The 57,671-nt window shown below is 60.5% G+C and carries 48 protein-coding genes (2 of these 48 cut by a window edge); 26 read left to right on the forward strand and 22 right to left on the reverse strand.

Translation table 11 applies throughout. The features are described from left to right. Positions 1 to 418 carry the 3' end of an acyltransferase gene (locus ACQ4OE_RS06175; RefSeq protein ID WP_430946109.1) on the forward strand. Its footprint begins 470 nt before the window's first position, so the window shows 418 of its 888 coding nt (coding positions 471-888); the start codon falls outside the window, past its left edge; it ends in the stop codon at positions 416 to 418. A gap of 1 nt (position 419) precedes the next feature. Here the strand turns inward: ACQ4OE_RS06175 and ACQ4OE_RS06180 are convergent, their stop codons facing one another. Beyond that, positions 420 to 977: a DUF2780 domain-containing protein gene (locus tag ACQ4OE_RS06180; protein WP_430946110.1), complete on the reverse strand. Its 558-nt coding sequence runs from the start codon at positions 975 to 977 to the stop codon at positions 420 to 422. Between the two features lie 148 nt (positions 978 to 1,125). Between ACQ4OE_RS06180 and ACQ4OE_RS06185 the strand changes: the two genes are divergently transcribed. Further along, complete coding sequence (locus ACQ4OE_RS06185; protein ID WP_430946111.1) at positions 1,126 to 1,761, forward strand: sigma-70 family RNA polymerase sigma factor; 636 nt, start codon at positions 1,126 to 1,128, stop codon at positions 1,759 to 1,761. Beyond that, on the forward strand, positions 1,758 to 2,432 hold the full coding sequence (locus tag ACQ4OE_RS06190; RefSeq protein ID WP_430946112.1) for an anti-sigma factor: 675 nt from the start codon (positions 1,758 to 1,760) through the stop codon (positions 2,430 to 2,432). The genes ACQ4OE_RS06185 and ACQ4OE_RS06190 overlap by 4 nt, the downstream gene beginning before the upstream one ends. Before the next feature lie 279 nt (positions 2,433 to 2,711). On the opposite strand, the gene fdhA is transcribed toward ACQ4OE_RS06190, so the two are convergent. From fdhA to ACQ4OE_RS06230, 8 genes are all read right to left on the reverse strand, one after another. Beyond that, positions 2,712 to 3,911 carry a formaldehyde dehydrogenase, glutathione-independent gene (gene fdhA / locus ACQ4OE_RS06195; protein WP_158959194.1) on the reverse strand — a complete coding sequence of 400 codons (1,200 nt, stop codon included), beginning with the start codon at positions 3,909 to 3,911 and terminating at the stop codon, positions 2,712 to 2,714. Positions 3,912 to 3,998: 87 nt separating this feature from the next. Beyond that, positions 3,999 to 4,856 carry a formyltetrahydrofolate deformylase gene (purU, locus tag ACQ4OE_RS06200; RefSeq protein WP_008086918.1) on the reverse strand — a complete coding sequence of 286 codons (858 nt, stop codon included), beginning with the start codon at positions 4,854 to 4,856 and terminating at the stop codon, positions 3,999 to 4,001. An 11-nt stretch (positions 4,857 to 4,867) separates the two neighbouring features. After that, the gene (locus ACQ4OE_RS06205) at positions 4,868 to 5,500 is read right to left on the reverse strand and encodes a sarcosine oxidase subunit gamma (RefSeq protein ID WP_430946113.1); all 633 of its coding nucleotides are present in this window, start codon (positions 5,498 to 5,500) and stop codon (positions 4,868 to 4,870) included. A gap of 142 nt (positions 5,501 to 5,642) precedes the next feature. Then, positions 5,643 to 8,660 carry a sarcosine oxidase subunit alpha gene (locus tag ACQ4OE_RS06210; RefSeq protein WP_430946114.1) on the reverse strand — a complete coding sequence of 1,006 codons (3,018 nt, stop codon included), beginning with the start codon at positions 8,658 to 8,660 and terminating at the stop codon, positions 5,643 to 5,645. Then, positions 8,657 to 8,986, reverse strand: a complete 330-nt coding sequence (locus ACQ4OE_RS06215) for a sarcosine oxidase subunit delta (protein ID WP_007913119.1) — start codon at positions 8,984 to 8,986, stop codon at positions 8,657 to 8,659. The genes ACQ4OE_RS06210 and ACQ4OE_RS06215 overlap by 4 nt, the downstream gene beginning before the upstream one ends. 14 nt (positions 8,987 to 9,000) lie before the next feature. Further along, positions 9,001 to 10,251 (reverse strand): sarcosine oxidase subunit beta, encoded by a 1,251-nt coding sequence (locus ACQ4OE_RS06220; protein WP_003206307.1) that lies wholly within the window; start codon positions 10,249 to 10,251, stop codon positions 9,001 to 9,003. A 20-nt stretch (positions 10,252 to 10,271) separates the two neighbouring features. After that, positions 10,272 to 11,525 carry a serine hydroxymethyltransferase gene (locus ACQ4OE_RS06225; protein ID WP_008086924.1) on the reverse strand — a complete coding sequence of 418 codons (1,254 nt, stop codon included), beginning with the start codon at positions 11,523 to 11,525 and terminating at the stop codon, positions 10,272 to 10,274. A 274-nt stretch (positions 11,526 to 11,799) separates the two neighbouring features. After that, positions 11,800 to 12,510: a TraX family protein gene (locus tag ACQ4OE_RS06230; RefSeq protein WP_430946115.1), complete on the reverse strand. Its 711-nt coding sequence runs from the start codon at positions 12,508 to 12,510 to the stop codon at positions 11,800 to 11,802. A gap of 126 nt (positions 12,511 to 12,636) precedes the next feature. Between ACQ4OE_RS06230 and ACQ4OE_RS06235 the strand changes: the two genes are divergently transcribed. Both ACQ4OE_RS06235 and ACQ4OE_RS06240 read left to right on the forward strand, forming a co-directional pair. Further along, positions 12,637 to 13,677, forward strand: a complete 1,041-nt coding sequence (locus tag ACQ4OE_RS06235; protein ID WP_008084160.1) for a low specificity L-threonine aldolase — start codon at positions 12,637 to 12,639, stop codon at positions 13,675 to 13,677. A 312-nt stretch (positions 13,678 to 13,989) separates the two neighbouring features. Next, a complete protein-coding gene (locus ACQ4OE_RS06240; RefSeq protein WP_430946116.1) occupies positions 13,990 to 14,523 on the forward strand; it encodes an REP-associated tyrosine transposase in 534 nt (177 codons plus the stop codon). Between the two features lie 109 nt (positions 14,524 to 14,632). On the opposite strand, the gene gbcB is transcribed toward ACQ4OE_RS06240, so the two are convergent. Next, positions 14,633 to 15,733 carry a glycine-betaine demethylase subunit GbcB gene (gbcB, locus tag ACQ4OE_RS06245; protein ID WP_122594756.1) on the reverse strand — a complete coding sequence of 367 codons (1,101 nt, stop codon included), beginning with the start codon at positions 15,731 to 15,733 and terminating at the stop codon, positions 14,633 to 14,635. Between the two features lie 296 nt (positions 15,734 to 16,029). Here gbcB and gbcA point away from each other — a divergent pair, with 296 nt between their 5' ends. Next, positions 16,030 to 17,325: a glycine-betaine demethylase subunit GbcA gene (gbcA, locus tag ACQ4OE_RS06250; protein WP_053124549.1), complete on the forward strand. Its 1,296-nt coding sequence runs from the start codon at positions 16,030 to 16,032 to the stop codon at positions 17,323 to 17,325. Positions 17,326 to 18,252: 927 nt separating this feature from the next. On the opposite strand, the gene ACQ4OE_RS06255 is transcribed toward gbcA, so the two are convergent. The 6 genes from ACQ4OE_RS06255 to ACQ4OE_RS06280 all read right to left on the reverse strand — a co-directional run bounded on the left by ACQ4OE_RS06255 (position 18,253) and on the right by ACQ4OE_RS06280 (position 26,056). Further along, entirely contained in the window at positions 18,253 to 19,023 is a 771-nt protein-coding gene (locus ACQ4OE_RS06255; RefSeq protein WP_430946117.1) for an electron transfer flavoprotein subunit beta, read from the reverse strand. Positions 19,024 to 19,032: 9 nt separating this feature from the next. Continuing rightward, positions 19,033 to 20,253, reverse strand: a complete 1,221-nt coding sequence (locus ACQ4OE_RS06260) for an electron transfer flavoprotein subunit alpha/FixB family protein (RefSeq protein WP_430946118.1) — start codon at positions 20,251 to 20,253, stop codon at positions 19,033 to 19,035. Continuing rightward, positions 20,253 to 22,202 (reverse strand): dimethylglycine demethylation protein DgcB, encoded by a 1,950-nt coding sequence (gene dgcB, locus ACQ4OE_RS06265; RefSeq protein ID WP_430946119.1) that lies wholly within the window; start codon positions 22,200 to 22,202, stop codon positions 20,253 to 20,255. Before dgcB ends, ACQ4OE_RS06260 begins: the two co-directional genes overlap by 1 nt. Positions 22,203 to 22,364: 162 nt before the next feature. After that, positions 22,365 to 24,425 carry a dimethylglycine demethylation protein DgcA gene (gene dgcA, locus ACQ4OE_RS06270; protein WP_016983627.1) on the reverse strand — a complete coding sequence of 687 codons (2,061 nt, stop codon included), beginning with the start codon at positions 24,423 to 24,425 and terminating at the stop codon, positions 22,365 to 22,367. Positions 24,426 to 24,440: 15 nt separating this feature from the next. Beyond that, positions 24,441 to 24,971, reverse strand: a complete 531-nt coding sequence (locus ACQ4OE_RS06275) for a DUF5943 domain-containing protein (protein WP_005792152.1) — start codon at positions 24,969 to 24,971, stop codon at positions 24,441 to 24,443. 107 nt (positions 24,972 to 25,078) lie between these two features. Further along, positions 25,079 to 26,056 (reverse strand): dipeptidase, encoded by a 978-nt coding sequence (locus tag ACQ4OE_RS06280; RefSeq protein ID WP_095112751.1) that lies wholly within the window; start codon positions 26,054 to 26,056, stop codon positions 25,079 to 25,081. Positions 26,057 to 26,290: 234 nt separating this feature from the next. Between ACQ4OE_RS06280 and ACQ4OE_RS06285 the strand changes: the two genes are divergently transcribed. Beyond that, complete coding sequence (locus tag ACQ4OE_RS06285) at positions 26,291 to 26,692, forward strand: lysozyme inhibitor LprI family protein (protein ID WP_122594854.1); 402 nt, start codon at positions 26,291 to 26,293, stop codon at positions 26,690 to 26,692. A 47-nt stretch (positions 26,693 to 26,739) separates the two neighbouring features. Continuing rightward, entirely contained in the window at positions 26,740 to 27,156 is a 417-nt protein-coding gene (locus ACQ4OE_RS06290) for a DUF3010 family protein (protein ID WP_430946120.1), read from the forward strand. A 137-nt stretch (positions 27,157 to 27,293) separates the two neighbouring features. Here the strand turns inward: ACQ4OE_RS06290 and ACQ4OE_RS06295 are convergent, their stop codons facing one another. Further along, positions 27,294 to 28,238 carry a GlxA family transcriptional regulator gene (locus tag ACQ4OE_RS06295; RefSeq protein ID WP_122594748.1) on the reverse strand — a complete coding sequence of 315 codons (945 nt, stop codon included), beginning with the start codon at positions 28,236 to 28,238 and terminating at the stop codon, positions 27,294 to 27,296. Between the two features lie 206 nt (positions 28,239 to 28,444). Here ACQ4OE_RS06295 and ACQ4OE_RS06300 point away from each other — a divergent pair, with 206 nt between their 5' ends. From ACQ4OE_RS06300 to ACQ4OE_RS06320, 5 genes are all read left to right on the forward strand, one after another. Further along, positions 28,445 to 29,389: a choline ABC transporter substrate-binding protein gene (locus ACQ4OE_RS06300; RefSeq protein ID WP_430946121.1), complete on the forward strand. Its 945-nt coding sequence runs from the start codon at positions 28,445 to 28,447 to the stop codon at positions 29,387 to 29,389. Positions 29,390 to 29,498: 109 nt separating this feature from the next. Further along, positions 29,499 to 30,386 carry a 3-keto-5-aminohexanoate cleavage protein gene (locus ACQ4OE_RS06305; RefSeq protein ID WP_008083182.1) on the forward strand — a complete coding sequence of 296 codons (888 nt, stop codon included), beginning with the start codon at positions 29,499 to 29,501 and terminating at the stop codon, positions 30,384 to 30,386. A 143-nt stretch (positions 30,387 to 30,529) separates the two neighbouring features. Continuing rightward, a complete protein-coding gene (locus ACQ4OE_RS06310) occupies positions 30,530 to 31,495 on the forward strand; it encodes an L-carnitine dehydrogenase (RefSeq protein ID WP_430946122.1) in 966 nt (321 codons plus the stop codon). Positions 31,496 to 31,629: 134 nt separating this feature from the next. Continuing rightward, on the forward strand, positions 31,630 to 32,106 hold the full coding sequence (locus ACQ4OE_RS06315; protein WP_430946123.1) for a thioesterase family protein: 477 nt from the start codon (positions 31,630 to 31,632) through the stop codon (positions 32,104 to 32,106). A gap of 391 nt (positions 32,107 to 32,497) precedes the next feature. Next, positions 32,498 to 32,761 carry a hypothetical protein gene (locus ACQ4OE_RS06320; protein ID WP_122594744.1) on the forward strand — a complete coding sequence of 88 codons (264 nt, stop codon included), beginning with the start codon at positions 32,498 to 32,500 and terminating at the stop codon, positions 32,759 to 32,761. Between the two features lie 47 nt (positions 32,762 to 32,808). Here the strand turns inward: ACQ4OE_RS06320 and ACQ4OE_RS06325 are convergent, their stop codons facing one another. Together ACQ4OE_RS06325 and ACQ4OE_RS06330 are read right to left on the reverse strand one after the other, a co-directional pair. After that, the gene (locus tag ACQ4OE_RS06325) at positions 32,809 to 33,912 is read right to left on the reverse strand and encodes a GlxA family transcriptional regulator (protein WP_122594743.1); all 1,104 of its coding nucleotides are present in this window, start codon (positions 33,910 to 33,912) and stop codon (positions 32,809 to 32,811) included. Positions 33,913 to 34,437: 525 nt separating this feature from the next. Further along, positions 34,438 to 35,814: an L-serine ammonia-lyase gene (locus ACQ4OE_RS06330; RefSeq protein ID WP_430946124.1), complete on the reverse strand. Its 1,377-nt coding sequence runs from the start codon at positions 35,812 to 35,814 to the stop codon at positions 34,438 to 34,440. A gap of 436 nt (positions 35,815 to 36,250) precedes the next feature. Here ACQ4OE_RS06330 and ACQ4OE_RS06335 point away from each other — a divergent pair, with 436 nt between their 5' ends. The 3 genes from ACQ4OE_RS06335 (at position 36,251) to choV (ending at position 39,285) form a co-directional block, all read left to right on the forward strand. Further along, positions 36,251 to 37,198, forward strand: a complete 948-nt coding sequence (locus tag ACQ4OE_RS06335) for a choline ABC transporter substrate-binding protein (protein ID WP_122594741.1) — start codon at positions 36,251 to 36,253, stop codon at positions 37,196 to 37,198. Between the two features lie 66 nt (positions 37,199 to 37,264). Further along, a complete protein-coding gene (gene choW, locus ACQ4OE_RS06340) occupies positions 37,265 to 38,110 on the forward strand; it encodes a choline ABC transporter permease subunit (RefSeq protein WP_008085763.1) in 846 nt (281 codons plus the stop codon). Beyond that, positions 38,107 to 39,285, forward strand: coding sequence for a choline ABC transporter ATP-binding protein (choV, locus tag ACQ4OE_RS06345; RefSeq protein ID WP_158958442.1), 1,179 nt, complete (start codon positions 38,107 to 38,109; stop codon positions 39,283 to 39,285). Before choW ends, choV begins: the two co-directional genes overlap by 4 nt. Before the next feature lie 202 nt (positions 39,286 to 39,487). On the opposite strand, the gene betT is transcribed toward choV, so the two are convergent. Further along, positions 39,488 to 41,485, reverse strand: coding sequence for a choline BCCT transporter BetT (gene betT / locus ACQ4OE_RS06350; RefSeq protein ID WP_053124585.1), 1,998 nt, complete (start codon positions 41,483 to 41,485; stop codon positions 39,488 to 39,490). A gap of 429 nt (positions 41,486 to 41,914) precedes the next feature. Here betT and betI point away from each other — a divergent pair, with 429 nt between their 5' ends. From betI to yccS, 9 genes are all read left to right on the forward strand, one after another. Beyond that, positions 41,915 to 42,508, forward strand: a complete 594-nt coding sequence (gene betI / locus ACQ4OE_RS06355; RefSeq protein WP_038363121.1) for a transcriptional regulator BetI — start codon at positions 41,915 to 41,917, stop codon at positions 42,506 to 42,508. Between the two features lie 88 nt (positions 42,509 to 42,596). Next, complete coding sequence (gene betB / locus ACQ4OE_RS06360; RefSeq protein ID WP_430946125.1) at positions 42,597 to 44,069, forward strand: betaine-aldehyde dehydrogenase; 1,473 nt, start codon at positions 42,597 to 42,599, stop codon at positions 44,067 to 44,069. Between the two features lie 178 nt (positions 44,070 to 44,247). After that, positions 44,248 to 45,951, forward strand: coding sequence for a choline dehydrogenase (betA, locus tag ACQ4OE_RS06365; RefSeq protein WP_430946126.1), 1,704 nt, complete (start codon positions 44,248 to 44,250; stop codon positions 45,949 to 45,951). 281 nt (positions 45,952 to 46,232) lie between these two features. Next, entirely contained in the window at positions 46,233 to 47,675 is a 1,443-nt protein-coding gene (locus ACQ4OE_RS06370) for a TldD/PmbA family protein (RefSeq protein WP_430946127.1), read from the forward strand. Further along, entirely contained in the window at positions 47,675 to 49,012 is a 1,338-nt protein-coding gene (locus ACQ4OE_RS06375) for a TldD/PmbA family protein (protein WP_430946128.1), read from the forward strand. Before ACQ4OE_RS06370 ends, ACQ4OE_RS06375 begins: the two co-directional genes overlap by 1 nt. 139 nt (positions 49,013 to 49,151) lie before the next feature. Beyond that, the gene (gene mdtD, locus ACQ4OE_RS06380) at positions 49,152 to 50,579 is read left to right on the forward strand and encodes a multidrug transporter subunit MdtD (RefSeq protein ID WP_122594733.1); all 1,428 of its coding nucleotides are present in this window, start codon (positions 49,152 to 49,154) and stop codon (positions 50,577 to 50,579) included. Between the two features lie 80 nt (positions 50,580 to 50,659). Then, positions 50,660 to 52,045: an ATP-dependent RNA helicase DbpA gene (gene dbpA / locus ACQ4OE_RS06385; protein WP_008085781.1), complete on the forward strand. Its 1,386-nt coding sequence runs from the start codon at positions 50,660 to 50,662 to the stop codon at positions 52,043 to 52,045. Between the two features lie 131 nt (positions 52,046 to 52,176). Continuing rightward, positions 52,177 to 53,355: an NAD(P)/FAD-dependent oxidoreductase gene (locus ACQ4OE_RS06390; protein WP_430946129.1), complete on the forward strand. Its 1,179-nt coding sequence runs from the start codon at positions 52,177 to 52,179 to the stop codon at positions 53,353 to 53,355. 229 nt (positions 53,356 to 53,584) lie between these two features. Beyond that, complete coding sequence (gene yccS / locus ACQ4OE_RS06395; protein WP_430946130.1) at positions 53,585 to 55,777, forward strand: YccS family putative transporter; 2,193 nt, start codon at positions 53,585 to 53,587, stop codon at positions 55,775 to 55,777. Between the two features lie 122 nt (positions 55,778 to 55,899). Here yccS and ACQ4OE_RS06400 read toward each other — a convergent pair whose 3' ends face one another. Continuing rightward, entirely contained in the window at positions 55,900 to 56,637 is a 738-nt protein-coding gene (locus tag ACQ4OE_RS06400) for a substrate-binding periplasmic protein (protein WP_430946131.1), read from the reverse strand. Positions 56,638 to 56,892: 255 nt separating this feature from the next. Between ACQ4OE_RS06400 and ACQ4OE_RS06405 the strand changes: the two genes are divergently transcribed. After that, positions 56,893 to 57,345, forward strand: coding sequence for a GNAT family N-acetyltransferase (locus ACQ4OE_RS06405; protein WP_430946132.1), 453 nt, complete (start codon positions 56,893 to 56,895; stop codon positions 57,343 to 57,345). A gap of 97 nt (positions 57,346 to 57,442) precedes the next feature. Here ACQ4OE_RS06405 and ACQ4OE_RS06410 read toward each other — a convergent pair whose 3' ends face one another. Further along, positions 57,443 to 57,671, reverse strand: partial view of a winged helix-turn-helix domain-containing protein gene (locus tag ACQ4OE_RS06410; protein ID WP_430946133.1) — the 3' portion only. The gene runs 68 nt beyond the window's last position; 229 of the gene's 297 nt are visible here — the last part of the coding sequence; the start codon falls outside the window, past its right edge; its stop codon occupies positions 57,443 to 57,445.

Here is a 57,671-nt window from a genome sequence, read left to right on the forward strand (position 1 = left end):
CACCAAACAGGCCTGCGAGCTGTTCAAGCGTCAGCCGGTGACGGTGGTGAATTATCTGGAAGGCACGCGTTATACGGCGGCGAAAAGCACCGAACAGCAATCACCGTTCAACCACCTGCTCAAGCCCAAGGCCGGTGGCGTGGCGTTTGTGTTGGCGGCGATGGGTGAGCAACTGGACGCGATTCTCGACGTCACCGTGGTTTATCCACAGGAGAACATTCCGGGGTTCTGGGATCTGATCAGCGGCAACGTGCCGCGCGTGATCATCGATATCAAGACCCGCGAACTCGACCCGGCGCTGTGGCAGGGCGATTACGAGAACGATCCTGTGTTTCGCCAGACGGTCCAGAGCTGGGTCAACCAGCTCTGGAACGAGAAGGATCAGCGCATCGCCGAACTGCGCGGCGAGCGCCGCTGAATCAGCTACCGGTGCCGGCGCCCCAGATGCTGCCCAGGCTTTGCAGCAGTGGGCCGCCGACGCCTTGATCGCCCAGATACTTGAGCAGCACCGGGGCAAACTGGCCGACCATGCCGCTGTCCATGCCCAGTGCGCTGAAGGCATTGTTCAGGTCGTTGGTGTCCTTGACGTTACCCAGCGCATTCTCCAGCCCGGCAGACTTGCCGGATGAGCCGAGCAACCCGCTCAACGCCGCCAGATTGCCGCTGCCGCCCGACAACTTGTCGATGCCCGGCACTTCTTTGGCCAACTGCGAATAATCAGTGCTGCTCAATTGGTTCTTCGCCAGCCCCAACATGGCGCTGGTGCCACCGACAGCTTGCTGCGGCGTAACGCCCAGACCGGTGACGGCTTGCAGCAGGCCGGCGGTTTCCGAGGTCGGCGCCGCAGCGGTGGCCGCGTTGCCGCCCTGCATGCTCGAGGCAGCCTTGGTCACGTCGTCCAGGCTGAAACCGGCGAACACCGGGCTGGCCGCAAGGGTCATCAGCGAAGCCATGGCAATACCGCGTGAAATCTTCATTCAGACATCCTCTTGCGCTGTGAAAAACGTCCATCGTTGGACGATAAAACTGCCGGTTTGACCGGGTAGGCGCAGGCATGTTCCTGCCCTGCGCATCCATTTTCATCATACCCACGTATATGAATCGTGAAACCCCGGAATTGCCGCGATGAATGGCACAACCGCTGTCGCTGAACTAGCCTGTGAACAAGCCGAGCCTCGCCCTCGTGCGCTCAGTCTTGCCTGGAGAGTCGTCATTTCCGCCGCCGACACCGATCAGTTGCGACAGCTCTTGGCCCAGTGTTCACTGGGTGATCGTCGCGCCTTCGAAACCCTTTACCGCAGCGTCGGCCCGCGTCTGCACGGCGTGGCCCTGCGTTTCATGGGCCGCGCAGATCTGGCCGAAGAAGTGCTGCAGGAAGCCTTCGTGCGTATCTGGAACAACGCCTCACGCTACGAATCGCACCTGTCGGCGCCGTTGACGTGGATGATCAACATCACCCGTAATCAGGCCATCGACCAGTTGCGCAAACACCGCGACCGGCCGCTGACTGATCTGGAACAGGATGCACTGGCGGACGAAAGCCCCTCAGCGCATGAGCAATTGAACAGCGCTCGCGAAGCCACCGCGCTGAACCGTTGCCTGGAAACCCTCGACAGCATGCAGCGCCAGTCGATCACCGTGGCTTACTTTCAGGGCTTGTCCTGCTTGGAACTCGCCGAACACCTGGCAGCGCCGCTGGGCTCGGTGAAGTCGTGGATCCGCCGGGGCATGGAACGCCTGCGCCGGTGCCTTGAATCATGAACTACCAGACCCCGGCCCTGCGCCGCGCCCTCGCAGCCGATTACGCGATTGGTCTGATGTCAGCGCCTGCGCGTCGACGGTTTGAGCAGTTGCTGCTGGATGACGCTGCGCTCAGGGCCGAACTGGCGCAGTGGCAGGGAACGCTGGTGAGCCTCACCGAATCCCTGCCGGAACACCCGGTGCCCGAGCGCGTCTGGCAAGGCATCACCGCGCGCATCGAGCCGCAAGCGCTGCACGTCCCCGCAAAACGGCCATTCTGGAACTGGCTACGACTCACCGCTGCGGCCTGCTCCATCGCCGTGTTGGTGTTCCTCGGCTCGCTGTACAACCGCGACGACGCCCGCTACCGCGCCACGCTGCTGACAGCCGATGCGCAACCGGCGCTGAAGGTCGAGGCGCATGCGGAATACCTGCAAGTCGAGCCGCTGACACTGGCGGCGGTCGAGCCTGATCACAGCCTGGAACTGTGGGCGATTCCTGCTGACGGGAAACCGATTTCCCTCGGCGTTATTCCGGCGGGAGGCAAAGGCAAGGTTGAGCTGAGCGAGGCGCAGAAAGTGTTGATCGGGAGACCGATTGCATTGGCGGTCAGTCTTGAGCCTAAAGGTGGTTCGCCGACCGGGCAGCCGACGGGGCCGGTTCTGTATCAGGGTGCTCTGGCAGCCCTTTGAAGCAAAGCCCCCTAGCCCTCCCGAAACGTCGGACCGCCCGGAGGGAGAGGGGACTGACCGTGGGATATTGACGTAATACGCCGAAGTGAAAGACTTGCGTTGAATCCATAGTCGCCTCGATCTCTCAGGTCGATGCATAACACCAGACACCTCGGTCGGTCCCCTCTCCCTACGGGCGGTCCGACGTTTCGGGAGGGCTGGGGTGAGGGTAGCTTTTGACCTGGGCTTGCAACAAAAAACGGCGACCCTGAAGTCGCCGTTTTGTATCGAGCTTAAGCCCTACGCCGCACTAAACAACTTGTGCGGATCAATCACAAACTTCTTCGGCACGCCCGCATCGAATTCGCCGTAACCTTCCGGCGCCTGATCGAGGCTGATCACCTGCACGCCCACCACTTCAGCGATGTTGATGCGATCCCACATGATCGCCTGCATCAGTTGGCGGTTGTACTTCATCACTGGGGTCTGGCCGGTGTGGAAGCTGTGCGACTTGGCCCAGCCCAGACCGAAGCGAATGCTCAGGCTGCCCATCTTCGCGGCGGCGTCCACGGCACCCGGATCTTCGGTGACGTACAAGCCCGGAATACCAATCTTGCCGGCAACACGCACCACGCCCATCAGTGAGTTCAGTACGGTGGCCGGTGCTTCCGATTTGGCACCGTCATGGCCGTGACCGCGGGCTTCGAAACCGACGCAGTCCACCGCGCAGTCAACTTCCGGTTCGCCCAACAGCGCGGCGATCTGTTCGTGCAGCGGCGCGTCTTTCGACAGGTCGACGATTTCAAAACCCTGCGCTTTGGCGTGAGCCAAACGGATGGTGTTGACGTCGCCGATGATCACCACCGCAGCACCCAGCAGACGCGCGGAAGCGGCAGCAGCCAGACCGACCGGGCCAGCGCCGGCGATGTAAACGGTGCTGCCCGGACCAACGCCGGCAGTGACCGCGCCGTGGTAACCGGTCGGGAGGATGTCGGAGAGGCAGGTCAGGTCGCGGATTTTCTCCATGGCCTTGTCGCGGTCCGGCAGTTTCAGCAGGTTGAAGTCAGCGTACGGTACCAGCACGTATTCGGCTTGGCCGCCGGTCCAATCGCCCATGTCGACATAACCGTAAGCACCGCCGGCACGGGCCGGGTTGACGGTCAGGCAGACGCCGGTGTGTTGCTCTTTGCAGGAACGGCAGCGCCCGCAAGCCACGTTGAACGGCACGGACACCAGATCACCGATCTTCAGGTTTTCGACGTCGGAGCCTTTTTCGATCACCTCGCCGGTGATTTCGTGGCCCAGCACCAGACCGGTCTGCGCCGTCGTACGGCCGCGCACCATGTGCTGGTCGGAGCCGCAGATATTGGTGGAGACCACACGCAGGATCACACCGTGCTCGATCTTCCTGCCACGCGGATCCTGCATTTTCGGATAGTCGATTTTCTGTACTTCGACCTTGCCAGCGCCGAGATACACCACACCACGATTGCCAGACATGCTTTCACCTCGCTGTTGTTTTTATGGAACCGCGTTGCCCAGGCAGGCAGCGCGTTGAATGCTCGGGTTACTGCTCGTGATAGCTATCTAAAGAACGACCGTACGATTGGCGTTGAGGAAAACTCTCCGCTCAATGTGATATCCAACCGCCCGCGCCAAGGTCAGGCCTTCAATGTCGCGCCCCTTGGCAATCAGATCCTCTGGGTAATGACTGTGATCCACCGCCTCGACACCCTGGGCAATGATCGGCCCTTCATCGAGATCGTTATTGATGTAATGCGCCGTCGCGCCGACCAGTTTCACCCCTTTGTTATAAGCCTGGTGATACGGCTTGGCGCCCTTGAAGCCCGGCAGCAACGAGTGATGAATGTTGATCGCCTTGCCATCGAGCTTGCGGCACAGCTCCGGCGACAACACCTGCATGTAGCGGGCGAGGATCACCAGTTCGGCGCCGGACTCTTCGATCACCTGCCACACCTGACGCTCCTGCGACGGCTTGTCGTTGGGGTCGAGGGGGAAATGGTAGTAGGGAATTTGGTGCCAGTCGGCCAGCGGCTTCAAATCCGGATGGTTGGAGACCACCGCCGCGACGTCCATGGACAACTGGCCGATGCGCTGGCGGTAGAGCAAATCGTTGAGGCAGTGATCAGCCTTGGAGACCATGATCACCACTTTTGGCCGGTAGTTCGGCGCGGTCAGCTCGAAGATCATGCCGAAGGCTTGGCCTCGCTCGGCCAAGCCTGCGCGGAAGGATTGCTCGTCGAAACCGTCGGGCTGACGGAATTCCACGCGAATGAAAAAACGCCCGGAGAGGCGGTCATCGAACGAATGGTGCTCAGTGACGTAGCAACCCTGCTCGAACAGAAAACGCGTGACCGCGTCCACCGTGCCGAGGACGCTGGGGCAGTCGGCGGTCAGAATCCATGTGTCTGGGGCGCGGCTCATCGTTGTTTCTCCTAGGCCTGAACGCTGAGGCCGTACTCGGCGGACGCATCCTGCAACCACAACCACCAGTAATCCGAGAAGCTGCGACGGATCAGCAATTCCCAAGTGTCTTCGGCGGTGTGGCGAATCATCAGCTGCGACTTGGCGAACACCGTGCCAACCGCTTTACCGACCGGGAAGTTGTTCGGGTGCACGTCGTAGCTGGTGGATTTCATCAGCACCTGACGCACGTTCGGTCCGCTCAGCTCGAGTACTTGCTGGCCACCGCTGACGTTGACGATCGCGATGTGCAGATCACCCAAGGCTTCACGCAGTTGCTGTTCGGCGGCGAATTCTTCACCGCTTGGCACGATCAGCAGCCACTCGTCCGGGCCCATCCATTGCAGGCTGGTTTCGCCTTTGACGATCACGCTCAGAGCGCCGGGCAATTCAATGCCCAGGGCTTTGTGCACACCGGCGGCGAACGCGGCATCGTGGCCATCGCCACGAATGGTCAGGTGGCCGAGGAGTTTCTTTTCCCGCACGATCACGCCGGCGTTCTTGCGGCCCTTGCCGACCAGGCTGGCGAGGTCGGCATGGTGCAGCGACGACTCGGCCTTGGCCTCGGTAGTAGGGCGTTGTTGGTACACGTTGGCTGTGGTCATAAAGCACCTTCTGAATTCTGTAGGTTCCTGCGGTGGCTGATCTGCCGCTTTCGCGAGCAGGCTCGCTCCCACAGGGGAACGCAGTCGAATGTGGGAGCGAGCCTGCTCGCGAATAGCCGCCCGCCCACAGTTCTTGAGGCCGTCAGATGTTCTGGCGATCCCCCTTCGGATCGAAGAACACCGAAGACACGATTTCCGCCTCGATCACGCTGCCATCGGCCAGCGGTGCAAACACCCGCTCACCGAGGCGCTTCAGACCGCCCTTGACCACACCCATGGCAAACGAATAACCGAGGGAGTTGTGCGCGTAACTGGAAGTCACGTGGCCGACCATGGTCATCGGAATCGCCTGCTTGGTGTTGAACACCAACTGCGCACCTTCCGGCAGCCACACGTTCGGATCGATCGGCTTCAACCCGACCAGTTGCTTACGCTGGTCCTTCACGCAGTCTTCACGGTTCATCCCACGCTGGCCGATCCACGAGAACGGTTTGGTGCGACCCACACACCAGCCCATGTTCAAGTCGTCTGGAGTCATCGAGCCGTCAGTGTCCTGGCCAACGATGATGAAACCCTTCTCGGCGCGCAGTACGTGCATGGTTTCGGTGCCGTACGGGGTCAGGTTGTACTGCTTGCCGGCCTCGACGATTTTCTCCAGCACGCCCATCGCGTAGTCGGCCTGGACGTTGACTTCGTACGACAGCTCACCGGTGAACGAGATACGGAACACCCGCGCCGGCACGTCGCCGACCAGACCTTCTTTCCAGGTCATGAACGGGAACGCTTCGTTGCTCAGATCAATGTCGGTCACGGCGCTGAGCAGCTTGCGGCTGTTCGGCCCGGACAGGGTCATGGTCGCCCAGTGGTCGGTGACGGAAGTGAAGTAGACCTTCATGTCCGGCCATTCGGTCTGGTGGTACAGCTCCAGCCATTGCAGCACGCGAGCCGCGCCGCCGGTGGTGGTGGTCATGACGAAATGGTTGTCGGCCAGGCACGCCGTGACACCGTCGTCGAAGACCATGCCGTCTTCTTTGCACATCAAACCGTAGCGCGCCTTGCCCACGTCGAGCTTGGTCCAGGCGTTGGTGTACACGCGGTTGAGGAACTCGCGGGCATCCGGGCCCTGGATGTCGATCTTGCCGAGGGTCGAGGCGTCGAGCAGGCCGACGCTGTCGCGCACGGCTTTGCATTCACGCTTCACGGCGGCATGCAGGTCTTCACCGTTTTTCGGGAAATACCAAGGACGCTTCCACTGACCGACGTCTTCAAACTCGGCGCCGTTCTTCACGTGCCAGGCATGCAGGGCGGTGTGACGCACCGGTTCGAAGATGTGCCCACAGTGACGACCGGCCACGGCGCCGAAAGTCACCGGCGTGTAGTTCGGGCGGAACATCGTGGTGCCCATCTGCGGGATGGTCACGTTCAGCGAGCGGGCGGCGATGGCCAGACCGTTGACGTTGCCGAGCTTGCCCTGATCGGTGCCGAAGCCCAGCGCTGTGTAGCGTTTGACGTGCTCGACCGACTCGAAACCTTCGCGCGTTGCCAGCTCGATACCACCGGCAGTGACGTCGTTCTGGAAGTCGACGAACTGCTTTGGCGCCCGTGCCGAGTTCTTTTCATGCGGCACCTGGAACAGCGCCAAGGTCGGTTCTTCGAGACGGCTCAGGGCTTTCGGCAAGGTGCCTTCAACCGCAGCGAAACCGGCCTCGCTGGCAGCGCGCACGCCACCTTCAAAACCATCAGCCAGCGAATCACCGAGACCGTAAACGCCGTTGATGCCACCGACGCACACGCGTTTCTGCGGAGCCTCGCCCGGTACGAAACCGAGGATGTCTTCGCGCCAGGTCGGCTTGCCACCCAAGTGCGAAGCCAAGTGGACGACAGGACTGTAGCCGCCGGAACTGGCGACCACATCGCAGTCGAGCCACTCGCCAGGACTGGTCACGGCATGGGCTTTCACATCAATCGCAGCAACGCGGGCAGCGGTCACACGCTTGCTGCCACGGGCTTCAATCACAGCGCTGCCAGTGAGAATCCGAATACCTTTGGCGCGCGCCTCTTCCACCAGCGCACCACGCGGATTGCTGCGGGCATCAGCGATAGCCACCACTTGCAGACTGGCATCGAGCCAATCCAGCGCCACCCGATAGGCGTGATCGTTGTTGGTCGAAAGCACCAGTTTCTTGCCCGGAGCTACGCCGTAGCGACGCACATAAGTCGAGACAGCACCGGCGAGCATGTTGCCCGGCACGTCGTTGTTGCCGTAGACCAGCGGACGCTCATGCGCACCGGTCGCCAGTACCACACGCTTGGCGCGAACACGGTGGATGCGCTGACGCACTTGACCGATTGGCGCGCGGTCACCGAGGTGATCGGTAAGGCGTTCGTGAATGGTCAGGAAGTTGTGGTCGTGGTAACCGTTGACCGTGGCGCGCGGCAACAGCAGCACGTCCGGGGTGTTCTTCAGTTCAGTGATGACACTGGCAACCCAGTCCATCGCCGGTTTGCCATCAAGGCTTTCGCGGGAATCGAGCAGGCTGCCGCCGAACTCTTCCTGCTCGTCGGCCAGAATCACTCGGGCACCGCTGCGCGCCGCGGCCAGTGCAGCGGCGAGACCAGCCGGGCCGGCGCCGACGATCAGCACGTCGCAGTGCTGGTTCATGTAGTCGTAAGTGTCCGGATCGACTTCGGTCGGCGAGCGGCCCAGACCGGCAGCCTTGCGGATGTACTTCTCGTAGGTCATCCAGAACGATTGCGGGTACATGAAGGTTTTGTAGTAGAAACCCGGCGGCATCAGCTTGCCGCCGACCTTGCCGAGAATGCCCATCATGTCGTTGTTGACGCTCGGCCAGCCGTTGGTGCTGGTCGCGACCAGACCTTGATACAGCGCCTGTTGCGTGGCACGCACGTTGGGGATTTGCGTGGCTTCGGTCGCGCCAATCTGCAGCACCGCGTTCGGCTCTTCGGCACCGGCGGCGAAGATCCCGCGAGGACGCGAATACTTGAAGCTGCGGCCAATGATGTCGACGCCGTTGGCGATCAGCGCGGCGGCCAGCGAGTCACCCTCGAAGCCTTTGTAGCTCTGACCGTTGAAGGTGAAGCTCAGCACTTTGTTGCGGTCGATCCGTCCACCGTTGGACAGGCGATTGGTCTGGCTCATACCTTCTCTCCCAGCGCCGTCGTGGCTGTTTTCGCCGAATCAGCCTTGTCGGTGAATTGCGGCTTGGTGCCGATCTTGTAGGTTTCGAGAATCTCGTAGGTCACGGTGTCGCGAGTGACGTTGAAGTACTGACGGCAACCGGCGACGTGATCCCACAGTTCATGGTGCAGACCGCGCGGGTTGTCGCGGAAGAACATGTAGTCGCCCCACTCCTCGTCGGTGCAGGCGCCTGGATCGAGCGGGCGCGGAATGTGCGCCTGACCGGATGCGTGGAATTCCTCTTCGGAGCGCAGTTCGCCGCAGTGAGGACAGAAGATATGCAACATGGGGATTTCTCCTGTTAGTGGGCAACCGCAGCAGCGCCGTGTTCATCGATCAACGCACCGTTGTGGAAACGGTCGATGGAGAAAGGTGCGGCCAACGGGTGCATTTCACCCTTGGCCAGACTTGCGGCAAACACGTTGCCCGAGCCAGGTGTAGCTTTGAAACCACCGGTGCCCCAACCGCAGTTGAAGAACATGTTCGGCACCGGGGTTTTCGAGATGATCGGGCAAGCGTCCGGGGTGGTGTCGACGATGCCGCCCCACTGGCGGTTCATGCGTACGCGGGACAACACCGGGAACATCTCGACGATGGCCTGAATGGTGTGTTCGATCACCGGGTACGAACCACGCTGGCCGTAGCCGTTGTAGCCGTCGATACCCGCGCCGATCACCAGGTCGCCCTTGTCGGACTGACTGATGTAACCGTGCACGGCGTTGGACATGATCACGCTGTCGATAATCGGTTTGATCGGCTCGGACACCAGTGCTTGCAGCGGGTGGGATTCGATCGGCAGACGGAAACCGGCGAGCTTGGCCATGTGCCCGGAGTTACCTGCGGTGACCACACCGACGCGCTTGGCGCCGATGAAACCCTTGTTGGTTTCAACACCGATGCACACGCCGTTTTCCTTGCGGAAACCGATCACTTCGGTCTGCTGGATCAAGTCCACGCCCAAGGCGTCGGCGGCACGGGCGAAGCCCCAGGCCACGGCATCGTGACGGGCAACGCCGCCGCGACGCTGAACGGTCGCACCCATCACCGGGTAGCGGGTGTTTTTCGAGCAGTCGAGGTACGGAATCTCGTCAGCGACTTGCTTAGCGTTGAGCAGTTCGCCATCGACGCCGTTGAGGCGGTTGGCGCTGACCCGACGCTCTGAATCACGAATGTCCTGCAGGGTGTGGCACAGGTTGTAGACGCCACGCTGGGAGAACATCACGTTGTAGTTGAGATCCTGCGACAGGCCTTCCCACAATTTCATCGCGTGTTCGTAAAGGTGCGCCGACTCGTCCCACAGGTAGTTGGAACGCACGATGGTGGTATTGCGCGCGGTGTTACCGCCGCCTAGCCAGCCCTTCTCGACCACGGCGACGTTGGTGATGCCGTGTTCTTTCGCCAGGTAATAAGCAGTCGCCAGACCGTGCCCGCCGCCGCCGACGATGACCACGTCGTAGACCTTTTTCGGCGTCGGCGTGCGCCACATGCGCTGCCAGTTTTCGTGGTGGCTGAGGGAGTGTTTGAAGAGGCCGAAGCCCGAATAGCGTTGCATAGTCAGTTACTCCAGAACACTCAGCGATAAACCGGGAAGTCTGCGCACAGGGCCGACACTTGCTGGGCAACATTGGCCTCGACATCGGCATCACCGAGGTTGTCGAGGATGTCGCAGATCCAGCCAGCCAACACTTCGCACTGGGTCACTTTGAAACCGCGAGTGGTGACCGCCGGGGTGCCGATGCGCAGGCCCGAGGTCACGAATGGCGATTGCGGATCGTTCGGCACGGCGTTCTTGTTGACGGTGATGTGCGCACGGCCCAGGGCGGCGTCGGCGTCTTTACCCGTCAGGCCCTGACGGATCAGACTGACCAGGAACAAATGGTTGTCGGTGCCGCCGGACACTACATCGTAGCCACGTTTGATAAACACGCTGGCCATCGCCTGAGCGTTGTCGATCACTTGTTGCTGATAAGCCTTGAAGCCCGGCTCCAGCGCTTCCTTGAAGCATACGGCTTTACCGGCGATGACGTGCATCAGCGGGCCGCCCTGAGCGCCGGGGAACACAGCAGCGTTGAGCTTCTTCTCGATCTCTTCGTTGGACTTGGCCAGGATCAAGCCGCCACGTGGGCCGCGCAGGGTTTTGTGCGTGGTGGTGGTGACCACGTCGGCGTACGGCAGCGGGTTCGGGTACAGACCGGCAGCGACCAGACCAGCGACGTGGGCCATGTCGACGAACAGCAGCGCGCCGACCTTGTCAGCGATCTGACGGAAGCGCGGGAAGTCCAGAGTCTTCGAGTAAGCGGAGAAACCGGCGACGATCATTTTCGGCTTGGATTCGACGGCCAGACGCTCGACTTCGTCGTAATCGATCAGCCCGGTATCGGTGTTGATGCCGTACTGCACAGCGTTGTAGAGCTTGCCCGAGGACGACACTTTGGCGCCGTGGGTCAGGTGACCGCCGTGGGCCAGGCTCATGCCGAGGATGGTGTCGCCCGGCTGGATCAGCGCCAGGTACACAGCACTGTTGGCCGAAGAACCGGAGTGCGGCTGGACGTTGGCGTAATCGGCACCGAACAGTTGCTTGGCGCGTTCGATGGCCAGTGCTTCGACTTTATCGACGTGCTCGCAGCCACCGTAGTAGCGCTTGCCCGGATAGCCTTCGGCGTATTTGTTGGTCAGGCCGCTGCCTTGCGCTTCCATCACGCGTTTGCTGGTGTAGTTCTCCGACGCGATCAGCTCGATGTGATCTTCCTGACGTTGCTCCTCGGCATTCATCGCCGCCAGCAGTGCATCGTCGTAACCCTGGATCTGGTCTTGCTTGCTGAACATCGCGTCTCTCCCAGCGGCATCTGTGCGCCATTCGTCTCGGTAAGGCACCGGCAATCACGGCAGTGCCCTTTGATGCCGATGGTATGACCGGCGCAGACAGCTCAAATGCCTGCGCGCGCCACGCAAAGGTGCGTTTACGACATGGCTGGAAATGGCTTATTCGAAACGCCGTAGATCCTCTGTGGGAGCGAGCCTGCTCGCGAAAGCGGTCTGTCAGCCAACTTCTATGTTGGATGTGCCGGCCTCTTCGCGAGCAGGCTCGCTCCCACAGGGGTCAGGTGTATGCAGTGCGGATGGCGAGCAGCAGGAGGAAATGCGCGGGATAGAGTGCGTAGGCCCAGCGGCGCATTGGCGGTGGCTGGAGATGTCGCACATGTCGCAACAGGAACATTCCGAGCATTGGCGCAAACAGGCATGTCGCAATACCAAGAATGGCGACGCTACTGCCGAACCTCGCCGAGTCGTAAAGCACTTGCCACTGATTCGCTGCGAGGCATATCAAACCCGGCAGCAAGCTGAAATACCACGGCCGGCGAAACACCAGCAGCATCGCCAACGGCAACAGCACCCCGAAAAAGCCGAACATCAGTCGTTCCGGGAAAACTATCGCCAGCACCAGCGCAGCAACGCCCAGCAATCGCGACATCACCGATGGATCATGCCTCCCCCGCGCCACCAATAACCCCAGCGCCAGCGTCGGCATCACATTCAAGGTATCGGGCTCTGGAATGTACAACCGGTAAGGAATTTCGCTCAGCGCACTGAACAGCAACAACCACCCCAGATACCGCCACTCCATCCTCCGCGAGCCATCCCGCGAAAGATTCGCCGCCATCGCCAGACAAAACCACGGAAACGCCAGCCGCCCCGGCACATAAAGCCAATCGGCGGAGAAGCCAACGTATCGCAGGTGGTCGAGCAACATGCTCAGCAGCGCCAGCCACTTGAGCAGATCCAGTGCGCCGTCGCGTTTAGTCAGGTGCATAATCGGCCTGCGTCCATGTAATGTTCTGACAGCGACATCCCGTGTGCTCCCCGGAAGATCTTCGGTAAAGTGCGCACCATCATTGACCACGAGCCTTCACAAGAGTCTCGACCACGGAAGCCGGCCATGACCGACAAGAGCCAACAATTCGCCAGCGACAACTACTCCGGTATCTGCCCTGAAGCCTGGGCTGCGATGGAGCAGGCCAACCACGGCCACCAACGCGCGTATGGCGACGATGAATGGACCGCACGCGCGTCCGACCATTTCCGCCAATTGTTTGAAACCGACTGCGAAGTGTTCTTCGCCTTCAACGGCACCGCCGCCAACTCGCTGGCCCTGTCGTCGCTGTGCCAGAGTTACCACAGCGTGATCTGCTCGGAAACCGCCCACGTCGAAACCGACGAATGCGGCGCCCCGGAATTCTTCTCCAACGGCTCGAAACTGCTGATCGCCGGCACTGAAAACGGCAAGATCACCCCGCAATCGATCCGCGAAGTCGCGCTCAAGCGTCAGGACATTCACTACCCGAAACCGCGCGTGGTGACCCTGACCCAAGCCACCGAAGTCGGCAGCGTCTACACCCCGGAAGAAGTCCGCGCCATCAGCGCGACTTGCAAGGAGCTCGGCCTGCACCTGCACATGGACGGCGCGCGCTTCTCCAACGCCTGCGCGTTCCTCGGCTGCTCGCCGGCGGATCTGACCTGGAAGGCCGGGGTTGATGTGTTGTGCTTTGGCGGCACGAAAAACGGCATGGCGGTGGGTGAAGCGATTCTGTTCTTCAACCACAAACTCGCGGAAGACTTCGATTACCGCTGCAAGCAGGCCGGGCAACTGGCGTCGAAAATGCGTTTCCTCTCGGCACCGTGGGTCGGCATCCTCGAAACCGACGCCTGGCTGAAATATGCGCGCCACGCCAACCACTGCGCGCAATTGCTCGCTGAACTGGTCAGCGACATCCCAGGCGTCGAACTGATGTTCCCGGTCCAGGCCAACGGCGTGTTCCTGCAACTGTCAGAACCGGCCATCGCCGCCCTGACCGCGAAGAACTGGCGCTTCTACACCTTCATCGGCAAGGGCGGCGCACGCTTCATGTGCTCGTGGGACACCGAAGAAGAACGCGTCCGCGAACTGGCGCGCGACATCCGCGAAGTCATGTCCGCCTGACCTGACGCCACCCCCCCCCTGCTGATCGTTCCCACGCTCCGCGTGGGAATGCCTCTCCGGACGCTCCGCGTTCCATCCCCCAGACCCTAAACACCGCTATGACGCAGAGCGTCAATGGCTGCATTCCCACGCAGAGCGTGGGAACGATCTTTGCTCGGGAATGACTTTTCCCACCGTAATACCAGACTTCTCTTCTAGCGCGATCATCCCACCCGCCTCACCCTGATCGTTCCCACGCTCCGCGTGGTAACGCCTCCCGGGACGCTCCGCGTTCCATTTCCGTAAGCACCGCAAGATTCAAGGAAGAATCCCATGGGCCGCAGCCGCTACATCATTTCCGAAACCGACAAACCGTATTTCCTGACTTGCACGATCATGGAATGGTTACCGCTGTTCATACGCCCCTACATCGTCGACCACCTGCTCAACTGCTGGCGATATCAACAGACTCATCATGATTTGAGGTTGTTTGGCTACGTAATTCTGGAAAACCATCTTCACTTCGTCGCTCAAGCGCCTGATCTGAGTAAATGCCTCAGCCAGTTCAAATCATTCACCGCTCGAAAGATCATTGATGACCTGCAAAGCAAAGGCGCCGACAAAGCCCTGCGACGTCTGCGCTTCAGCAAGCGTGCGCACAAGCAGGATCGGGTGTACCAGTTATGGCAGGAAGGTTCTCACGCAGAAATGGTTTATAGCGAATCGGTGATGCGCCAGAAGCTGGAATACATCCACAACAATCCAGTGAAACGTGGATATGTGGACGTGCCGGAGCATTGGCGTTATTCGAGTGCCAGGGACTACGCGGGAATGTCGGGGCTGATAGAGATTCAGTGTTGGTACTGATAGGGGACGCAGAGCGTCCCGGGCTGCATTCCCACGCGGAGCGTGGGAACGATCACATTCGGGAGAGGGCTGGGGTGAGGGGCAAGCCGTACGCAAAAATTCGCCCCGCTCAAAAATCGATGCGCACATCCCCCTTCGGCACGCTGCAGCACGAAAGAATAAAGCCCTCCGCCTCATCGTCCTCGGTAATCCCGCCGTTGTGCTCCATCTCCACTTCGCCCCCCAGCTTCAGCACCTTGCACGTCCCGCAAATCCCCATGCCGCACGCCTTCGGAATCAGCAAACCAAGCTTGGCCGCCGCCGCATGCACGGTCTCGCCCGGTGCCACACGAATGCTCTTGCCGGACGAGGTGAATTCGACCTGATGCAGATCCGCCGCATCGATTTCCGGTGCATCGGCGGCCTGCTCGGCTTGCTCGACCGCATCGGCACGGGCTTCCGGTGGCGTGGCACCGAAGGACTCCTCGTGATAACGCGACATGTCGTAACCGGCCACTTCGAGCAGGCGCTTGACCGCGTTCATGTACGGCGTCGGGCCGCAGCAGAACACTTCGCGCTCGAGGAAGTCCGGCACCATCAATTCGAGCATCTTGTGGTTCAGGTAACCGCGATACCCGGCCCACGGCTCACCCAAGCCATGTTTCTCGCAGATCAGGTGCAGGCTGAAGTTGTCGATTCGCGACGCCATGTGTTCCAGCTCGCGGTGATAAATGATGTCTTTCGGCGAGCGCGCGCTGTGGATAAAGGTCATGTCGACGTTGGCGTTGGTGTCGTAGAACCAGCGCGCCATCGACATGCACGGCGTGATACCGACGCCGCCGCTCAGGTACAGCACTTTCGGACTTGGGAAGTCGATCGCATTGAACAGCCCGACCGGCCCGTGCACCGCCAACTCTTGCCCCTCATGAAGTGTGTCGTGCAGCCAGTTGGAAACCCTGCCGCCCGGCACGCGCTTGATCGTCACAGAAAAGCTGTACGGCACCGACGGCGAGCTGGAGATGGTGTACGAACGCATGATCGGCTGGCCTTCGATTTCCAGCTCCAGGGTCACGAACTGCCCGGGCTTGAAGAAGAACAGGATCGGCTGGTCAGCCATGAAGCAGAAGGTGCGCACGTCCCAGGTTTCCTGGATGACTTTGACGCAACGGACGATGTGTCGGCCATTGGCCCAGGTCTGGGTGGTGACCGGATTCAGGAAGCTGTTGGACATGCTGTTCTCCACGGCCGACTGTCGGCCTCATGTCGGCGATTCTGCGTATAGCGCGAACCGCCCGTTTACCTATCCGCGACATCGGCATACTTATCGCGACCAGCCCCCAACCACCGGGGGTTGCGCGTCGGGAACAGATTGCACCATGTCGCCCATGGATAAGGTTCCGCCCCGCGCCGGCCCCACACTCGCCCCAACACCAAGACAGATTCTTTACACCTTGCGTAGCACCTTCTAACAGCAGACCTGATTAGCCACTTTCGCCGGCCACGCAGATGGCCTTGAGGATCACATCGATGGACGTCACCGCAAAAATCAGCCTGGGCGATCCGCTGGAACCCGCACGCAAGGCCACTGCACAAATGCTCCAAGAGCGCGAGCGCACGTTTTCGCTGCCGCAACCGTTCTACAGTGATGAGCGGTTGTTCGATATCGACATGCAGGAGATCTTCCAGAAAGAGTGGTTGATCGCCGGCATGACCTGCGAAATTCCGGCCAAGGGCAACTACCTGACGCTGCAGATCGGCAAGAACCCGATCATCGTCATTCGAGGTGCCGAAGGCGTCGTGCACGCGTTCCACAACGTCTGCCGTCACCGTGGCTCGCGTCTGTGCACCAGCGAAAAAGGCAAAGTCGCCAAACTGGTCTGCCATTACCACCAGTGGACGTACGAGCTGGACGGTCGCCTGCTGTTCGCCGGCACCGAGATGGGCGCCGACTTCGACATGAAGCAATACGGCCTGAAACCGGTGAACGTGAAGACTGCCGGCGGCTACATCTTTATCAGCCTGGCGGAGAATCCACCGGCCATTGATGACTTCCTGTCGACGCTGAACCATTACATGGAACCGTACGACATGGAGAACACCAAGGTGGCGATCACCACCACCTTGATGGAGAAGGCCAACTGGAAACTGGTGCTGGAAAACAACCGCGAGTGCTACCACTGCAACGCGTCGCACCCGGAACTGCTGAAAACCCTGCTGGAATGGGACGACGTCACCGACCCGCGCGCCGATCAGGCGTTCAAGGATCACGTCGCCGCGTCTGCCGCTGCGTGGGAAGCCGAGAAGATTCCTTATGCCCACGCCAGTTTCGGCCTGCGCAACCGCATCGTGCGCATGCCGCTGCTCAAGGGCACCGTGTCGATGACCCTCGACGGCAAACAGGGTTGCGCGAAACTGATGGGCCGCATCAAGAACCCGGATCTGGGCTCGATGCGCATCCTGCACCTGCCGCACTCGTGGAACCACTGCATGGGCGACCACATTATCGTCTTCACCGTGTGGCCGATCAGTGCGCAGGAAACCATGGTCACCACCAAGTGGATCGTGCACAAGGATGCGGTTGAAGGCGTCGATTACGACGTCGATCGCATGCGCCAGGTGTGGGATGCGACCAACGATCAGGATCGCCGTCTGGCCGAAGAAAACCAGCGCGGGATCAACTCGACGGCTTATCAGCCTGGGCCGTATTCGAAGACCTATGAGTTTGGCGTGGTCAATTTTGTCGATTGGTACAGCGAGCGCCTGCTGAACAACCTTGGGGCTGAGCCGGCGCCGTACCTCAAAGGCGTGCCTGTCCAAGGCTAAGATCTAAAACACAAGCTTCGCGAGTAGGCTCGCTCCCACAGGTGGAATGCATTCCAAATGTGGGAGCGAGCCTGCTCGCGAAGGCGTCAGGAACGCCATTACATCTCTGAAACCAGATTGCACGATTTCTGACCAACCACCCGCACCCCATACCCACCAAGCCCCCCAGCCTTCCGCAAACAAGTTATCCACACACCCACCCACAGCAAATGGGGACAACTGTGGATGACTCGAAAAATATCCCACTGATTTGCAAAGAAAAACCGTGACTTATCCAGAAGCATGGTTTTGAAAACCCATTGATCGCTTTTTGATCAACAGCCTGCAAGCCACGTCATTCGTGGCGTTTAGCGGATGGCAAACACCTTATCCACAGAAGCACCAACAGAGATCGGGGGTAACTTTACGTCTGCTGTGGAAAAGCCTTGAAGACTGCTAAATATCAGGCTCAACGGGTAATTCATCGAGTCAAAAGCGCGAATTGATCAGTTATTGACCAACTCTCTGTAGACCCCGTTTTATATAGCTCTCAGGGGTTAGCGAACATCTTATCCACAGAAGCGCCAACAGAGATTGGGGGCAACTTGTTCAGTTATCCAAGAGAAAAAGCCCTGAAAATCCGTGACTTAGGCTGGTTATTTTTTGATCGGAGGGCTGCAGGGCTTGATTGACGTGGGGTGCAGGGAGGGGCGAACACGTTATCCACAGATCCGCCAACAGGGATTGTGGGTAAACCGCCCCAGCCCTCTCCCGGAGGGAGAGGGAGCCGACCGCATCGCCTGTTCAAACTCCACCGACCTGAACGAATATTGTGATCTCAGGCTTCGCCAAACCAAGGCCATTGCGCAATCGCAGGTCGAAGTAATTAGCCAATACCACTCGGTCGGTCCCCTCTCCCTCCGGGAGAGGGCTACAGTGAGGGGCTTTTCAGCGAACAACACCTTCTTCAATCAGCAACTTGAGGATCGCCTCAGCGCCAGCCTGTGCGGTAACACCCTTGAGCACCTGCCCCCCGCCCCCACTGGCCTTGGCGGTTGCGGCTTTCATCCGGTCAGCACCGCTTTTGGCCTTGATCACTTTCAGGCGTTTGGGCCGTGGTTTGGCCAGTTGCAAAGTAGCGACCGCCAGGAGTTCGTCGTCGACAACTTCAACGTCGTCAGCCTCCAGCACGCCACGTTGCGCCGGGCCGTAGGCACTTTGCCGAGGCTTCGGCGCAGAGTTATCCACAGTCGCCAGAAACGGCAGCTTCACCTTCAACCGTCGCCGTTGCCCGCGCGGCAACGCTTGCAGTACCAGCGCTGAGCCGTCGTTAATCGATTCAACCTGCGCCAGCCCGACCACTAGCGGCCAACCCAAACCTTCCGCCAACAAGAACGGCAGCATTCCAGAACCTTCGCCGGTTTCTGCCTGGCTGCCAGTCAACACCACTTGCGCACCGGCATCACGCAAATACGCGGTCAGCGCCGGCAGCGCATCGGCGCCAGCCGGTTGCTCCAGCACGTGCATCTGCTCCAGGCCCATGCCCAGATAGGCGCGCAGTGCCGGTTCCGCGACGTCGCCGGCGTGCAGCACTTGCAGGTTATCCCCCGCCAGTTGCAGACCGAGTTCAACGGCGCGCGCGTCCTGATCAGCGCGGCGCGGCCGACCGGAAGTCGGGTGGGCGCCGATTGAAACCAGACTGATAACTTTCGTGTTCATAGGGTTTCCTTAAGCGGCATCGCGCTTGGCTTCGTTGCGGTAAGCCGCGACCGCTTCGATCAACGCCTGAAGAATCTCTGCGCTCTCGCCGATCACCGACAAATCGGCACGCTTGATCATGTCGCAACCCGGGTCGAGGTTGATCGCCACCACCTTGTCGCAGGCGCCGATGCCTTGCAGATGCTGGATCGCGCCGGAGATACCCACAGCCACATACACCCGGGCGGTGACCCACGTGCCGGACGCGCCGACCTGGCGATCACGGGCCATGAAGCCGTCGTCCACGGCAACCCGCGACGCCCCTTCGGTAGCACCGAGCGCCGCCGCCGTTTCGTGGAACAGTTGCCAGTCCTTGACGCCATTGCCGCCGGAGAAAATAAACTCCGCCTCGGCCATTGGAATAGCCGCCGGGTCCACCGCCACCGCGCCGAGATCTTCGATCCGCGACAGGCTGCGCGCGACACTTGTGGATAACTCCACCGGCAACGCTTCATGACGGGTTTCGCTGACCGGCTCGGCGCATTCCGCTGCTGCCAGGATCAACCGTGCAACCGGACGGGCGAGGTCTTGCAGCCCGGCGCCCGCGCGGCCAATGCACTCTTGATCCTTGACCTGCCAGACCCGCGTCGCCGGGCGCTCGCCCAATGCCGCAGCAAAGCGCCGACCGAGTTCACCGCCACCGCTACGACTGTCCGGCAGCAGCCAGTGGCGCGGATTGAACTGGTTATCCACAGCGCGCAAACCTTGCACCCGTTGTTCCGGTGCATAACCGCTGAACTGTTCGCCTTCGAGCACCAGCAAGCGATCGACGCCTGCCGTGGCGAAAGCATTTTCCTTGTGCTCGCCAAACACCACTGCGAGCACCGCACCATCCTGACCGGCAAGCTGATGGGCGAGGCCGAGCAAGTCGCGGTCGTGGCTGCTCAAGCGGCCGCCGACCATGTCCGGCACCACGCTGATGTAGAACGCCGGAGCCGGTACCTGATGCAGCGGCAATTGCACTTCCACAGCTGCCGAACGTTTGACCGCCCCGCCCTGTTGCGCGCCGCTGCGGTCGATACGCTTGATACCGTTGGGGCCGATAAAACCGATGCCGTGCAGATTCTTGCGGATGACGCCACTCGGCCCCATCCAGCTGTGCTGCGCCGGTTGCATCGCCGCGTGCAGCGGGTGCAGGCGGTTACGGGCAATCCATTCGGCGCGCGGGTCGCGGCGGATTATGTCGCTCATCAGTGGGCCTCCGCTGGTTCACGTTTGGCCGGGGCGGCAGGTTTGCTTGGCGCGGCGTCTTCGAGCAGCGCGTCGGCGACCAGTTCGGCGATGTCCTTGATCAGCGGACGCGGCTCGACCACACCTTCGAGCATCGCCGTGCACTGTGGACAACCCACGGCTACCAGTTCGGCGCCCGTCTCGCGGATGTCTTCCATGCGCATGTCGGGAATCCGCTGCTTGCCCGGAATATCGGTGATCGGCGCCCCGCCGCCGCCGCCGCAGCAGCGCGAACGGAAGCCGGAACGCTGCATCTCTTTAACCTCGATGCCGAGGGCGCGCAGCACTTCACGCGGCGCTTCGTACTCGCCGTTATAGCGACCGAGGTAGCACGGATCGTGATAGGTCACGCTGTTGCCTTTGTGCTGACCCAGATTGAGCGCGCCGGCCTGAATGATTTCCGCCATGTAGGTGCTGTGATGCTGCACCAGGTAGTTACCGTCGAACGCGCCGTACTCGTTTTTCAGCACGTGAAAGCTGTGCGGATCGCAGGTGACGATGCGCTTGAAGCTATATTTGGCCAAGGTCTGGATGTTGCGTTTGGCGAGCAACTGGAAGGTCGCTTCATCGCCCAAACGACGCGCTACGTCGCCGCTGTCACGCTCTTCGAGACCGAGCACGGCAAAGTCGATTTTCGCCGCTTTCAGCACTTTGACGAACGCGCGCAGGGTGCGCTGGTTGCGCATGTCGAACGCACCGTCGCCGACCCAGAACAGCACGTCGGTGGATTTCTTCTCGCTGAGCAGGTTGAGGTTCAGATCCGCCGCCCAGTTCATCCGCCCGCCCGGGGCAAAACCGCCGGGGTTGTCGGTGGCGATGAGGTTTTCGAGGACTTCGGCGCCCTTGTTCGGCGTCGCGCCTTTTTCCAGGGTCAGGTGACGGCGCATGTCGACGATGGCATCGACGTGCTCGATCATCATCGGGCATTCCTCGACGCAGGCGCGGCAGGTGGTGCACGACCACAGGGTTTCGGCGTCAACCAGACCGTTGACGATCGGTTGATGCGGATTGCCTGAGTGTTCGCCCACTGGCTTACCCGGATAGGGACTGCCGGCGAACTTGGCATCGGTGCCGCCAGCGAGGCCGACGACCATGTCCTGAATCAGTTTTTTCGGGTTCAGTGGCTGGCCAGCGGCGAAGGCCGGGCATGCGGCTTCGCACTTGCCGCATTGCACGCAGGCGTCAAAACCGAGCAGTTGGTTCCAGGTGAAATCCTTGGGTTTCTCAACACCCAACGGCGCACTCGGATCGTTCAGATCCAGCGGTTTCAAACCCGTGGAACGGCCGCCGCCAAAACGTTCGGCCCGACGGTGCCAAGCCAGGTGCAAAGCACCGGCGAAGGCGTGTTTCATCGGCCCGCCCCAAGTCATGCCGAAGAACAATTCCGACACGCCCCACAGCACGCCGATCCCGAGGATGACCGCGAGCACCCAGCCGCCAAAGTTCTCCGGGAGAATTCCGGCCACGGGCAACGTCAGCAGGAAGAACGACGCCGAGAACGCCAGCAGGCTTTTCGGCAGGCGCATCCATGGGCCTTTCGACAGGCGCGCTGGCGGGTTGCGCCGACGCAGATAAACGAAGATCGCGCCGACGAACATCACTGCCGTCATCAGCAGCAAGGCGTAACCGAGTATGCGGTTATGCAGGCCGAAACCGTGCACCAGCAGCGCCAGCACAATCGACGCCACCGCACCGCCCGCCGTAGCGACGTGGGTGTTGGCGATGTATTTGTCCCGCGCCACGACGTGGTGCAAATCGACCATGTAGCGCTTGGGCATGGCGAACAAGCCGCCGATCAGATCGACCTTCGAGGCCCGGCCCCGGCGCCACATGGCCACCCGCCGCAACGCGCCGAGGACACCAAGGCCCAGAGCGGCGAACAGCAGGATTGGAAGAAGGGTGTTCAACATGGTGAAGCTCCCACCAGTACAACCTAGAGAAACACGGCGTTCAATGATCGTTCCCACGCTCTGCGTGGGAATGCATCCCGGGACGCTCCGCGTCCCAAAGCGGACGCGGAGCGTCCATTGCGGCATTCCCACGCGGAGCGTGGGAACGATCGTTCGCGAGGCTTAGAAGTCTTTGCACAACCGTAGGGCGTCATAGATCGCGGCGTGGGTATTGCGCTGTGCCACGCAGTCGCCGATGCGGAACAGCAAGTAGCCGTCGCCCGCCTCACTCAGCGACGGTTGTGGCTGGATCGCGAACAACGCTTCGACGTCGATCTGGCCCTTGTTGCGCGAACCTTCTTTGAGCGCGTAGTAGATTTCTTCATCCGGACGCACGCCGTTTTCCACCACCACCTGATCGACTACCCGCTCCTCTTTGGCGCCGGTGTATTCGTTCTCCAGCACCGCGACCAGTTTGTCGCCTTCGCGGTAGACCTTCTCCAGCATCATGTCGCCGGTCATGATCACTTCTTTCGGATACATGCTGCGGTAGTAGGTCGGGAACGACGTACCACCGATGGCCACGCCCGGTTTGATGTCGTCGGTGACGATCTCGACCTGACTGCCCTTGTCGGCGAGGAAGTCGGCAACCGACATCCCGGTGAACTCGCAGATGGTGTCGTAGACCAGCACGTTCTTGCCCGGCGCGACCTTGCCGTCGAGCACGTCCCAGCTGCTGACCACCAGCCCTTCGGCAGCGCCCCAGTGCTCGTTCTGTTCCAGGTACGGATGCCCACCAACCGCCAGCACCACTACATCCGGACGCAAGTCCATGATGGTGTCGGCATCAGCCGCCGTCCCCAGGCGCAGATCGACTTTCAGCCGCGCCAGCTCCAACTGAAACCAGCGAGTAATACCGGCGATCTGGTCACGCTGCGGCGCTTTCGAAGCAGTCGTGATCTGCCCGCCGATGAATTCCTTCTTCTCGAACAGGGTCACGTCGTGGCCACGTTCGGCGGCCACGCGCGCCGCTTCCATCCCGGCAGGGCCGGCACCGACGATGACGACCTTGCGTTTCGGCCCGGTGGATTTCTCGATGATGTGCGGCACGCCCATGTATTCCCGGGACGTCGCGGCGTTCTGGATGCACAACACGTCGAGGCCTTGATACTGGCGGTCGATGCAATAGTTGGCGCCGACGCACTGCTTGATCTGGTCGATCTGACCCATCTTGATCTTGGCGATCAAGTGCGGGTCGGCGATGTGCGCACGGGTCATGCCGACCATGTCGACGTAACCGCCCTCAAGGATCCGCGTGGCCTGATTCGGGTCCTTGATGTTCTGTGCGTGCAGCACCGGCACCTTGACCACTTCCTTGATCCCGGCGGCCAGATGGAGGAACGGCTCCGGCGGATAACTCATGTTCGGAATCACGTTGGCCAGGGTGTTGTGGGTGTCACAACCCGAGCCGACGACGCCGATGAAATCGAGCATGCCGGTGTCGTCGTAATACTTGGCGATTTGCTTCATGTCCTCGTGGGACAAGCCGTCCGGGTGGAATTCGTCACCGCACAGACGCATGCCCACGCAGAAGTCGTCACCGACCTCGGCGCGCACGGCTTTCAGCACTTCCAGACCGAACTTCATCCGGCCTTCGAAGGTGCCGCCCCATTCGTCAGTACGCTTGTTGACGCGCGGGCTCCAGAACTGGTCGATCATGTGCTGGTGCACCGCCGACAGTTCAACGCCGTCGAGACCACCGGCCTTGGCCCGGCGCGCGGCCTGGGCGTAGTTGCCGATCACCCGCCAGATTTCTTCCGGCTCGATGGTTTTGCAGGTCGCGCGGTGTACCGGTTCACGGATGCCCGACGGCGACATCAGGGTCGGCCAGTTGAAGCCGTCCCAACGCGAGCGGCGGCCCATGTGGGTAATCTGAATCATGATCTTGGCGCCATGCTTGTGCATGGCGTCGGCCAGATTCTGGAAATGCGGAATGATCCGGTCGGTCGACAGGTTCACCGAGCTCCACCACTCCTGCGGGCTGTCGATGGCGACCACAGAGGAACCGCCACAGATCGCCAGGCCGATGCCGCCCTTGGCTTTCTCTTCGTAATACTTGACGTAGCGGTCGGTGGTCATGCCGCCGTCAGTCGCGTAGACCTCGGCGTGCGCGGTGCTGAGCACGCGGTTGCGGATGGTCAGTTTGCCGATCTGGATCGGCTGGAACATTGCTTCGAAAGCCATGGCACGGTCCTCGGCTTACAACGGCTTGACGGTGAACAGGCCGTCATCGTGGCCCTCTTCGGAGCCTCCGTAGACTTGTTCAGCCACAGTACGAATCTTGCTTCCACGCGCCTCAAGGATCTGATCCATCGCACCGGCAAACCAACCGGTGAACATGTAGTCGACCTTGCGTCCGACCTTGCCGTACACATAGACGAACGCCGAGTGTTCGAGCTTGACGCTGGCGGTGCCTTTATCGAGGTCGATGTCCTGGATCTTGAACAGGCCCCAGCCGCGTTGCGACAAGCGTTTCATGTAGTGCTCGAACACCGCGACGCCTTCCAGGCCGTGGCATTCAGCTTCTTTCTCGCACCAGTGCCATGCAGATTTGTAGCCGGCCTTGTAGAGGATTTCGGCGTAGGCGTCAGCGCCCAAAACTTCTTCGATACCCATGTGATTGTTGACGAAGAAGTGACGCGGTACGTAGAGCATGGGCAGGGCGTCGGAGGTCCAGACACCGGTCTCGCTGTCGACTTCGATTGGCAATTGCGGGGCGATCTTGGCCATGGAAACTTAACTCCAGAAAAATTTTAGATTCAGTGTTGGCCGCGGCCCTCACCCCAGCCCTCTCCCAGAGGGAGAGGGCGCAGATCGGCGGCGGTCTTGAGTAAGCGTTACTCGCCCCAGACGTCTTTCAAGACGTTGACCCAGTTCTCGCCCATGATCTTGCGCACCACGCGCTCGGAATGGCCGCGCTTGAGCAGGGTTTCGGTCAGGTTCGGGAACTCGCCGACGGTGCGGATGCCCAGCGGGTTGATGATCTTGCCGAAGCTGGTCAGGCGGCGGGCGTAGCCCTTGTCATGGGTCAGGTATTCGAAGAAGTCCTGACCGTGGCCCTGGGTGAAGTCGGTGCCGATACCGATGGCGTCTTCGCCGACGATGTTCATGACGTATTCGATCGCTTCGGCGTAGTCGTCGATGGTCGAATCGATGCCCTTGGCGAGGAACGGCGCGAACATGGTCACACCGACAAAACCGCCGTGGTCGGCAATGAACTTCAGTTCTTCATCGGACTTGTTGCGCGGGTGCTCCTTGAGACCCGACGGCAGGCAGTGGGAATAGCAGACTGGTTTTTTCGATTCGAGGATGACTTCTTCGGAAGTCTTGGAACCGACGTGGGACAGGTCGCACATGACGCCAACGCGGTTCATCTCGGCGACGATTTCGCGACCGAAGCCCGACAGGCCGCCGTCACGCTCGTAGCAACCGGTGCCGACCAGATTCTGGGTGTTGTAGCACATCTGCACGATGCCAACGCCGAGCTGCTTGAACACCTCGACATAGCCGATCTGGTCTTCAAAGGCGTGGGCATTCTGGAAGCCGAAGAGGATGCCGGTCTTGCCCTGTTCCTTGGCGCGACGGATGTCGGCGGTGGTGCGCACCGGCATCACCAGGTCGCTGTTGTCGCGGATCAGCTTCTGGCTGGCAGCGATGTTGTTCACGGTCGCCTGAAAGCCTTCCCACACCGACACAGTGCAGTTGGCCGCCGTCAGACCACCCTTGCGCATGTCTTCGAACAGCTCGCGGTTCCATTTGGCAATGATCAGACCGTCGATAACGATGCTGTCGGCGTGTAATTCGGCTGGGCTCATCAGGCGTCCCCTTATTGGCGATTCATGCGCCGAATCGTCTGCCGGCGCTTTGGGGCCAGCATATGCCTCGGTGCCGGGGCGACCGGGTGCAAAAACGACAGGGGAATTGCCGAAAGCGTCAATCCGCGACAAAGGGTCGCCAGACGCTCCGATCAGCTACCTGTTCAAGCCCGCAAGCTTGAGCCAGAATCTGCGGCATCCTGGAAACACCACTGGCTTAGAGCGGCGACAACAATGAAATCGATCTTCCTGGCTTTGGCACTGATTGCGACCGGCGTACACGCCGCCGAAGAATCCGACAACAACCCGTGCGACGCCGTCGAAAACGACGTCCAGACCCTGGAATGCTCGACCTACAGCCGCACCACCGCCGAAGACCTGCTCAAGGACAACTACGCCAGCCTGACCGAACGCATGCAGACCGCCTACGGCAAAAATGCGACGCAACTGGCGGACATCACCGCCAAGATGAAAACGGCGCAACAGCAGTGGCTGAAGACGCGGGATGCCGATTGCGCGGTGGAAGCGTTCCCGGCGACCGCTGGCAGTAAGGCGTTCACGATTGCGCAGAATGACTGCGTGGCGCGGATGAGTGATGAACGGTCGGAGTTTTTGGAGTCGATTGGGCAGGAGTGAGTGTCTGAGCTGTAAGCTGCCCTTCTATAGCCAATCTAGGTAATCACATGAACATCTGCGGCATCGAAATCAAAGGCAGCGAAGCGATCATCGCCGTGGCCGCTCTCGACGGTTCGAACCTGAGCCACGTTCCCCTCGCCACCAAGAAAATCGCCCTCGAAGAGGATGACGAAGCGGCCAACGTGAAGTTGTTCGCGGCGCAGGTGGCGTCGTTTGTGCGCGAGAACTCGGTTGACCGGATTGCGATCAAGAAGCGCAGCAAGAAGGGTGAGTTTGCCGGTGGGCCGACGACATTCAAGATTGAAGGGATTTTGCAGTTGCTCGATGGCTGTGAGGTGACGTTGTTGTCGCCGCAGACGATCAATGCGCAGGCGAAGAAGCACAACTTCGAGCTGCCGGGAACGCTGAACAAGTATCAGCATGAGGCTTATAAAGCGGCGTGTTCGGCGTTGGTGAAGAAGTAAGCGTTTTTTCAGACAATGAAGATCCAAATGTGGGAGCGAGCCTGCTCGCGAAAGCGCTGGATCAGTCAATCCTGTATTGACTGACACGCCGCCTTCGCGAGCAGGCTCGCTCCCACATTGGTTTTGTGTGCATCCGTTCAGGCGTGGGCAGTACGTCGGTCTTCGCGCGGGCAGCGGGCGAAGCGGGCGCGGTAGCTGCGGGTGAAATACGACGGTGATTCAAACCCGCAGGCGATGCTGACTTCGAGCACGCTCATGTCGGTCTGGCGCAATAACTGTCGGGCTTTTTCCAGGCGCAGGCGCAGATAAAAATTGCTCGGCGTATCGTTCAGGTGCAACCGAAACAAGCGCTCCAGTTGCCGTCGCGTGACCTTGATCGATTCCGCCAACTGCAGCGTGGTCAGCGGCGGTTCGCTGTGCTGCTCCATTTCGCCAATCACCTGCACCAGTTTCTTGTTGTTGATGCCGTAACGCGTGGCAACTTCCATGCGTTGGTGGTCTTTGCGCGGGCGAATCCTCCCCAACACAAATTGCTCACTGACCTGGACCGCAAGTTGCGGGCCGTGGGCCTGGGCGATCAGATCGAGCATTAAATCGATCGAGGCCGTACCGCCCGCCGAGGTGATGCGCCGACGGTCGATCTCGAACAGCTCCTGAGTCACGCTGAGCTGTGGATAAGATTCCTTGAACGCATCGATGGCTTCCCAGTGCAGGGTCAGGCGATGGCCGTCGAGCAAACCGGCTTCGGCGAGGACGAAACTGCCGGTGTCGATGGCGCCGAGGGTGACCCCGTCGTTGTCGAGTCGGCGCAGCCAGTGTGCAAGCGTCGGCGTGACAAACTTCAGCGGTTCAAACCCGGCCACTACCAACAACGTCGCACCTTTCTTCAGCGGTTCCAGTGCCGCATCGGCGTTCACCGACATGCCATTGCTCGCCAGCACCGCCCCGCCGTCAGCGCTCAACACGTGCCAGCGATACAACTCGCCGCGAAAGCGGTTGGCCACGCGCAGCGGTTCGATGGCGGAGATAAAGCCGATGGCGGAGAAACCCGGCATCAGCAGAAAGTAGAAATCCTGCGACATGTGCGCACTCGATTCGCGGCTAACGAGAGGGAGGGTAGCGTGGCTCGTTGATACGCCGTTTGCCCGCGGCATTCAAGCGTGCAGGTCGCTACAGTGCAAATGCCAGTCGCTGCAGTGCGCTTTCATGGGCGTATAGCTGCGTAACTTTGCATCACCGGCGCACCAGATGCCGGGAACCACAATAACGACCTGCCGAGGAACCCGACATGAAACGACTGATCAGCAGCTGTGTTCTTGCACTCAGCGGTACCGCTTTCTTCAGCGCCGGCGTCATGGCGGCCGACCCGGCGTCGTGCCAGAACGTGCGCATGGGCGTGGTCAACTGGACCGACGTGATCGCCACCAGTGCCATGACCCAGGTCCTGCTCGACGGCCTCGGCTACAACACCAAACAAACCAGCGCCTCCCAGCAAATCATCTTCGCCGGGATTCGCGATCAGCGTCTGGACCTGTTCCTCGGTTACTGGAACCCGTTGATGACGCAAACCATTACGCCGTTCGTCGACGCCAACCAGGTCAAAGTCCTCGAAGCACCAAGCTTGAAAGACGCCCGTGCGACACTCGCCGTGCCGACGTATCTGGCCGACAAGGGCCTGAAAACCTTTGCCGACATCGCCAAATTTCAGAAGGAACTGGGCGGCAAGATCTACGGCATCGAGCCGGGTTCGGGCGCCAACACGCAGATAAAGGCAATGATCGCCAAGAACCAGTTTGGCCTCGGCAAGTTCCAGTTGGTCGAGTCCAGTGAAGCCGGCATGCTCGCTGCCGTCGATCGCGCCGTGCGCCGCAAAGAAGCCGTGGTGTTTTTCGGCTGGGCGCCGCACCCGATGAACGTCAACGTGCAGATGACTTATTTGACCGGCAGCGACGACGCTCTCGGCCCGAATGAAGGCATGGCCACGGTGTGGACGGTCACCTCGCCGAAATACGCCGAGCAGTGCCCGAACATCGGTCGCCTGCTGACCAACCTGACGTTCACCGCCGAGGACGAGAGCCGGATGATGCAGCCGCTGCTCGACCACAAGGACGCCTTTGAATCCGCCAAGCAATGGCTCAAGGATCACCCGGAAGACAAGCAGCGCTGGCTCGACGGTGTGACCACGTTCGATGGCAAACCGGCCGCTGAAAACCTCCAGCTGACCAGCAAATAACCCTCTATTGAAAAGCTCCTCTCCCAGATTGGGAGAGAGCACTGACCGACGCTTCGCAGCCCGAAAAAGGGCTGCGGACAGACCCATCACGCCTGAAGGAAACCGCACCATGAACCACGACGTCATCATCACCTGCGCACTCACCGGTGCTGGCGACACGACCGCCAAGAGCCCGCATGTGCCGGTCACCCCGAAACAGATCGCTGCGGCGGCCGTGGAAGCGGCCAAGGCCGGCGCCACCGTGGTGCATTGCCATGTGCGTGACCCGCAGACCGGCAAGTTCAGCCGTGACGTGGCGCTGTACCGCGAAGTGATGGAGCGCATCCGCGAGGCGGACGTCGACATCATCGTCAACCTCACAGCCGGCATGGGCGGCGACCTCGAAATCGGCGCCGGCGAGAACCCGATGGAGTTCGGCCCGAACACCGATCTTGTCGGCCCGCTGACCCGCCTCGCTCACGTTGAAGCGCTGCTGCCGGAAATCTGCACCCTCGATTGCGGCACGCTGAACTTTGGCGATGGCGACACCATTTACGTGTCCACTCCGGCGCAACTGCGTGCCGGCGCCAAGCGCATCACCGAGCTGGGCGTGAAGGCTGAGCTGGAAATTTTCGACACCGGTCACCTGTGGTTCGCCAAACAGATGATCAAGGAAGGTCTGCTCGATAACCCGCTGTTCCAGCTGTGCCTGGGCATTCCGTGGGGTGCTCCGGCGGATACCACCACGATGAAAGCCATGGTTGATAACTTGCCGGCGGATGCGGTGTGGGCCGGGTTTGGCATTGGCCGGATGCAGATGCCGATGGCGGCGCAAGCCGTGCTCCTGGGCGGCAACGTACGGGTTGGGTTGGAAGACAACCTGTGGCTGGACAAAGGCGTGCTGGCGACCAATGGCCAACTGGTCGAACGCGCCAGCGAAATCCTCAGCCGCCTCGGCGCCCGCGTGCTAACCCCGGCCGAGGGGCGCAAGAAAATGGGCCTGACCCAGCGCGGCTAGTCGAACTCACATCAAAACCCTGTGGGAGCGAGCCTGCTCGCGAAGAGGCCCGTACATCCGAAGCATCTTCATCAGCAGAGCCACCGCTTTCGCGAGCAGGCTCGCTCCCACAGTTGATCGCCGAACTATTCAGGAATGTCACCATGAGCTTCATCACCGAAATCAAAACCTTCGCAGCACTGGGCAGCGGTGTCATCGGCAGTGGTTGGGTCGCGCGCGCACTCGCCCATGGCCTCGACGTGGCCGCTTGGGACCCGGCCCCCGGCGCCGAGGCAGCGCTGCGCAAACGCGTGGCCAATGCCTGGGGTGCGCTGGAGAAAAACGGTCTGGCGCCGGGTGCGTCGCAGGATCGTCTGCGCTTTGTTGCGACCATCGAAGAGTGCGTGCGCGATGCCGATTTCATTCAGGAAAGCGCCCCGGAACGTCTCGAACTGAAACTCGATGTGCACAGCAAAATCAGCGCCGCCGCCAAACCCAATGCGTTGATAGGCTCGAGTACCTCAGGCCTGCTGCCGAGCGAGTTTTACGAGAGTTCCACGCACCCTGAACGCTGCGTGGTCGGCCACCCATTCAACCCGGTGTATCTGCTGCCGCTTGTAGAAGTGGTCGGCGGCAAGAACACCGCGCCGGAAGCCGTGCAGGCAGCGATGAAAGTCTACGAATCCCTCGGCATGCGCCCGCTGCATGTGCGCAAGGAAGTACCCGGATTCATCGCTGACCGCTTGCTTGAAGCGCTGTGGCGTGAGGCGCTGCACCTGGTCAACGACGGCGTGGCGACCACTGGCGAGATCGACGATGCGATCCGTTTTGGCGCCGGTCTGCGCTGGTCGTTCATGGGCACGTTCCTGACTTACACCTTGGCCGGCGGCGATGCTGGCATGCGCCACTTCATGTCGCAATTCGGCCCGGCGTTGCAGTTGCCGTGGACGTATCTGCCAGCACCGGAACTGACTGACAAGTTGATCGATGACGTGGTCGATGGCACCAGCGATCAGCTCGGCCGGCACAGCATTTCCGCGCTGGAACGCTATCGTGATGATTGCCTGCTGGCGGTGCTGGAGGCGGTGAAGACCACCAAGGAAAAGCACGGGATGGCGTTCAGCGAATAGTCCGATCTACTGATCATTCCCACGCTCCGCGTGGGAATGCAGCCCGGGACGCTCCGCGTCCCAGAAGCGTGACGCAGAGCGTCACAAGAGGCGTTCCCACGCAGAGCGTGGGAACGATCGCGTCAGGAGTAAACATGCCCACCCTCACCACCTACCAAACCACCATCATCCCCGACTGGGTCGACTACAACGGCCATCTGCGCGACGCCTTCTACCTGCTGATTTTCAGCTACGCCACCGACGCCCTGATGGATCGCCTCGGCATGGACAGCAACAACCGCGAAGCCAGTGGCCACTCGCTGTTCACCCTCGAACTGCACCTCAACTATCTGCACGAAGTGAAGCTCGACACCGAGGTCGAAGTGCGCACGCAGATCATCGGCCACGACAGCAAACGCCTGCACCTCTATCACAGCCTGCACAAGGTCGGGGAGGATCAGGAACTGGCTGGCAACGAACAAATGCTCCTTCACGTCGACCTGGCTGGCCCGCGCTCGGCACCGTTCGGCGCCGACACCCTGAGCCGCCTGCAAAGCATCGTCACCGAGCAACAAGACCTGCCCGCTCCCGTCTACATCGGCCGCGTCATCGCGCTGCCACCCGCCCGTTAGACCGCATCATCGTTCATCGCCAGCAGGCCTGGCTCGCACATTGGATTTGGCTGTGCACACATTTTGTGTTGACCGCAGATCACCTGTGGTGAGCTAGCCCTGCCAGCGATTGGCAGCGACTCGGTCTTCCTGATTCACAGCCCAAAAAAAGCCCCGATACCAGCCGTGACAGGATCGGGGCAGAGGGTACTTTGAGGAGCTGCCGTGCGAGGGTGACCAAACCTTCGTGAAGCGAGCTGAGGCCAGTGTGCCCACTCGCGTTTGTGGCGAGTTAGCCGAAAACGACCTGTTCATAGTCGTCGCAGCCACGCTGACAAAACGCCCTTGCCGTGCCCGCGCCAGCCTTACAAACTCAAGCCAAGACCTCCAATGCCACAGAAGGATTTGCGTGATGATGTACGCCGATTTGATTGACCAGGAAGATCTGTTGGGCCAGCTCAAGGCGTTGGGTATTCAAGTACCCACTGGCACGACCGCCGAGCAGGCGTGCGAGTGCGCCGTGCGCGGTCTGGATAACGTTCGCGCGTTTGAACTGCGCAAGATGGTCAAGGACATGTACACCAGCGGCGCCAGTATTCAGCCGGCGGTGCGTCAGGCGATCGACAAGCAGTTGTTGCCGGCACTCGCCGATTACCAGCAAAGCCACAGCGCCTGACGCTGACCACCGCATCGTTCCCACGCAGAGCGTGGGAACGATCCTTATCAGAGCCTTACGCTGGCAAACGTCGATTCATTGCGCGCCTGACTCAACGCCGACATCGGCCCCGACAGAGGTGACATCACAATCGCCTGCGGCAGTGGCAACATCGCCACTTGCTGCGCGGTGTTGGAGCCGACGCGTTCGTCACGCGGCGGAATGCCGAAGTATTCGCGGTAGCACTTGGAGAAGTGCGGCGTCGAGACGAAACCACACACCGACGCCACTTCGATGATCGACATCGGCGTCTGCTTGAGCAGTTGCCGCGCGCGAATCAAGCGCAGCTTCAAGTAATAACGCGACGGCGAGCAATGCAGGTATTTCTGGAACAACCGCTCCAGCTGTCTGCGCGACACGGCGACGTATACCGCCAATTCATCCAGGTCGATCGGCTCTTCCAGATTGGCTTCCATCAGCGCGACGATTTCCTGCAGCTTCGGCTGGTTGGTGCCGAGCATGTGTTTGAGCGGCACGCGCTGGTGATCCTGCTCGTTGCGGATGCGTTCGTAGACGAACATCTCCGAGATCGCGGCGGACAGTTCACGGCCGTGATCGCGACTGATCAGGTGCAGCATCATGTCCAGCGGCGCGGTGCCGCCGGAGCTGGTGAAACGGTTACGGTCGAGGGTGAACAAACGAGTGCTCATCGCCACGCGTGGGAAAGCTTCCTGCATCGCCGCCAGACATTCCCAGTGCACGCTGCAATCGAAACCGTCGAGCAACCCGGCGCACGCCAGTGCCCAACTGCCGGTGCACACGGCGCCGAGACGTTTGGACTGACGCGCCTGACTTTGCAGCCACGAGACGTGTTCACGAGTCACGGTGCGTTGGATACCGATGCCGCCGCAGACGATCACGGTGTCCAGTGGCGGGGCTTTGTGCATGGAGGCGTCGGGAGTGATTTGCAGACCGTCACTGGCCCACACCTGGCCGCCATCGACGGTAAGGGTGCTCCAGCGATACAGCTCGCGACCGGACAATTGGTTGGCCATGCGCAGGGGTTCTACTGCGGAGGCCAGAGAAATCAGCGTGAAATTGTCCAGCAGCAGAAAGCCGATGGATTGAGGCGCACGGTTCTGGGGTTGGGCCCCGGAGTTGAACGACGTCATCGCGGTATCTCCTCACACAAAGCGGGTGATGGCCTCAGGCGGAGGCTCTTGTTATTGCCAGCGTTCTCGCGTGGGAGACGGGCTTTGTTATGACAGAGCAATTGCCATGCCTAAAATTGGATGGCCGTTCAATAACTCCTGAAAACGACGTCGCGACGCGTCTATACGAGCCGTCCGACGAAAGGTATTTCCAAGTGCCATCAGCGGCGCTGAAAGCCGTGCTTCAGCATCCGTGAGCAGATCGGTAGCACTTGTGGGAACTGGCCTGCGCGCGGTTTACGAGGAGTGTCACCACAAGCACGGGTGACGGACGGTAGGAGGTATGGATTGTGTGTAACAGGTGGGAACGACGCTTATCTGATTGCGACGCGCTAAAAGGTGGCGTGATTGATTGTCAGTGTTCACTTAGCGCGCAGTTTTGACTGGTCTGGCTCCATCGCCAGCAGGGCTGGCTCCCACATTTGATCTCGGCGTTCACAAACCCTGTGGGAGTTAGCCCTGCTAGCGATTGGGGCCAACTCGGTCTCAGCACTCCACCGCGCTGACCGCCAACCCACCCCGCGAAGTCTCCTTATATTTGTCATGCATATCCGCGCCGGTATCGCGCATGGTGCGAATCACCCGGTCCAGCGAGATAAAGTGCTGACCATCCCCGCGCAATGCCATCTGCGCCGCGTTGATCGCTTTCACCGCCGCAATCGCATTGCGCTCGATGCACGGCACTTGCACCAGACCACCGACCGGATCGCAGGTCAGCCCAAGGTTGTGTTCCAGGCCAATCTCCGCCGCGTTGCACAACTGCTCCGGCGTAGCGCCCAGAATCTCCGCCAGCCCCGCCGCTGCCATCGCGCACGCCGAACCGACTTCGCCCTGGCAGCCGACTTCGGCACCGGAGATCGAAGCATTCTTCTTGCACAGAATCCCCACCGCCGCTGCACCCAGGAAATAGTCGACCACGTTGGCGTCCGTCACCGCTTCGCTGAACTTCATAAAGTAGTGCAGCACCGCCGGAATGATCCCCGCCGCGCCATTGGTCGGCGCCGTGACCATGCGCCCGCCGGCCGCATTCTCTTCATTCACCGCCAGCGCAAACAGGTTGACCCACTCCATGGCGCTGAGCGTCGAGCCGATCACATTCGGCTTGCCCAACTCCTGAAGACTGCGATGCAACTTCGCCGCACGCCGCCGTACATTCAAACCGCCGGGCAGAATGCCTTCGTGCTTGAGGCCTTGCTCGACGCAGTCCTGCATCGCCCGCCACAGCTTCATCAGCCCGGCGCGAATTTCTTCTTCACTGCGCCAGACCTTCTCGTTGGCCATCATCAACTCGGCAACGCGCAGGTTGTTCTTTTTGCACAGATCCAGCAGCTCAACCGCACTGGAAAAGTCGTAGGGCAATTCAGTGCGATCCAGATCGACCACACCACTGGAGGCCTGCGCTTCATCGACGACGAAGCCGCCGCCTACCGAATAGTAGGTATCGCGGTGCAGTTCACCGTGATCGCCGTCAGCAACAATCGTCATCGCGTTGGGGTGGAACGGCAGGTTTTCATCGATCAGACGCATGTCCCGCGCCCAGACAAACGGCACTGATAAACGACCGTCCAATAAAAGCGTATCGGTTTCACGCAGCGCCTGAATGCGCGGGCCAATCTGCGACGGGTCAATTGCGTCCGGCCACTCGCCCATCAAACCCATGATCACCGCGTTGTCGCTGCCGTGACCGATACCGGTGGCCGACAGCGAACCGAACAGCTGCACTTCGATCCGCCGCACCTGTTCCAGTTGCTGCTTGTCCCTTAACGACTCGACGAACAACGCCGCTGCGCGCATCGGTCCGACGGTGTGGGAACTGGAAGGGCCGATGCCGATTTTGAACAGGTCGAAAACGCTGATAGCCATTGCTGCAGAGCTCCTGAGGATGCCGGTCCGGGGCGCAAAAGCGCCCGCTGGCGGAGCTGCTACGCTCAAGCTGCGATCCGCCGGAATGCCAGCATCATCAGGCTTTTGTCGGGACGCACGGCGTCTGGCACCGACGCACTCATGTCCACCAGCGCCGCGCCGTTTTCGTCCCGGTTTTCGCCGTTTTTGTGCGGTTCAGATGGCCTTGCAGGGCGGAAAAAAGCTGTAAACGACGTCACTGACACTAGATACGACCATCCCTGTACTGGATACGACCCCCCCTGTAGGCGTCAGATTTTCACTGGTACATGATCGTTATGACTCGATTGCAAGGCGCCGCGGTAGAGCTGTCTCCAGAACGCCATCCAACCGCAACCTATAAGTGCGGTGGTCCACAGTCGGAACACTGCCAAAAAAAACACCAAGGAGTCCATCCATGAAAGGTTCCCCGTCGTTGTTATTGGCCGCCATGCTGAGTCTGCCGTTACTGGCGCAAGCCGCAGAACCGGCGCAGTGCAGTACCGTCAACTTCTCCGATGTTGGCTGGACCGACATCACCGCGACCACCGCGACCACTTCTGTTGTCCTTAACGCCCTCGGCTATAAGACCAAGACCACCATGATCTCCGTGCCCGTGACCTACAAGTCGCTGGCCGACGGCAAGAACATGGACGTGTTCCTCGGCAACTGGATGCCGACCATGGAAAACGACATCAAGGCCTACCGCGATGCCGGCACCGTGGAAACCGTGCGCACCAACCTCACGGGCGCCAAGTACACCCTCGCCGTGCCGCAAGCCCTGTATGACAAAGGTCTGCATGACTTCGCCGACATCGCCAAATTCAAGAAAGAACTCGACGGCAAGATCTACGGGATCGAGCCGGGCAACGACGGCAACCGCCTGATCCAGAGCATGATCGACAAGGACGCCTTCGGCCTGAAGACCGCCGGTTTCAAAGTCGTCGAATCGTCAGAAGCGGGCATGCTCTCGCAAGTTGATCGGGCCTCGCGCCGTGGCACTGAAGTGGTGTTCCTCGGCTGGGCGCCGCACCCGATGAACAAGCGTTTCAAGATTCAATACCTGACCGGCGGCGACGAGTTCTTCGGCCCTGATTTCGGCGCTGCGACCGTGGCGACCAACACCCGCAAGGGTTACGCCGAGGAATGCAGCAACGTCGGTCAGTTGCTGAAGAACCTGGAGTTCAACGTCGACATGGAAAGTGAACTGATGGGCAACATCCTCGACGACAAGATGAAGCCCGACGCGGCCGCCAAGGCGTGGCTGAAAAAGAATCCACAGGTGCTCGATACCTGGCTCGCTGGCGTGACCACCATTGACGGTAAACCTGGCCTGGAGGCCGTGAAAGCCAAGCTCGCACAGTAATCGCTTATGCCGGGTGGGCTCGCCCACCCGGGCTGTTTATTTCCTTGCATGCGGACGTTCACTACCATGCTGATTGATCAGAAAATACCTCTAGGCCAGTACATCGCGGGCTTCGTTGAATGGTTGACGCAACACGGCGCCAACACGTTCGATGCAATCGCCGTGACCCTGGAAACGATGATCCACGGCGTGACGTTTGCGCTCACCTGGTTCAACCCTTTTGTCTTGATCGGCCTCATCGCCCTGCTCGCGCATTTCATCCAGCGCAAATGGGGATTGACCGTTTTCGTCATCGCTTCCTTTCTGCTGATCCTCAATCTCGGGTACTGGCAGGAAACCATGGAAACCCTCGCCCAGGTGCTGTTCGCGACCCTGGTCTGCGTGGTCATCGGCGTGCCGTTGGGCATCGTCGCCGCGCACAAGCCGATGTTCTACACGCTGATGCGTCCGGTACTCGATCTGATGCAGACCGTACCGACCTTCGTTTACCTCATTCCTACCCTGACCCTCTTCGGGCTGGGTGTGGTACCGGGCCTGATCTCCACGGTGGTGTTCGCCATCGCTGCGCCGATCCGCCTGACCTACCTGGGCATCCGCGATGTCCCGCAAGAACTGATGGACGCCGGCAAGGCCTTCGGCTGCTCGCGTCGCCAATTGCTCTCACGGATCGAACTGCCTCACGCCATGCCGAGCATCGCGGCCGGCATTACCCAGTGCATCATGCTGTCGCTGTCGATGGTGGTGATCGCGGCACTGGTAGGCGCCGACGGACTCGGCAAACCGGTGGTCAACGCACTGAACACTGCTGATATCGCCCTGGGCTTCGAAGCAGGCCTGGCGATCGTACTGCTGGCGATCATGCTCGACCGTATCTGCAAACAACCCGACGCCAAAGTAGGGGGTGACGCATGAGCATAATTCGCTTCGAAGACGTTGACGTAATCTTCTCCAAGGACCCACGCGAGGCGCTCAAGCTGCTGGATCAGGGCATGACCCGCAACGAGATCCTGAAAAAGACCGGGCAGATTGTCGGCGTGGAAAAAGCCACGCTGGACATCAACAAAGGCGAAATCTGCGTGCTGATGGGCCTCTCCGGCTCGGGCAAATCGAGTCTGCTGCGCTGCATAAACGGCCTCAACACCGTGAGTCGCGGCAAGCTGTTTGTCGAGCATGAAGGCAAGCAGATCGACATCGCTTCCTGCACCCCGGCCGAGCTGAAAATGATGCGCACCCAACGCATCGCCATGGTCTTCCAGAAGTTCGCGCTGATGCCGTGGCTGACGGTGCGCGAGAACATCAGTTTCGGTCTGGAAATGCAGGGTCGACCGGAAAAGGAACGGCGCAAGCTGGTCGATGAAAAACTCGAGCTGGTGGGCCTGACTCAATGGCGCAACAAGAAGCCTGACGAACTCTCCGGCGGCATGCAGCAGCGCGTCGGTCTGGCGCGGGCACTGGCGATGGATGCAGACATTCTGCTGATGGACGAACCGTTCTCGGCTCTCGACCCGCTGATCCGCCAAGGCCTGCAGGATGAACTGCTGGAACTGCAACGCAAGCTGAACAAGACCATTGTCTTCGTCAGCCACGACCTCGACGAGGCGCTCAAACTGGGTAGCCGCATCGCGATCATGAAGGACGGCCGGATCATCCAGTACAGCGTGCCGGAAGAGATCGTGCTGAACCCGGCGGACGACTACGTGCGTACGTTTGTCGCGCACACCAATCCGCTCAACGTGCTCTGCGGTCGCAGCCTGATGCGCACGCTGGATAACTGCAAACGCATCAACGGTTCGGTGTGCCTCGATCCGGGCGGTGATTCGTGGCTGGACCTGGCTGAAGGCAACACCATCAAGGGTGCGCGGCAGAATGGTTCGGTGCTGAACCTGCAGAACTGGGCGCCGGGACAAGCGGTGGAAGGCCTGGAACGCAAGCCGACGCTGGTGGATTCGAACATCGGCATGCGCGATGCGTTGCAGATTCGTTATCAGACCGGCAACAAACTAGTGCTGCACGATAACAATCATGTGGTGGGGATCTTGGGCGACAGCGAGTTGTATCACGCGTTGCTGGGCAAGAACCTGGGATAAAGACAGCAGACACAAAAACGCCGCGAGAGGATCGCGGCGTTTTTGTTTGCGTGATGATCGTTCCCACGCTCTGCGTGGGAATGCCGCCCGGGACGCTCTGCGTCCCATCGGTGCCAAGCTTGAAATCGGCAGCGTGGCTGGAACGCGGAGCGTCCCTTGAGGCATTCCCACGCAGAGCGTGGGAACGATCCCGAATCACAACTCAGCTATACACCCGGCCAAGGAGCTGCCGATGGCTTTCAAACTGATCGAGCACATCCCGCGTGATCTGATCCTGAGTGAAGCCCATCAGGTCGTAATCCTGGCTGCCGTTGTGCAGATACACTTCGGCGCGGTAGTAACGCTGGCGAGCTTCATCGGACTGGGCCGATTCGGTCGGGGTCGCCAGATAGCCGTCCAGGCTCACTTCGTAAACGAAAGGGTTGCCCTCTTCCATCTCGACGCGCACGCCCATGCAACGCTTGGATTTACCCAGCAGCGTCTGCACTGTCAGACCCTGCGCACGCATCTGCGCGGTGGCATCTTCCAGCGCCGGGCTGACCTGCTTGTCCATGAAGCGCTGCACCACCGATTGGCTCGGCTGCAGATCCAGTTGCGTCAGACGCTCGCTGAAACCACGACGACCGCGCTCCGCCAGTTGCGCTTGCTCCTGTTCGATCTGCACGTCCTGGCGCATGGCCTTGTGCAGGCCGAACATGAAGAACACCAGCACCACCGAGAACGGCAGACCGGCCAGCACCACCATGGTTTGCATGGCTTCGAAGTTACCGGCAAACAGCAGACCGATGGTCACCAGGGTGATCACTGCCGACCAGAAGATTCGCAGCCAGTGCGGCGCATCTTCGTCGACGTTGCCGCCCTTGCAGGACAGGTTCGCCATCATCACCGCGCCCGAGTCGGCCGGGGTCAGGAACAGCACGAAGCCAACAAAGATCGACACACCGATGACGATTTTCGACGCCGGGTAATGCTCAAGCATTTGGTAGATCGCCATCGACGGCTGTTCCAGCGCCGTCTTGCCGAGCTCCACCGCGCCTTGGTTGATCACCAGATCCAGCGCCGAGTTACCGAAGATCGACAGCCAGGCCAGAGTGAAGCCCAGTGGAATCAGCAGCACGCCAGCAACCAGTTCACGCACGGTACGACCACGGGAAATACGCGCGATGAACATGCCAACGAATGGCGCCCAGGAAATCCACCAGGCCCAGTAGAACAGGGTCCACAGGCCCATCCAGCGTTCGGTTTTCTCGGCGCTGCCTTCGTACACATAGAGGTCGAAGGTTTTCAGCACGATGCCGTTGAGGTAGTCACCGATGTTCTGTACGAAGCCGTTGAGCAAGTGCAAAGTCGGGCCGAACAGCAGGACGAAAATCAGCAGACCGCTGAACAACACGATGTTCAGGTTGGACAGACGACGAATGCCGTTCTCCACGCCGGACACGGCAGCGATGGTCGCCACGGTGCTCATCACGATGATCACGATCAAAAGGTTAGTGTTGCTGTGTTCCATGCCGAACAGGTTTTCCAGGCCCGACGACACTTGCAGCGAACCAATCCCCAGGTTCGTCACCAGACCCAGCAGCGTTACGAACATGCCGAAGCCGTCCACCGCATGACCGGCCGCGCCTTTGACCCAACGCTCGCCGACCAGCGGATACAGCGCCGAACGCAACGCCAGCGGTTGGTTATGACGGTAAGCGAAGTAAGCAACAGCCAAGCCGACCAGTGCATAAATCGCCCAGCCGTGCAGGCCCCAATGCAGGAAGGTCAGTTGCACCGCCTGACGCGCAGCCATGTTGGTGGCCGAAGCGCCTTCCGGCGGATTGAAATAGTGATCCAGCGGCTCGGACGCGCCGAAGTACAGCAGCGAAATACCGATACCCGACGAGAACAGCATCCCCGCCCAGGCGCCGTAACTGAAATCCGGGGTGTCATCCTTGCTGCCCAGTTTGAGTTTGCCGTACGAGGAAAACGCCAGACCGACGACGAATACCAGATAAGCGGCGATCACCACCATGTAGTACCAGCCGAAGCTGCGCGACAACCAGGCCTGAGCGATACCCAACAGTCTGCCGGCCTCTTGCGGGGCGATAATCAGAATGGCGGTCAACAACAGGATCAGCGCGGTAGAGGTGTAAAACACCCAACCGTTGACCGTCACCTTCTCGGGCGGGGTCTTTATAAGCGAGGCAGAACTCATGGCACAAATGCTCCAGGCAGTGCGAGAGAAGAACACAAGGCAACACGGAACCCGACCAATCGGTTAGTTGGCAGCCGACCGGCGGGTGATATAAAGACACCCCGAAAAAAGCCCGAACCTGCCGAAATGGCGCTGCGAATCGCTTTCGTGGCCGAAGGTGTACGGACGTTCATCCGAAACCTGGCCCTGAGCGTCTTGCCCTTTCAACACGTCCATCGAATCGCGAACCGCGCCATGCCCCACGCAGGTTTCGAGCATTTTCGGATGTCGGTTTTATCGCCACTTACACGTAGGAAAAATCTGTAGGCAGCGACGATTTGTCGCAGATCTTATTCTTTGTTGATTGAACGTTCAATCAAAACAAAATAGACTGGCCCTCAATCCGATAGGCGTGATTCGCCGCTCGGAAGGCCTAAGGAGATGTGCAAGATGCCCAAGGTCGGTATGCAACCCATCCGCCGCCAACAACTGATCGAAGCCACTTTGCAGGCGGTCGATCAGGTCGGAATGGGGGACGCCAGCATTGCGCTGATCGCCCGTTTGGCCGGTGTCTCGAATGGCATCATCAGTCACTACTTTCAGGACAAGAACGGCCTGATTGCCGCCACGATGCGGTATCTGATGACTGCCCTCAGCGAGAGCGTCACCGCGCGCCGTCAGGCGCTGGCAGATGACAGCCCACGGGCGCATTTGCAGGTGATCATCGAAGGCAACTTCGACGCCAGCCAGGTCAATGGCCCGGCAATGAAAACCTGGCTGGCCTTCTGGGCCACCAGCATGCACCAGCCGTCTTTGCACAGGTTGCAGCGGATCAACGATCACCGTCTGTATTCCAACCTGTGCTGCGAGTTCCGCCGTGTGTTGCCGCTCGAAGATGCGCGCAGCGCAGCGCGGGGACTGGCAGCGTTGATTGACGGCTTGTGGTTGCGCGGCGCTTTGTCGGGAGACGCTTTCGACACGGCGCAGGCGCAACAGATCGCTTACGAATACATGGATTTCCAATTGGCCAAGAAGGTGAGCTAGAGCACACAGAAAACGCTCGGCCCCTGAACGCCACCGCAGCTTCAGCGCGGTGGTCAACGCCAACAACCAATGCACTTGCGAGGACACTATGGCCCGTTTCGAACTGCAAAAACTTTACATCGATGGCGCGTACTCTGACGCCGGCAGCGATGCCACCTTCGAAGCCATCAACCCGGCTAACGGTGAAGTCCTCGCACAGGTGCAACGTGCGACCAAGGAAGACGTCGAGCGCGCCGTGGTCAGCGCTGAAAAGGGCCAGAAAATCTGGGCCGCGATGACCGCCATGGAGCGTTCGCGCATCCTGCGTCGCGCCGTCGACATCCTGCGCGAGCGCAACGATGAGCTGGCCGCGCTGGAAACCCTGGACACCGGTAAATCCTTCTCCGAAACCAAGTACGTCGACATCGTTACCGGTGCTGACGTGCTGGAATACTACGCAGGCCTGGTGCCGGCCATCGAAGGCGAGCAGATCCCGCTGCGTGACACTTCTTTCGTCTACACCCGTCGCGAGCCGTTGGGCGTTGTCGCCGGTATCGGCGCGTGGAACTACCCGATCCAGATCGCGCTGTGGAAATCCGCGCCAGCCCTGGCGGCCGGTAACGCGATGATCTTCAAGCCAAGCGAAGTCACCTCGCTGACCACCCTGAAACTGGCCGAAATCTACACCGAAGCCGGTGTTCCAAACGGTGTGTTCAACGTACTGACCGGCAGCGGCCGTGAAGTCGGCACCTGGCTGACCGAGCACCCGCGCATCGAAAAAATCTCCTTCACCGGCGGCACCGACACCGGCAAGAAGGTCATGGCCAGCGCTTCGGCTTCGTCGCTCAAAGACGTGACCATGGAACTGGGCGGCAAATCCCCGCTGATCATCTTTGATGACGCCGACCTCGATCGCGCTGCCGACACCGCAATGATGGCCAACTTCTACAGCTCCGGTCAGGTCTGCACCAACGGCACTCGCGTGTTCGTTCCGGCGCACCTGAAAGCCGCTTTCGAAGCCAAGATCGTTGAACGCGTTGCGCGCATCCGCGTTGGCAACCCGGAAGACGAAAACACCAACTTCGGCCCGCTGGTCAGCTTCGCGCACATGGAAAGCGTGCTGGGCTACATCGCCAAGGGTAAAGAACAAGGCGCTCGCGTGCTGTGCGGCGGCGACCGTCTGACCGACGGCGAATTCGCCAAAGGTGCATTCGTGGCACCAACCGTGTTCACCGATTGCACCGACGACATGACCATCGTGCGTGAAGAAATCTTTGGCCCGGTGATGGCGATCCTCTCCTACGAGACCGAAGAAGAAGTGATCCGCCGCGCCAACGACACCGACTTCGGCCTGGCCGCCGGTATCGTCACCAAAGACCTGAACCGCGCCCACCGCGTGATTCATCAACTGGAAGCCGGTATCTGCTGGATCAACGCCTGGGGCGAGTCCGACGCCAAAATGCCGGTTGGCGGTTACAAGCAGTCGGGTGTAGGTCGTGAAAACGGCATCAGCTCGCTGAACAACTTCACCCGCATCAAATCGGTACAGGTCGAGCTGGGCGATTACGTCTCGGTGTTCTAAGACCCGAGATTTGTATTGCTCGCGAGGCCGTCTTCGCGAGCAGGCTCGCTCCCACAGGTTTGGTGTCGTGCACCAAATCTGTGGCATCCCCAATCCCCTGTGGGAGCCAGCCTGCTGGCGATTGAGTGCACAGCACTCACCCGGCCTGACCTGACCACTATCAAAGAGGGTGCATTCAATGTCCCAAGAATTCGATTACATCATCATCGGTGCCGGCTCGGCCGGTAACACCCTGGCGACCCGTCTGACTGAAGACGCCGGCGTCACCGTTCTGCTGCTTGAAGCAGGCGGCCCGGATTACCGTCTCGACTTCCGCACACAAATGCCGGCTGCTCTGGCGTTCCCGCTGCAAGGTCGCCGCTACAACTGGGCCTACGAAACCGATCCAGAGCCACACATGGACGGTCGCCGGATGGAATGCGGTCGCGGCAAAGGCCTCGGCGGTTCTTCGTTGATCAACGGCATGTGCTACATCCGTGGCAACGCGATGGACTACGACGGCTGGGCGAAACTGCCAGGCCTGGAAAACTGGTCATACCTCGACTGCCTGCCGTACTTCCGCAAAGCCGAAACCCGTGACATCGGCCCGAACGATTACCACGGTGGCGAAGGCCCGGTCAGCGTGACCACGCCGAAGGCTGGCAACAACCCGCTGTTCCACGCCATGGTTGAAGCTGGCGTACAAGCGGGTTACCCGCGCACCGAAGACTTGAACGGTTACCAGCAGGAAGGCTTCGGCCCGATGGACCGCACGGTGACGCCGAACGGCCGTCGTGCTTCCACCGCCCGTGGCTACCTCGACACCGCGAAAAAGCGTTCGACCCTGACCATCGTCACCCACGCCCTGACCGACAAGATTCTGTTTGAAGGCAAGCGCGCGGTCGGCGTGCGTTATCTGGTCGGCGACGCTGAAGAGCGCGTTGAAGCCAAGGCCCGTAAAGAAGTGCTGCTGTGTTCCGGCGCCATCGCTTCGCCGCAGATTCTGCAGCGTTCCGGTGTCGGCCCGGCGAAACTGCTGGAAAGCCTCGACATCCCAGTGGTTCACGACCTGCCGGGCGTCGGTGAAAACCTGCAGGATCACCTAGAGCTGTACCTGCAATACGCTTGCACCCAACCGGTTTCGCTGTACCCGTCGCTGCTCTGGTACAACCAGCCAGCCATCGGTGCCGAGTGGCTGTTCAACGGCACCGGCATCGGCGCCAGCAACCAGTTCGAAGCCGGCGGTTTCATCCGTTCGCGTCCGGAATTCGAATGGCCGAACATTCAGTACCACTTCTTGCCGGTGGCGATTAACTACAACGGCAGCAACGGTGTGAAAGAGCACGGTTTCCAGGCGCACATGGGTTCCATGCGCTCGCCAAGCCGTGGTCGCATCCAGGCCAAGTCGAAAGACCCGCGCCAGCACCCGAGCATCCTGTTCAACTACATGGCCACCGAGCAGGACTGGCAAGAATTCCGCGACGGCATCCGCCTGACCCGCGAAATCATGCAGCAGCCGGCACTCGATCAATACCGTGGCCGCGAAATCAGCCCGGGCATCGAAGTGCAAACCGATGAGCAGCTGGACAAGTTCATCCGCGAGCACGCCGAAACCGCGTTCCACCCGTCCTGCTCGTGCAAGATGGGCACCGACGAGATGGCTGTAGTGGATGGCGAAGGTCGCGTGCACGGCATGCAGAGCCTGCGTGTGGTCGATGCCTCGATCATGCCGATCATCACCACCGGCAACCTGAACGCGCCGACGATCATGATCGCCGAGAAAATCGCCGACAAGATCCGTGGCCGCCAGCCGCTGCCGCGTAGCACCGCCGACTACTATGTCGCGGGCGATGCGCCGGTGAAGGGCAAGCCGATGCGTGATATCACCCCGGCTGCTCAGTAAGACGTAATACCTCCACCTGATCGTTCCCACGCTCTGCGTGGGAATGCATCCCGTGACGCTCCGCGTCACACAGCGGACGCAGAGCGTCCATGGCGGCGTTCCCACGCAGACGGTTCGACGCCTCGACGTGGGAACGATCTCCTGCCTCGCACAGTAAATCCCCCTACACTCCCTCTTCACTTGATCCTACCCCCACGCAGGCCTACTCTAGACCTCGCGCAACCGTTTCACCCCCTCCCCGCCGTTGCTCTACCGCTTCCCCCTGACAAGGAGGTTCCCGAATGTTCGATTTCCACCCCCAGCTCAAGCAGCGCTTCGCTGCCTTGCGCACGGGCGCTGAATTCTTTTCCCTGCGGTATGTACGCGAGTCCGGTCAGTACCTGTCGGTGCGCAAGAACGTCGCCGAACCGCCGAGCCTGAGCCGCGACGAAGGGGTGATGCTTACCGTGCGCGTCAATGGCGTTGAGGCCTACGCGGCGACCAACGACCTGTCGCAACAAGGCCTGCAAGCCGCACTTGAGCGCGCCGAACTGCAAGCCCGCCAGCTCAAGCCGCATGCGCTGCTCGACCTGCGCGATCAGCCAGTGTCCAGCGATCGCGCTGATTACTTTTCGCCCAATCTCGAACAATCCTTTCCGTCCCTGAGCGAATGCTTCGAGCTGCTCGGCGCGGAATCCGCCTCGGTGCCAAAGGATGAGCGCCTGGTGAACTGGCAGGTGAGCATTGGCATTACCCACGTCGAACAGATTTACCTGAGCAGCGCCGGGGCTGAATTGCGCCAGGCCCAGCGCTTCGTCTATCCAGGCCTCGACGTCACCGCCTACGACGGCAACGACAGCCAGACCCGCAGCCTCGGCCGCGAAAACTTCGGCCAACAGGGCGGCGCTGATGTGATCAGCCGCTGCGGTTTGATCGGCGCCGGCCCACAGGTCGCCGATCAGGCGCTGCAACTGCTACTCGCGCCGAACACCCCGCAAGGCCCGCGCGACCTGCTGCTGATGCCGGATCAAATGATGCTGCAGATCCACGAATCCATCGGCCACCCGCTGGAGCTCGACCGCATTCTCGGCGACGAACGCAATTACGCCGGCACCAGTTTCGTCAAAACCAGCGACTTCGGCAGCCTGCAATACGGCTCGAAACTGCTCAACGTGACCTTCGATCCGGGCATTCCTGAAGAACTCGCCAGCTACGGCCACGACGACGACGGCACCGAGGCCAGCAAACAATTTCTGATCCGCGAGGGGCTGCTGCTGCGTCCGCTGGGCGGTGCGCTGTCGCAATACCGTACCGGCATGGACGGCGTTGCCAACAGCCGCGCCTGCGGCTGGAACCGTGCGCCGATCGACCGTATGGCCAACCTCAACATCGAGCCGGGCGATCAGCCGTTGAACAAACTGATCGAAGGCATCGAGCACGGTATTTTGATGAGCACCAACCGCTCATGGTCGATTGACGATGCGCGCAACAAATTCCAGTTCGGCTGCGAATGGGGTCAGTTGATCGAGAATGGTGAACTCAAAGGCGTAGTAAAAAACCCGAATTACCGGGCGATTTCCGCGCATTTCTGGAAAAGCCTGCGCGCGGTCGGCGACGCCAACACCGTCAAGGTGCTGGGCACGCCAAACTGCGGCAAGGGCGAACCGAACCAGGTGATCCGCGTCGGCCACGCTTCGCCAGCCTGCGTATTCAGCAACGTTGATGTGTTTGGGGGAGACGCCTGATGAGCATTTCGAAGAGTCAGTCCGACGCCTTCAAGGTCATGGTCAATTGGCTGCGCGACAGCGTGCGCGAGCCGGAACAGTTCACCCTCAGCTTTGCCGCCGAGTCTTCGGCGTTCGTGCGCTTCAACCACGCCAAGGTGCGCCAGGCCGGGCAAGTGCAGCAGGCCAACATCGTTCTGAAACTGATTAACGATGGTCGTCACGCCGACCTGCAAGTCACCCTGTCCGGTGATCAGGAAGGCGATCTGCAACGCCTCGCCGAAGGCCTGCAACAACTGCGCGAAACCCTACCGCTGCTGCCGCAGGATCCGTATCTGTTGCTCAACCACAACGGCTGGCAGAGCAAGAATGTGCAGGAACATCCGTTGCCGGACACGGAACAGGTGGTCGATGAAATCTGTGCTGCCGCTGAAGGTCTGGACTTGGTTGGCTTCTATGCCGCCGGCCCAATCAGCCGTGGTTTCGCCAGTTCAGCGGGGGCGTTTGGCTGGCATCAGGCGAACAGCTTCAACTTCGACTTCAGCCTGTTTCACGACAACGGTGAAGCCGTAAAAGCCAGCTATGCCGGGCACGATTGGAGCAGCGAAGGTTTCGCCAAGCGCTTCGGTCAGGCACGCGAGCAACTGGAGTTTCTCGGCCGCCCACTACGCACCTTGGCGCCGGGGCAGTACCGAGCCTATCTGGCACCGGCGGCGCTGGAAGAAATCATGGGCATGCTGAGCTGGGGTGGTTTCTCGGCGCAGTCGATCGCCAGCAAAAGCAGCCCGTTGCAGAAGCTGTATGTCGGTGATCAGGCGTTCAGTCCGCTGGTGTCGCTGGACGAGAAAGTCAGCGAATCGTTGAGCCCGGCGTTTTCCGGTGAGGGTTATCCGCGCAGTGATTTGCGTTTGATCGTCGAAGGCAAAGCGGGCGATCAACTGGTCGGTTCGCGCAGTGCGGCGGAATATGGTCTGGCCGCCAACGGCGCCGGTGGCGGTGAAATGCCCAGCGCGTTGAACATGGCGGCGGGTGATCTGTCCCAAGCAGAGATCCTCAAGCAATTGGGCACCGGGTTGTACATCAGCAACCTGTGGTACCTGAACTACTCGGATCAGCCGGCGGCGCGCATGACCGGCATGACCCGTTTCGCGACTTTCTGGGTCGAGAACGGCGAGATCCAGGCGCCGGTCAGCACCATGCGTTTTGACGACAGCGCTTACAGTTTGCTCGGTTCGCAGCTGGAAGCATTGACCGCCGAACGTGAGTTGTTGCTGTCGGCGAGTACGTACAGCCAGCGCAATACCTCGTCGGCGTTGCTGCCGGGAGCGCTGGTCAGCCGGTTGACCTTGACGCTCTGACGGCAATCGTTCCCACGCTCTGCGTGGGAATGCAGCCCGGGACGCTCCGCGTCCCTGCCGAAAGCGGACGCGGAGCGTCCGTTGAGGCATTCCCACGCAGAGCGTGGGAACGATCATCAAACAGACAACAAGAGGTTCCATGCCCAACCGCCCGCCTCTCGACGCCATCACCGCACGCTGGTTGCCGTGGGTCGTCGCCATTGCGTTCTTCATGCAATCCCTCGACGGGACCATCCTCAACACCGCCCTGCCCGCCATGGCCCGCGATCTCGCCGAAGACCCGTTGCGCATGCAAGGCGTCATCATCGCCTACATGCTCACCGTGGCTTTGCTGATTCCGGCGTCGGGCTGGATCGCCGACCGCTTCGGCACCAAGAAAATCTTCTTCGGCGCGATCTTGCTGTTCAGCTTCGGCTCCTTGCTCTGCGCGCTGTCGAGCAGCCTGAGCATGCTGATCGGCGCCCGAGTGATTCAGGGTTTGGGCGGTGCGCTGATGCTGCCGGTCGGGCGCCTGGTCGTGCTGCGCGCTTACCCGCGATCCGAACTGGTGCGGATCATGGGTTTCATCACCATTCCCGGCCTGCTCGGCCCATTGATCGGCCCGACCATGGGCGGCTGGATGGTCGAATACCTGACGTGGCACTGGATCTTCCTGATCAACCTGCCGGTCGGCGTGATCGGTTGCTACGCGGTGTGGAAATTCATTCCCGACCTGCGCGGCAGCGAGCGCACGCGGTTCGATAGCCTCGGCTTCCTGCTGTTCGGCGCGGCGATGATCCTGATCACCATCGCCATGGAAGGCCTCGGCGAATTGCACCTGCCGCACCTGCGCGTGATGTTGCTGCTGTTCGGTGGCATGGCCTGTCTGGCGGCGTATTGGTTGCGCGCCGGGCACATCGAAAACCCATTGTTCGCACCGTCGCTGTTCAAAACCCGCACCTTTGCCGTCGGTATTCTCGGCAACCTGTTCGCCCGTCTCGGCAGCGGTGCTCTGCCGTTTCTGGTGCCGTTGCTGCTGCAAGTAGCGCTGGGCTATTCGCCGTCGCAAGCGGGGATGAGCATGCTGCCGCTGGCCGCTGCAGCGATGATCGCCAAGTGGGTGGCGCGGCCGCTGATCGAACGGCTCGGCTATCGCATCGTCCTCACCGGCAACACGCTGGCGCTGGGGATCATGCTCGCGAGCATGGGCCTGGTCAGCGAGCAGACGCCATATTGGCTGTTGCTGTGTCTGCTGGCGGTGCTCGGTGCGATCAACTCGCTGCAATTTACGGCGATGAACACCGTGACCCTGATTGATCTCGACGATGCGAGCGCCAGCAGTGGCAACAGCTTGCTCTCGGTGGTAGCGCAGTTGTCGTTGAGTCTCGGGGTCGCGTGCGCCGGAGCGTTGCTCGGCGGGTTTACCGCGGAGATCGGTAATGATGGGGTCGAGACCGTGCTCGGTGCATTCCAGCTGACCTTCGTTACCGTCGGCATCATGGCGATGTTGGCGGCGACGATCTTCTCGCAGCTGTCGAAAGAAGACGGCCGCCGCGCCAAACGGCCGGAAGAACACATCGAACATTAACCACTGTTCGTCCAGAACTTTCGAAGAAAGTGGCACGGGGCTGCTACACTGCGCGACATTTTGTTTTGCAGGCCAGTCCCGTGACCACCATCGCCACCGCTTTTAATACTCTGCCGCTGTCCGCCGCCATGCTGGCTAACCTCGAATCCCTCGGTTATGCCCAGATGACGCCGATCCAGGCGCAGAGCTTGCCGGTGATCCTCAAGGGGATGGACCTGATCGCCCAGGCCAAGACCGGCAGCGGCAAGACCGCCGCGTTCGGCATCGGTTTGTTGAACCCGATCAACCCGCGCTATTTCGGTTGCCAGGCGCTGGTGATCTGCCCGACCCGAGAGCTGGCCGACCAGGTCGCCAAGGAAATCCGTCGCCTGGCCCGTGCCGAAGACAACATCAAGGTCCTGACCCTGTGCGGCGGCGTGTCCTTCGGCCCGCAGATCGCTTCGCTGGAACACGGCGCGCACATCATCGTCGGCACCCCGGGCCGCATTCAGCAGCACCTGCGCAAGGGTTCGCTGGTCCTCGATGGTCTTAACACGCTGATCCTCGACGAAGCCGACCGCATGCTCGACATGGGTTTCTACGACGCCATCGAAGACATCATCGTCAAGACTCCGGAGCGTCGTCAGACCCTGCTGTTCTCTGCCACGTACCCGGTGGGCATCAAGCAACTGGCGTCGAAGTTCATGCGTGATCCGCAAACGGTGAAAGCCGAAGCGTTCCACGATGACACGCAGATCGAGCAGCGCTTTTACGAGATTTCTCCAGAAGATCGCATGAGCGTGGTGACCAAAGTCCTGCACCACTTCCGCCCGGCGTCGTGCGTGGCGTTCTGCTTCACCAAGCAGCAGGTTCAGGAAACCGTTGATCACCTGACCGCCAAAGGCATTTCCGCCGTCGGCCTGCACGGCGATCTGGAACAGCGTGATCGCGATCAGGTGCTGGCGATGTTCGCCAACCGCAGTACTTCGGTATTGGTTGCCACCGACGTCGCCGCCCGGGGTCTGGACATCGATGCGCTGGACATGGTGATCAACGTCGAACTGGCCCGCGATTCGGAAATCCACATTCACCGCGTCGGCCGTACCGGTCGCGCTGGCGAGAAAGGAATCGCGATCAGCCTGGTTGCTCCGGGCGAAGCGCATCGTGCGCAGGCCATCGAGCAGCTGCAGAAATCACCGCTGAACTGGGATCAGGTCGATAACCTCAAGTCCCAAGGCCTCGCCCCGTTGCAACCGCCGATGACCACGCTGTGCATCGGTGCTGGCCGTAAAGACAAGGTTCGCCCGGGTGACATTCTCGGTGCATTGACTGGCGACGCCGGTATTCCCGGTGCGCAGGTGGGCAAGATTGCGATCTTCGACTTCCAGGCTTACGTGGCCGTTGACCGCACCGTGGCCATGCAGGCCTTGCAGCGTTTGAACGACGGCAAGATCAAGGGCCGTTCGCTGCGCGTCCGCATCCTCTGACCTGATCGTTCCCACGCTCTGCGTGGGAATGCATCCCGTGACGCTCCGCGTCACATAACAACGGACGCAGAGCGTCCATGGCGGCATTCCCACGCAGAGCGTGGGAACGATCATTGTGTGAGGACACCGTTTTGCGCTCTACCGAAGTCGTGATCATTGGCGCTGGCGCCGCTGGGTTGATGTGTGCACTGACCGCCGCCGGGCGTGGGCGTCAGGTATTGCTGCTCGACCACGCGAACAAGGCCGGCAAGAAAATCCTGATGTCGGGCGGTGGCCGCTGCAATTTCACCAACATGTACACCGAACCGAGCAATTTCCTCTCGCAGAATCCGCACTTCTGCAAATCCGCACTGGCGCGTTACACCCAGTGGGATTTCATTGGCATGGTCGGCAAACACGCCGTGCCGTACCACGAGAAGAAACTCGGCCAACTGTTCTGCGATAACAAATCCAGCGACATCCTCGAAATGCTCCTCACCGAGTGCGATCAGGCCGGCGTCGAACTGCACCTCGACACGTCGATCCAGACCATCGAGAAAGTCGAGAGCGGTTACTTGCTCGACACCACCCTCGGCCAGATCCAGTGCCAGTCGCTGGTGATCGCCACCGGCGGGCTGTCGATCCCGACGCTGGGCGCCACCGGTTTTGGTTATCAAGTGGCCAAGCAATTCGGCCATGAACTGCTGCCGACCCGCGCCGGCCTGGTGCCGTTCACCATCACCGATCAGCTCAAGGAACTCTGCACCGAGTTGTCCGGGACGTCGGTGGATTGTCTGGTCAGCTGCAACGATCAGAGCTTTCGCGAAAACATCCTGTTCACTCACCGTGGCCTCAGTGGCCCGGCGATTTTGCAGATTTCCTCGTTTTGGGAATCCGGCGACACCGTCGAGATCAACCTGCTGCCGGATCACGACGCGGCGAGCTGGTTGCAGCAGCAAGTGACCGAGCGTCCGAACAGTGAATTGAAAACCCTGCTGGGTGAGATCTTCACCAAGAAGATGGCCAATCTGCTGGCGGACAACTGGTTTGTCTCCAAGCCGATGAAGCAGTACACCCACGCTGAACTGGCGGAGATTGCCGAGAAGCTCGGCAGCTGGAAAGTCGTGCCGGCGGGGACTGAGGGGTATCGCACTGCCGAGGTAACCCTGGGTGGCGTCGATACTCGCGAAGTGTCGTCCAAGACCATGGAGTCGCTGAAAAGCCCGGGTCTGTATTTCATCGGTGAAGTGCTTGACGTCACCGGGCATCTGGGCGGTTTCAACTTCCAGTGGGCTTGGGCCTCAGGCTACGCTGCTGCGCAGTACGCCTGATCCAGAATCAAACACAAAACCTGTGGGAGCGAGCCTGCTCGCGAATGCGGTATATCAGTCGACATATATGTTGAATGACACTCCGCTTTCGCGAGCAGGCTCGCTCCCACAGTGGTTTTTGGTGTAAGTAAAAGGAACACTTTTTGCTGTCAGATGTGATCGGCGCCATTGCGTCGGCGTCATTACTGGCTCAATTTAGCGGCATCGCCTCGGAAGGCCTTCGCACTTCATGTCCTCGACCTCGTTTCGTCAGTCTTTGCGGCGCCTGTGGGCGCTGGATAAATTCAGCTACAGCGTGCGGGTGTTCATCGCCCTGACCGGCAGCATGGCGCTGTGTTGGTATCAGGATGAAATGGGCCTGTTGATCCCGTTGTTCCTCGGCATCATCGCCAGCGCGCTGGCCGAGACCGACGACAGTTGGCAGGGCCGGCTCAACGCCCTCGCCGTGACGCTGGTGTGTTTCAGCATCGCCGCGCTGTCGGTTGAATTGCTCTTCCCCTACCCCATCGTCTTTGCCATTGCCTTGGCGCTGGCGAGCTTTGGCTTGACCATGCTCGGCGCGCTCGGTGAGCGTTACGGGGCGATTGCTTCGGCGACATTGATTCTGTCGGTCTACACCATGATCGGCGTTGATCAGCGCGGTGGCGCGGTCACCGATTTCTGGCACGAGCCGATGCTGCTGGTCGCCGGTGCGGCGTGGTACGGCTTGCTTTCGGTGTTGTGGCAAGCGCTGTTTTCCAATCAGCCGGTGCAGCAGAGTCTGGCGCGGTTATTCCGTGAGCTGGGCTTTTACCTGAAGCTGAAAGCCTCGCTGTTCGAGCCGATCCGGCAGATGGACGTTGAAGCCCGGCGTCTGGAACTGGCGCAGCAAAACGGTCGCGTGGTGGCGGCACTGAACAGTGCCAAGGAAATCATCCTGCACCGGGTCGGCAACGGTCGCCCCGGCTCGAAAGTCAGCCGCTACCTGAAGCTGTATTTCCTCGCGCAAGACATCCACGAACGTGCCAGTTCCTCGCATTATCCATACAACGCTTTGGCTGATGCGTTCTTCCACAGCGATGTGCTGTTCCGCTGCCAGCGCCTGTTGCGCCAACAGGGCAAAGCCTGCCGTGCACTGGCCGAATCGATCCAGATGCGCCAGCCCTTCATTTACGACGCCAGTTTCGCCGAAGCCCTGAGCGACCTCGACGCCTCTCTTGAACACCTGCGTATCCAGAGCAACCCGGCGTGGCGCGGATTGCTCCGTTCGCTGCGCGCACTGGCCGCCAACCTTGGCACCCTCGACCGTTTGCTCAGTGACGCGAGCAATCCCGACGCCTTGGCCGACGCCACCGACAGCAGCCTGCTCGACCGCTCGCCGCGCAACTTCAAAGACGTCTGGATTCGTTTGCGCACGCAACTGACCCCGACCTCTCTGCTGTTCCGTCACGCCCTGCGTCTGCCACTGGCGCTGAGCATCGGCTACGGCATGGTGCACCTGATTCACCCGTCGCAGGGTTACTGGATCATTCTCACCACGCTGTTCGTCTGCCAGCCAAACTACGGCGCCACCCGACGCAAACTCGGTCAGCGGATTTTCGGTACAGCCATCGGCCTGACCGTGGCGTGGGCGCTGTTCGACCTGTTCCCGAGCCCGTTGGTGCAGTCGTGTTTCGCCATCGCTGCCGGCGTGGTGTTCTTTACCAACCGCACCACCCGCTACACCTTGGCAACGGCGGCGATCACCATCATGGTGCTGTTCTGCTTCAACCAGGTCGGCGACGGTTACGGACTGTTCCTGCCACGGTTGTTCGATACCTTGCTCGGCAGCCTGATTGCCGGTCTGACAGTATTTCTGTTCCTGCCGGACTGGCAGGGTCGGCGTCTGAACAAAGTGCTGGCCAACACCCTGACCTGCAACAGCATCTACCTGCGTCAGATCATGCAGCAATACGCCGCCGGCAAGAGCGACGACCTCGCCTATCGTCTGGCCCGGCGCAACGCGCACAACGCCGATGCGGCGCTGTCGACGACGCTGGCGAACATGCTGATGGAGCCGGGGCATTTCCGTAAGGAAGCGGATGTCGGTTTCCGTTTCCTGGTGTTGTCGCACACGTTGTTGAGCTATCTGTCAGGCCTGGGCGCGCATCGCGAGACTCAGCTACCCGCCGATGTGCGCGAGCATTTGATCGATGGCGCCGGAGTGAAACTGGCGACGAGCATTGATGAAATCGCCCAAGGACTGGCGAACAAGCAGCCGGTGGCGATTCAGAGTGACGAAGAAGAAGCGCTGGCCAATGAGCTGGAGCAGATGCCTGATGAGATTGATGAAGGCCAGCGGTTGGTGCAGACGCAACTGGCGTTGATTTGCCGGCAGTTGGGGCCGTTGCGGACGTTGGCGGCGCATCTTATCAAGGACACCAGTGAGGTTAGTGCTGGCTGACAGGACGCCATCGCGAGCAGGCTCGCTCCCACACTGGATTTATGCACGACACAAACCCCATGTGGGAGCGAGCCTGCTCGCGAAGAGGCCATCAGACACCCAGCAAATTCAGGATCAAAAACTCACATCCCATGCTGCCTCAACAACTTGTCATAACTCCCATCCGCCTTCATCGCCGCAATCGCCTTGTCAAACCCCGCGACAATCTGCTCATGCTGCGGGTTCTTCAGACTGACCAGAATATGCAGGCTGTTCTCACTCAACGGCTTGGGCAAAAACTCCACGGCATTGCGCACCTTGGCGGATTCCCGCGCCAGGTAGTACTTCGCCACGTACTCATCCTCCAGCGCCAACTTGACCCGATCCGCCGCGAGCATGCGCACGGCCATGGCGAAGTTATGCACAGGGACTTTCTGCAACGCGGTGTCGGCATCGAACGGCGCCGAATAGGCATAGCCGCGCACAACTGCAATCGGATAGGTGTGCAGTTGCTGCAGGTTGGCGTATTCGAGCGGCGTGTCTTTGCGCTTCAGAAAGCGAATGCGATTGAGCAGATACTCCTCGGAAAACTGGCCGATTTTGGTCCGCTCGTCGTTGTACCAGGCGTTGACCAGCACGTCGTAACGCCCTTCGCCCACCCCCAGCAATGCCCGCGCCCACGGCACCTGTTCATAGCCGCTGGCATACCCCGCCCGGGCCAGCGCGGTGCTGACGATGTCGGTGGCCAGGCCGCCGTTTACCAGCGTGTCGTCGGTGAAGGGCGGCCAGATATCAAACACCAGCCGCAGCTTATCCGCTGCAGCGGTCTGAGCCAGCAAGAGCAATCCGATCAAAGCAAAGGCTCGATGCAGTCGCGGCATGCTTGAAAATCCTTAGCGGGCGGGTTGCCCTGCATGTTTTCAGTCAAAACCCCAAGGCCCCTTACCGGCTAAACCCAGGCACTAACCTTAGCTCAATGACGCCAAGGTACGGTGCTCTCCTGCAGATTACACAAAGACGCCACGCGCGCGAGAAAGGAATGATGGCATTTTGATCTTTGTCACAGACTCTTACGCCATGCAGACATCGACGGCGAGGCCGCTTAGTATCGGGCGACACGTTCAAGGAATCGCAAAATGACAGTCGAGTGGGTCTGCAAACATCACAGTGATCTGGGCAAAGAACAGCTGTACGCGCTGTTGAAGCTTCGATCAGACGTGTTCGTCGTCGAACAGAAATGCGCCTATCCGGACCTCGACGGCCAGGATCTGGAAGGCGACACCTATCACCTGATGGGTTGGGAAGATGACCAATTGATGGCGTACCTGCGCCTGCTGGATCCGGAATCCCAGGGCGGCGACGTGGTGATTGGCCGCGTGATTACCGCACCGCAGGGTCGCGGCAAAGGGCTGGGCCACGAAATGATGGAGCAGGCGTTGAAACAGGCGGAGAAGCATTGGCCACAGGTGCCGATCTACCTGTCAGCGCAGGCGCATTTGCAGGGGTATTACGGCAAGTACGGGTTTGTTGTGGCGGGTGAGGAATATCTGGAGGATGACATTCCGCATATCGGGATGCGTCGCCCTTGAGTGCCTCTTCGCGAGCAAGCTCGCTCCCACAGGGAAACGCATTGCAACTGTGGGAGCGAGCCTGCTCGCGAAAGCGTCAGCTCAGGCGCCGCAGGACTCAGGGGTACTCAAGCACAGCCTTGATCTGCCGCAAATTGCGCTCGATCCACCCGCGATCAATCGCCCCCCACTCGCGAATCCGATAGCGCCCGGCATGGTTGCGTGCGCCCTCTTCCTGCGCGAATTCACAAACGATATCCAGATCCGCCAACGCGGCAATCGTGTCCTGCGCCGTGCGCCGGGGCATGCCGGTCACTTCGGTCAGCGCAGGCACACTGGCCGCCAGA

The sequence above is a fragment of the Pseudomonas sp. WC2 genome (assembly GCF_050586545.1).
Taxonomy (GTDB): Bacteria; Pseudomonadota; Gammaproteobacteria; order Pseudomonadales; family Pseudomonadaceae; genus Aquipseudomonas.

Excerpts from the sequence above, each read along its gene's own strand:
- dgcA (WP_016983627.1), bottom strand. The coding sequence starts at position 24,425 with ATGGCTTTCGAAGCAATGTTCCAGCCGATCCAGATCGGCAAACTGACC.
- choV (WP_158958442.1), top strand. The coding sequence starts at position 38,107 with ATGAGCATAATTCGCTTCGAAGACGTTGACGTAATCTTCTCCAAGGAC.
- purU (WP_008086918.1), bottom strand. The coding sequence starts at position 4,856 with ATGAGCCGCGCCCCAGACACATGGATTCTGACCGCCGACTGCCCCAGC.
- ACQ4OE_RS06295 (WP_122594748.1), bottom strand. The coding sequence starts at position 28,238 with ATGTCGCAGGATTTCTACTTTCTGCTGATGCCGGGTTTCTCCGCCATC.
- ACQ4OE_RS06285 (WP_122594854.1), top strand. The coding sequence starts at position 26,291 with ATGAAATCGATCTTCCTGGCTTTGGCACTGATTGCGACCGGCGTACAC.
- ACQ4OE_RS06335 (WP_122594741.1), top strand. The coding sequence starts at position 36,251 with ATGAAAGGTTCCCCGTCGTTGTTATTGGCCGCCATGCTGAGTCTGCCG.
- ACQ4OE_RS06205 (WP_430946113.1), bottom strand. The coding sequence starts at position 5,500 with ATGACCACAGCCAACGTGTACCAACAACGCCCTACTACCGAGGCCAAG.
- mdtD (WP_122594733.1), top strand. The coding sequence starts at position 49,152 with ATGCCCAACCGCCCGCCTCTCGACGCCATCACCGCACGCTGGTTGCCG.
- ACQ4OE_RS06310 (WP_430946122.1), top strand. The coding sequence starts at position 30,530 with ATGAGCTTCATCACCGAAATCAAAACCTTCGCAGCACTGGGCAGCGGT.
- ACQ4OE_RS06235 (WP_008084160.1), top strand. The coding sequence starts at position 12,637 with ATGACCGACAAGAGCCAACAATTCGCCAGCGACAACTACTCCGGTATC.
- ACQ4OE_RS06405 (WP_430946132.1), top strand. The coding sequence starts at position 56,893 with ATGACAGTCGAGTGGGTCTGCAAACATCACAGTGATCTGGGCAAAGAA.
- ACQ4OE_RS06180 (WP_430946110.1), bottom strand. The coding sequence starts at position 977 with ATGAAGATTTCACGCGGTATTGCCATGGCTTCGCTGATGACCCTTGCG.
- ACQ4OE_RS06280 (WP_095112751.1), bottom strand. The coding sequence starts at position 26,056 with ATGAGCCCAGCCGAATTACACGCCGACAGCATCGTTATCGACGGTCTG.
- ACQ4OE_RS06210 (WP_430946114.1), bottom strand. The coding sequence starts at position 8,660 with ATGAGCCAGACCAATCGCCTGTCCAACGGTGGACGGATCGACCGCAAC.
- ACQ4OE_RS06330 (WP_430946124.1), bottom strand. The coding sequence starts at position 35,814 with ATGGCTATCAGCGTTTTCGACCTGTTCAAAATCGGCATCGGCCCTTCC.
- ACQ4OE_RS06315 (WP_430946123.1), top strand. The coding sequence starts at position 31,630 with ATGCCCACCCTCACCACCTACCAAACCACCATCATCCCCGACTGGGTC.
- ACQ4OE_RS06185 (WP_430946111.1), top strand. The coding sequence starts at position 1,126 with ATGAATGGCACAACCGCTGTCGCTGAACTAGCCTGTGAACAAGCCGAG.
- yccS (WP_430946130.1), top strand. The coding sequence starts at position 53,585 with ATGTCCTCGACCTCGTTTCGTCAGTCTTTGCGGCGCCTGTGGGCGCTG.
- ACQ4OE_RS06325 (WP_122594743.1), bottom strand. The coding sequence starts at position 33,912 with ATGACGTCGTTCAACTCCGGGGCCCAACCCCAGAACCGTGCGCCTCAA.
- ACQ4OE_RS06260 (WP_430946118.1), bottom strand. The coding sequence starts at position 20,253 with ATGAGCGACATAATCCGCCGCGACCCGCGCGCCGAATGGATTGCCCGT.
- dgcB (WP_430946119.1), bottom strand. The coding sequence starts at position 22,202 with ATGTTGAACACCCTTCTTCCAATCCTGCTGTTCGCCGCTCTGGGCCTT.
- ACQ4OE_RS06320 (WP_122594744.1), top strand. The coding sequence starts at position 32,498 with ATGATGTACGCCGATTTGATTGACCAGGAAGATCTGTTGGGCCAGCTC.
- ACQ4OE_RS06400 (WP_430946131.1), bottom strand. The coding sequence starts at position 56,637 with ATGCCGCGACTGCATCGAGCCTTTGCTTTGATCGGATTGCTCTTGCTG.
- betA (WP_430946126.1), top strand. The coding sequence starts at position 44,248 with ATGTCCCAAGAATTCGATTACATCATCATCGGTGCCGGCTCGGCCGGT.
- betT (WP_053124585.1), bottom strand. The coding sequence starts at position 41,485 with ATGAGTTCTGCCTCGCTTATAAAGACCCCGCCCGAGAAGGTGACGGTC.
- ACQ4OE_RS06370 (WP_430946127.1), top strand. The coding sequence starts at position 46,233 with ATGTTCGATTTCCACCCCCAGCTCAAGCAGCGCTTCGCTGCCTTGCGC.
- ACQ4OE_RS06225 (WP_008086924.1), bottom strand. The coding sequence starts at position 11,525 with ATGTTCAGCAAGCAAGACCAGATCCAGGGTTACGACGATGCACTGCTG.
- ACQ4OE_RS06255 (WP_430946117.1), bottom strand. The coding sequence starts at position 19,023 with ATGAACACGAAAGTTATCAGTCTGGTTTCAATCGGCGCCCACCCGACT.
- choW (WP_008085763.1), top strand. The coding sequence starts at position 37,265 with ATGCTGATTGATCAGAAAATACCTCTAGGCCAGTACATCGCGGGCTTC.
- betI (WP_038363121.1), top strand. The coding sequence starts at position 41,915 with ATGCCCAAGGTCGGTATGCAACCCATCCGCCGCCAACAACTGATCGAA.
- ACQ4OE_RS06215 (WP_007913119.1), bottom strand. The coding sequence starts at position 8,986 with ATGTTGCATATCTTCTGTCCTCACTGCGGCGAACTGCGCTCCGAAGAG.
- ACQ4OE_RS06305 (WP_008083182.1), top strand. The coding sequence starts at position 29,499 with ATGAACCACGACGTCATCATCACCTGCGCACTCACCGGTGCTGGCGAC.
- gbcA (WP_053124549.1), top strand. The coding sequence starts at position 16,030 with ATGGACGTCACCGCAAAAATCAGCCTGGGCGATCCGCTGGAACCCGCA.
- gbcB (WP_122594756.1), bottom strand. The coding sequence starts at position 15,733 with ATGTCCAACAGCTTCCTGAATCCGGTCACCACCCAGACCTGGGCCAAT.
- ACQ4OE_RS06290 (WP_430946120.1), top strand. The coding sequence starts at position 26,740 with ATGAACATCTGCGGCATCGAAATCAAAGGCAGCGAAGCGATCATCGCC.
- ACQ4OE_RS06240 (WP_430946116.1), top strand. The coding sequence starts at position 13,990 with ATGGGCCGCAGCCGCTACATCATTTCCGAAACCGACAAACCGTATTTC.
- ACQ4OE_RS06230 (WP_430946115.1), bottom strand. The coding sequence starts at position 12,510 with ATGCACCTGACTAAACGCGACGGCGCACTGGATCTGCTCAAGTGGCTG.
- ACQ4OE_RS06190 (WP_430946112.1), top strand. The coding sequence starts at position 1,758 with ATGAACTACCAGACCCCGGCCCTGCGCCGCGCCCTCGCAGCCGATTAC.
- ACQ4OE_RS06275 (WP_005792152.1), bottom strand. The coding sequence starts at position 24,971 with ATGGCCAAGATCGCCCCGCAATTGCCAATCGAAGTCGACAGCGAGACC.
- ACQ4OE_RS06375 (WP_430946128.1), top strand. The coding sequence starts at position 47,675 with ATGAGCATTTCGAAGAGTCAGTCCGACGCCTTCAAGGTCATGGTCAAT.
- fdhA (WP_158959194.1), bottom strand. The coding sequence starts at position 3,911 with ATGTCTGGCAATCGTGGTGTGGTGTATCTCGGCGCTGGCAAGGTCGAA.
- ACQ4OE_RS06220 (WP_003206307.1), bottom strand. The coding sequence starts at position 10,251 with ATGCAACGCTATTCGGGCTTCGGCCTCTTCAAACACTCCCTCAGCCAC.
- betB (WP_430946125.1), top strand. The coding sequence starts at position 42,597 with ATGGCCCGTTTCGAACTGCAAAAACTTTACATCGATGGCGCGTACTCT.
- ACQ4OE_RS06300 (WP_430946121.1), top strand. The coding sequence starts at position 28,445 with ATGAAACGACTGATCAGCAGCTGTGTTCTTGCACTCAGCGGTACCGCT.